We start from the raw sequence: 57414 nt of genomic DNA, 5'->3' as shown, positions 1-57414 counted from the left end.
ACGCGAACGCCACGCTTTGCTGCGGCTAACAGGGCGGAAAACAGTAACCGACCCGACATATCGTCCTGCCAGATGTAATACTGAACATCCAGCGTATGCTCTGCCATTTCGGCCAGACGATACCGGGCGGCAAACGCATCCAGACTTTTCTCCAGAGGAAAAAGGCCACACTGACCGGGATGTTGCGAACACAGTGGCAGCACCGCGCTCGCCAGCCGGGGCAAATCATTCATCTCCTTGTTGGGTAAGGAGTCTTTCGTAGAGGTGGGCGTTTTCTTCATCATAACAGACAAAGTATACCTGTTCGGGTAAAGCGTGACGGGTAATAAATTCTGAAACGGTTTTTACTGCGATTTCAGCCGCTGCCGCACGAGGGTAACCATAAACCCCAGTACTAATTGCAGGAAAAGCCACTGACGTATAGCTGTTTGCCGCCACCAGTCGTAGGCTATTGAGATAGGCATCCTGCAAAAGCTGGTCTTCGTTTTGTTCACCACCACGCCAGACTGGCCCGACGGTGTGCACTACGGCTTTAGCGGGAAGATCGCCTGCAAGCGTAATAACGGCATGCCCCGTAGGGCAATCGCCCTGCTGTTGCCTGACTTTTAAACAGGCATCCAGAAGGGCCGGACCCGCTGCGCGATGAATGGCTCCATCGACGCCGCCGCCTCCCATTAATGACGGATTAGCCGCATTCACAATCACATCAACGGCCAGTTTGGTAATATCACCCTGCACAACATGAATACGCGTTTTCATAACGCCTCCTTACACCTTCTTGTTTCTTAAGTGTACAGCAGGCTTTTTGGTTAAATCGCATTTTTCTGCTCAGCAAGGTGAGTTGTTCAGAAACTTAGTTATATTCGATGTTCATTACAGCCAGCTTTTTCTGTTTATCAAGATACTGCACTTTTACTGAGGCTATTTGCGCGTTTTTGACATTGCCGCTCATTAACGCTTTGCTGGAATAGGTTCTGCCCGGAACAGAGCCATTCTGTGGGCAGTTCATTTCTACGGGTGATGACTGGGTGCTGACGTCACATGCCGGTTCCACAATTTGGCCATAAAAATGGATCACGCCCCCTTGCGCGGTGCTTCCTGCGATGGCAATAAAAGGAAAAAACAAACTGCCGAGCATAAGAGAGTTTAAAAAAGGTCTGAACATTTATTCTATTTCCTCAATGATTAGTCATCCTTGAGGGTTGTGTTATCCATACTTTCAGGTTGGCTGATCCGCAGCAGACCATTCTCTCCAGATTCATCTTATGCTCGATATTTCAACAAATTAAGACTTTTCTGAAGAGGGCGGCCATTGTTGTGATAAATGAAGTGACTGTCCATCAGAAACAGTAACAACTATTTTCACCCGATCGTCCGGGGAAATATTTAAACTCAACTTCGTCAAAGCAATGGGTTGATTAGCAGGCAATGAGAGGGTCTTTTCTTGCTTCGTCTGACTTTGCCCTGAACTGCCTTCGCGCAGGGACAATATTTGTACTCTGCACAGACAAGATTGAGTAAGAGTGACTTCAGGAATAATGGTGTACATATCCCCTTGCTGGGTCGTATTAAAGGTTATCTGACTGGAAAGTGCCGCAAGGAGTAATAACGCATTCATATTCTTCTCCCGAAAAAAAACAGGGCTTGCGCCCTGTTTCTTTAATACAGAGGATGTATTAGTACTGATGAGCGGTCGCGTTGTTACCAAAGCCAACCTGAGTGACGTTAACGCTGGAGTTAGATGCAGTCTGGTCAACAGCAGCACCGTTACCGCCACCGAACTGTTTAACAGTCATAGTAGAATCTTTACCATTCCACTGATCAAGAGTAGCGCTGTTGCCGAAACCACGCTGAGTCAGATCGATTGAGCTGTCATCAGAGCCCTGACCAACATCTGCACCGTTACCGCCACCGTGCTGGGTAATCGTCAAGTCAGAGTTACGAGCATCAGTTTGCAGAGCAAGTGCAGAGTTACCACCACCGTACTGGTAAATATTCAGCTCTGAATTTGGGCCGCTATTATTACCGCCACCACCATGGTGACCACCACCGCCATACTGAGGAATAGAACCTGCCAGAGCGCTACCAGAGAATACGATTGCTGCAATTGCTGCTACTTTTAAAAGTTTCATGTAAAACCCCCATCGGATTGATTTAAAAGTCGAATGAAAATTAACGTTGTGTCACGCGAATAGCCATTTGCGACTGTCTCTGCACTACAATTGCCGTTTTTTGAGTACCATACTGTGTAATATTTGCTTTATTACCAGAACCTTTCTGGATAATCATCGCAGTATTACCATAAGCACCTTGCGAAATACTGGCATCGTTGGCATTGCCCGCCTGATCAATATATGCAAGGTTATAATCTCCTGTCTGGTCAATCTTTGCCCGGTTGCTACTACCTTCTTGCGCAACAACCGCCAAAAGTTTTGAGCCTCCCTGCCGTAACTGAGCACTATTATTAGTCCCAGCTTGACCAATTATGGCTGCCTGATTAAATGAAGACTTACTCAATTCATTTACCGCGAAGTTATATTCTGAATTAGCTAAATCATAACCTGCTGCGGCTGCAATCCCAGGCGCACCCAGTATTGTTAACATCATAAATAACAATTTGTTTTTCATGTTGTCACCCTGGACCTGGTCGTACATTTAAGAAATTAAATCATTTCAACTTGGTTGTTAACGCAACCTGTATTTTGTTAACGCTGCGTTACGATGGAAAGTATGTCTGCGGAAATATTTTTAATAACTCACCCGCGCGTTGTATTTTTCTTTTTTTGTTCATACCAAAGTATTAAAACCCACGTAAATACGCTGTTATCTACGCAAAAAAATATTTTGTTTTCTTTTAAATTTCGGTTTTCCGCAATCAAAAATCACCAGACAGTCATTCTTCTTGCCCGTCGCTGATTGCTGCGATATGTCTTGCGCACAAGCCGTGACAAACCTCGTCTTTTTGCAGTAAAAAATTGTCCACGGAGGTGTGGAGAAAAAACAAGAACGTTTTACATGACGAAAGGACTACACCGAAATATTTTTTATATGCATTATTAGAAAGTTAGCACCATTTGTATGATTTTTTAAAATTGTGCAAGAAAAACCAAATGTACAACTTTTCTATCATTTCTAAACTTAATAAAACCTTAAGATTAACATTTTAATATAACGAGTTACATTTAGTTACATGTTTAACACTTGATTTAAGATTTGTAATGGCTAGATTGAAATCAGATGTAATCCATTAGTTTTATATTTTACCCATTTAGGGCTGATTTATTACTACACACAGCAGTGCAACATCTGTCAGTACTTCTGGTGCTTCTATTTTAGAGGCAGCTGTCAGGTGTGCGATCAATAAAAAAAGCGGGGTTTCATCATGTTTAATGAAGTCCATAGTATCCATGGTCATACATTATTGTTGATCACTAAACCTTCTTTGCAGGCGACAGCTCTCTTGCAGCACCTTAAACAATCGCTGGCAATTACAGGAAAATTACATAATATTCAACGTTCTCTGGACGATATATCTTCAGGTTCTATTATTCTTCTGGATATGATGGAAGCGGATAAAAAGCTTATCCATTATTGGCAGGATACTTTGAGCAGGAAAAACAACAATATCAAAATATTGTTGCTAAATACGCCTGAAGATTACCCGTACCGCGACATTGAAAACTGGCCTCATATCAACGGCGTTTTTTATGCCATGGAGGATCAAGAACGTGTTGTCAATGGGTTGCAAGGCGTCCTGCGCGGCGAATGCTACTTTACGCAAAAGCTTGCCAGTTACCTGATTACGCATTCAGGTAACTATCGTTATAACAGCACGGAATCAGCCCTCCTTACTCATCGGGAAAAAGAGATCCTGAATAAGCTGCGTATCGGCGCGTCTAATAACGAGATCGCTCGTTCGTTGTTCATCAGCGAAAATACGGTTAAAACGCATCTTTATAATCTTTTCAAGAAGATAGCCGTAAAAAACCGGACTCAAGCGGTTTCCTGGGCAAACGATAACCTCAGGCGATAAAGCCATGAAACGTTATTTACGCTGGATTGTGGCGGCAGAATTCCTGTTCGCCGCAGGGAATCTTCACGCCGTTGAGGTAGAAGTCCCGGGCTTGTTAACTGACCATACTGTTTCATCTATTGGCCATGATTTTTACCGAGCCTTTAGTGATAAATGGGAAAGTGACTATACGGGTAACTTAACGATTAATGAAAGGCCCAGTGCACGATGGGGAAGTTGGATCACAATAACGGTCAATCAGGACGTTATTTTCCAGACTTTTTTATTCCCGTTGAAAAGAGACTTCGAAAAAACTGTCGTCTTTGCACTGATTCAAACTGAAGAAGCACTAAATCGTCGCCAGATAAATCAGGCGTTATTGAGTACGGGCGATTTGGCGCATGATGAATTCTAAATAAAAAATTGTTCGGAGGCTGCAATGCGTGTCAAACATGCAGTAGTTCTACTCATGCTTATTTCGCCTTTAAGTTGGGCTGGAACCATGACTTTCCAGTTCCGTAATCCAAACTTTGGTGGTAACCCAAATAACGGTGCTTTTTTATTAAATAGCGCCCAGGCACAAAACTCTTATAAAGATCCGAGCTATAACGATGACTTTGGTATTGAAACGCCATCAGCGTTAGATAACTTTACCCAGGCCATCCAGTCACAAATTTTAGGTGGGCTACTGTCGAATATTAATACCGGTAAACCGGGCCGCATGGTGACCAACGATTATATTGTCGATATCGCTAACCGCGATGGTCAATTGCAGTTGAATGTGACGGATCGCAAAACCGGACAAACCTCGACCATCCAGGTTTCGGGTTTACAAAATAACTCAACCGATTTTTAAGCCCCAGCTTCATAAGGAAAATAATCATGCAGCGCTTATTTCTTTTGGTTGCCGTCATGTTACTGAGCGGATGCTTAACCGCCCCGCCTAAAGAAGCCGCCAGACCGACATTAATGCCTCGTGCTCAGAGCTACAAAGATTTGACCCATCTGCCAGCGCCGACGGGTAAGATCTTTGTTTCGGTATACAACATTCAGGACGAAACCGGGCAATTTAAACCCTACCCGGCAAGTAACTTCTCCACTGCTGTTCCGCAAAGCGCCACGGCAATGCTGGTCACGGCATTGAAAGATTCTCGCTGGTTTATACCGCTGGAGCGCCAGGGCTTACAAAACCTGCTTAACGAGCGCAAGATTATTCGTGCAGCACAAGAAAACGGCACGGTTGCCATTAATAACCGAATCCCGCTGCAATCTTTAACGGCGGCAAATATCATGGTTGAAGGTTCGATTATCGGTTATGAAAGCAACGTTAAATCGGGCGGTGTTGGTGCAAGATATTTTGGGATCGGTGCCGACACGCAATACCAGCTCGATCAGATTGCCGTGAACCTGCGTGTCGTCAATGTGAGTACCGGTGAGATCCTCTCCTCGGTGAACACCAGTAAGACGATACTTTCCTATGAAGTTCAGGCGGGGGTCTTCCGCTTTATTGACTACCAGCGCTTACTGGAAGGGGAAGTAGGTTACACCTCGAACGAACCCGTTATGCTGTGCCTGATGTCGGCTATCGAAACAGGCGTCATTTTCCTGATTAATGATGGTATCGACCGCGGTCTTTGGGATTTGCAGAACAAAGCAGAACGGCAGAATGACATTCTGGTGAAATACCGCCATATGTCGGTTCCACCGGAATCCTGATAGATAAAAATGCCGGAATTATCATCCGGCATTTTACTGTTCAATCGAAAGCGTGAGTGCCCCTCACGCTTTATTTTTGATTTGCTGCTCACGGTGAGCCGTCTTTGCACTACGCGCCGCCAGCCACAAGCCGCTGTTTTTCATTGCGTAACCGAATACCAGTCCAAGCGCCAGCGAAGGTAACACCAGTTTCCAGTCACCCTGCCCGGCAAACGTCGCGCATGCGCCTATAAACGTCCCCGGAACAAATGAAAGCAGCAGCTGTTTCGCCTGAATACACATCAGAAACGCGACAATACCGGTTATGACATAACCGAGAATTTCCAGATGTGGTGCCAGTGCACTACCGTAAATAATGACCATCGCCCACACCACGCCACTAAGCAGGGTTGCAGCGGAGATCGCCAGCCCTTTCAGCCCACCTTGCGGGCAGGCAAAGTAGGCCGTACAGCCCAGGAAGCCCGCCCAGCTTAGTAAGCCCAGGGAAACAGCCACCCATCCCCAGATACCGGAGAGAATGCCTGTTGTGATTGCAATAGAGAGAAGTATGTTCATGCCGCGCATGATAGCAGAAAACGCGGCCATGAATGAGATCGAGCACACATTTTATGCAACAACAAATTATCTGTTGCAGTTATGAGTGATGGAGATCACATTTACTCTTCAGAATCTTCTTCCAGCTCGTCCCACATTGCACTAATAGCATCGCGGGTTAGCGGTGCCATGGTGCGCCAGAAAGGCGTAGTTGCATGGGCCTCCACTTTGCCAAGGAACGCACCACACCAGGGTAACAGATACTCACTGAACAGTGTTTCCAGTGCTTCGCTCTCATCTTCCGTTGACTGATCTTCCAGCCAGGAAGCCGCGAGCAGCAATGTACCGATGTGATCGGCTGGCGTATCCGCTAATGGCATCCCTCGTTCGGAAAGAAAAGCGCGCACTTCCGCTTCCGTCGCGCCCTCAACCCATGCGCTACGATATGGCGGCACAGCACATTCATCGCCGATAAACAACGCATTGTATTCGGCAGAGACTTGCGCCATATCACAGCTTTTCTGTAAACGTGTCAGTAACTCATCCTGCTCCAGTGGCCAGTTCGCAGCCAGTTTCCCCTCACGAATCAGGGTAAACAGCGGCACCAGTAAAGGATCTTGCGGTTGGCGGTAATAGAGCGAACCCAGCACACGACAGAGGATAGAAAACTCGTTCATTAATATATTTCCATGACTAGTAATTAAAGGTCTGCAAATTCCGCAATCGGTGCCATACCACGAGATTCAAGGAAGTTCAGTAAGCGGCGCGGAGAAACATTCAAAATGCGCTCTGGCGGAAAATCTACCGCGTCGAGGATTTTAAGACACTCTTCAAATTCACCCATGGTAAACGCGGTGTGAGAATCCGAGCCTAATGCCACCCAACCTCCAGCGTCACGTACCGCTGCGGCTACCGCACGACAGTTGTCTTCACTGCCCTTACGTGAGTGTAAAAATGAGGAATTATTGATTTCCAGCGCCACCTGATGTTTCGCAGCTGCTTCAGCAACGGCTTTAACATCTATTTCATATTTCGGATTTCCGGGATGGCTTATTATATGCACATTGCCGCTGGCGATAGTGGCGATCATCGCTTGCGTATTGGTCGCTTTGTCATGCGGCGCAAACACCGGCTCATGAAAACCGGCAATAATCAGATCCAGCGAATCAAACATTTTGCCGCTGCAGTCAATTTCACCATCAACATTTTTAATGTTAGCTTCGATGCCGCGCAGGATCCCTACCCCATCAACCACTCGCGGCCAGATACGCATGTTAATGAAGTGCCAGTGATGCGGCGCATCTTCCATATCCGGGCCATGATCGGTGATCGCAAAAAGTTTAATGCCCTTTTGTTTGGCCTGGGCAATGTAATCACTCAATGTGCTATATGCATGCGTGCTGGCAACGGTATGCATATGAAGGTCGACGGGATACATAACTCTCTCCTGTATTCAATTCCCGCCAAGGATAGCAGGAAACCTGATGCTTTATTAGTAGCCACGTGCGCGGTCGACTTGCCCGCAGACCCTCTCCCCTTTTTCGAGCTGGGCAATGTTGCGAGAAATGTACTCCACAGCTTCAGCGGGACGGGTAATCGCGGCGACATGTGGTGTTATCGCCACGCGTGGATGTTGCCAGAGCGGACTTTCCGGCGGTAAGGGTTCGCGATTAAAAACATCCAGCATTGCACCTTTAACTTTGCCGCTATCCAGCGCCGCGAGCAGGTCATCTTCCACGACATGAACACCACGCGCCAGGTTGAGGAGATACGCGCCATCCGGTAATTTTTCGATTAATTGTTGATTAATAATGCCGACGGTTTCAGGGGTATTCGGTAACAAATTAATCAATACCCGGCATTGGCTCAGAAATGCAGAAAGTTCTTCCCGTCCGGCAAAACTTTGCACGCCAGGCCACGATTTACGGGTTCGACTCCAGCAACGCTGCGGGAAGCGCCAGGTTTGCAGACTCTGTGCAACTTTACTGCCCAGTACGCCTGCGCCCAAAATGCCGATGGTAAAATCTTCCCGATGATATTCAGGCAGCGGTTGCCAATGCGAACTATTTTGCTGAATGCGATAATCGTCAAAACGTCGAAACCAATGCAGCACCTGACTGACAGCATATTCCTGCATTTGCTCGCCCATACCGGTATCTTCCAGGCGAAAAAGTGGAACAGAAGGTTTCAGCATATCAGGGTGAGCCTGTAACTTGCTCAAAATAGAATCAACACCGGCCCCGAGTGCAAACACCGCTTTAAGATCTCGCCCTGCCAGCATTTCAACAGGAGGATGCCAGACTAAAGCATAATCAGCAGAGTCATTATCTCCGCTTTTCCATGCTCTGACTCTTGCCTGAGGAATAGCTTTGCGCAGTGCCTCAATCCACCATTGGGTATCGAACGTTGGGTGATAAAAGATGATGTCCATACTGACTCCCGAAAAGCGTTGCGCGAAATTTATTCGCACTTATCGTTATGATCTACAAAGGCCACCAGCATAACAAATCCGTGGTCGGTGGCAAAAAAAGCAGATTTCGCTTATTAAAACTGCATATTGATTGAAGTTTGAATAAACGCGCGATTTTTTTAAAAAGTTTGTTGACCTCAGGTCATGATTTCCCTAAATTAGCGCCCGTTCCAGCAAGACAGGAACGACAATTTGGTGAGGTGTCCGAGTGGCTGAAGGAGCACGCCTGGAAAGTGTGTATACGGCAACGTATCGGGGGTTCGAATCCCCCCCTCACCGCCATCTTTAAAGAAGAGCTCGTACGAAAGTACGGGCTTTTTTTTCGTATATTGCACACACCGGGGGGATGAGAAGCCCCGACAGGGGTTCGACAACTGGCGACAGCCAGTTGGACAGACCGAGAACGCAGTGAGCGGGCTGCCCGCAGGGCGAGCGAAGCGAGTCAATCCCCCCCTCACCGCCATCTTTAAAGAAGAGCTCGTACGAAAGTACGGGCTTTTTTTTCGTATATTGCACACACCGGGGGGATGAGAAGCCCCGACAGGGGTTCGACAACTGGCGACAGCCAGTTGGACAGACCGAGAACGCAGTGAGCGGGCTGCCCGCAGGGCGAGCGAAGCGAGTCAATCCCCCCCTCACCGCCATATTTAAAGAAGAGCTCGTACGAAAGTACGGGCTTTTTTTTCGAATATTGCACACACCGGGGGATGAAAAGCCCCGACCGGGGTTCGACAACTGGCGACAAACTCAATCATCATCCTTGCAGTTGATAAGAATTTCTGCCTCTTTTACAACTATCTTATTACGTCCGGTTTCTTTCGCTTCATATAGTGCATTATCAGCCATTCGATAGATTTCATTCGGATTTAACGCACTTCCCTGAGTCACCACAGCGCCAATGCTAATCGTCACTTTTTGCGGTATGGCGTATTCAGGATTATCGCCTGTCAAACGCTCTACATTTGCCCTTATCCTTTCGGCTAAAACTTTCGCGCTTTCAGTATCGGTCTCCGTCAGCAAGACGCCAAACTCTTCGCCGCCAACGCGTGCTAAAAGGTCATTTGGTCGTATGCTTTTCCCAATGATGCTCACCACTGTTTTTATCACCTGATCGCCAACCGGATGCCCCCACGTATCGTTAACTTTTTTAAAGTGATCGATATCCATAATCATGACACAATAAGACGTTTTTTGGGCTGATGCTGATTGAGCCTTCAGTTCATTGAAAAAATAATTCCTGTTAAATATATTAGTTAATGGATCGCGATGGGCAATGTTCTTTGTTACTCGTAGCGCACTGAAAATATGGCACATAAATATTACCATAACGGTTAATTTACTGACTACTTCAATAGTGCGGCTAATATACCAAGTGGACACACTATACCTGCTCATAAATAACAGAGAGATATTATACAGCACGGCACAGAAAGCAATCACTGATACTCCATTCCAGATATCACAGCGTAAACCATTAAAGTATAGATTAACCAAAAGCAAGATTAACCACATGAAAATCATTATGGTAACATATGAGGTTTTCCAGACTACCTGACCATTTTCATTGGTTAACTCGGCAATATGTAAACTGTAGTCATCATAATGACTACTTAGCATGTGAGCAACTGCCGCCCCCCCAAAAATAAAAAACAGGCTTATACACAATGTCATTTTTTTGGAAAAAAAACAGCGTTTCTTATTGTTTTCACTAACTTTATTCACCAGCGCTAGCAATATTAACATGCACAAACTCATCTGACGAAACAAATAATAAATTGCAATATCATTTTGTACAACGCTGCTTATCAAATGCCCCTCAATAAATTGCTGAATGATAATGACAGTTTTAACAAAGTAAATCAAACAACTCAGAAACGCTAAACTAAGTATACAGTTTGAAAATTGCACACGATCATAAATGAAATACAATTGCATGAAAATAAATGCAACGGTATCGATAAAAAATAAAGCAATCATAACCATTAGATAGGTTGATCGTGGAACAACCTCCTCAACGGTTGGCTGATTAAACCAACTATTTACCAAAACGAATGCAAGCCCAAACAATAAGCTCACCAATACAGTACTACTAATTCCCAAATAGTCTTTTTCCATAAAGCTATACCAACCTATAAGTTGTAGATCCCTTTCTATTATTAATAGATATAAGAACTGTACTGTTGTCAATATTAAAATCCACCACAAACAATACCAATGATGATAGTTGCAGACCGCAATTATTATTACCTTAGTGCTTTATACATTCTTCGCGACAAGACAGGCTTGCAAATACATATAAATGGTTATAAGGAAATCCTTATAAAACATTAATTCATAGATATATTAGGAATAACAATTGAATCCGTGAGTACAGTAACGCTGCATTTCATCAGGACTTTCGAAAAATCCGATATCATGCATCGGAATTTACTGATTTAATTATTTTAATCCTAATTTATTTTGAAAAAGGCATTGGGATTTATGCCGTATTCCTGAAGTTCCTCATCATTGGAATGGATTTTCGGGCGAGAAAAGGATTTTATATGGATACTCTACTCATCATTTCTTCTTCTCATCATCAACAATTCACGTCTCTCTTCCGCGTTTAATAACGGATTATGATGTGCATAAAAAATATCTTTCGTTTCAGTTACCTGTAATTAGATACAGAGAGAGATTTTGGCAATACATGGAGTAATACAGGATGTATTCAAGTAGCAGAAAAAGGTGCCCGAAAACCAAATGGGCTTTGAAAATTCTTACTGCCGCATTTTTAGCAGCGAGTCCCGCGGCGAAGAGTGCTGTTAATAATGCCTATGATGCATTGATTATCGAAGCTCGCAAGGGAAATACTCAGCCAGCTTTGTTATGGTTTGCACAAAAATCAGCACTCAGTAATAACCAAATTGCTGACTGGTTACAGATTGCCTTATGGGCCGGGCAAGATAAACAGGTTATTACCGTTTACAACCGCTACCGTCATCAGCAATTACCAGCGCGTGGTTATGCAGCTGTCGCCGTCGCTTATCGTAACCTGCAACAATGGCAAAACTCGCTTACACTGTGGCAAAAGGCACTCTCTCTGGAGTCGCAAAATAAGGATTATCAACGGGGACAAATTTTAACCCTGGCAGATGCGGGTCACTATGATTCTGCGCTGGTTAAACTTAAGCAGCTTAACTCTGGAGCACCGAACAAAGCTAATTTACTCGCAGAAGCCTATATCTATAAACTGGCGGGGCGGCATGAGGATGAATTACGGGCGATGACAGGGTCATTACCTGAAAATGCCTTAACGCAACAATATCCCACAGAATACGTGCAGGCATTACGGAATAATCAACTTGCTGCCGCGATTGACGATGCCAATTTAACGCCAGATATTCGCGCTGATATTCATGCCGAACTGGTCAGACTGTCGTTTATGCCTACGCGCAGTGAAAGTGAACGTTATGCCATTGCCGATCGCGCCCTCGCCCAATACGCTGCATTAGAAATTCTGTGGCATGATAACCCTGACCGCACTGCCCAGTACCAGCGTATTCAGGTTGATCATCTTGGCGCGTTATTAACTCGCGATCGTTATAAAGACGTTATTTCTCACTATCAGCGTTTAAAAAAGACGGGGCAAATTATTCCGCCCTGGGCGCAATATTGGGTTGCGTCGGCTTATCTCAAAGAACATCAGCCAAAAAAAGCACAGTCAATAATGACAGAGCTCTTTTATCACAAGGAGACCATTGCCCCGGATTTATCCGATGAAGAACTTGCGGATCTCTTTTACAGCCACCTGGAGAGTGAAAATTATCCCGGCGCGCTAACTGTCACCCAACATACCATTAATACTTCGCCGCCTTTCCTTCGGTTAATGGGCACGCCTACGAGCATCCCGAATGATACCTGGTTACAGGGGCATTCGTTTCTCTCAACCGTAGCAAAATATAGTAATGATCTTCCTCAGGCTGAAATGACAGCCAGAGAGCTTGCTTATAACGCACCAGGAAATCAGGGACTGCGCATTGATTACGCGAGTGTGTTACAAGCCCGCGGTTGGCCTCGTGCGGCAGAAAATGAATTAAAAAAAGCAGAAGTGATCGAGCCACGTAATATTAATCTGGAGGTTGAACAAGCCTGGACAGCATTAACGTTACAAGAATGGCAGCAGGCAGCGGTCTTAACGCACGATGTTGTCGAACGTGAACCGCAAGATCCCGGCGTTGTACGTTTAAAACGTGCGGTTGATGTACATAATCTTGCAGAGCTTCGTATCGCTGGTTCAACAGGAATTGATGCCGAAGGTCCGGATAGTGGCAAACATGATGTCGACTTAACCACCATCGTTTATTCACCACCGCTGAATGATAACTGGCGCGGTTTTGCTGGATTCGGTTATGCCGATGGACAATTTAGCGAAGGAAAAGGGATTATTCGCGACTGGCTTGCGGGTGTTGAGTGGCGGTCACGTAATATCTGGCTTGAGGCGGAGTACACCGAACGCTTTTTCAATCATGAGCATAAACCCGGCGCGCGCCTGTCTGGCTGGTATGATTTTAATGATAACTGGCGTATTGGTTCGCAACTGGAACGCCTCTCTCACCGCGTTCCATTACGGGCAATGAAAAATGGTGTTACAGGCAACAGTGCACAGGCTTATGTTCGCTGGTATCAAAATGAGCGGCGTAAGTACGGTGTCTCTTGGGCTTTCACTGATTTTTCTGACAGTAATCAGCGTCATGAAGTCTCACTTGAGGGTCAGGAACGCATCTGGTCTTCACCATATTTGATTGTCGATTTCCTCCCCAATCTGTATTACGAACAAAATACAGAACACGACACCCCATACTACAACCCTATAAAAATGTTCGATATTGTTCCGGCATTTGAGGCAAGTCATTTGTTATGGCGAAGCTATGAAAATAGCTGGGAGCAAATCTTCAGCGCAGGTGTTGGTGCCTCCTGGCAAAAACATTATGGCACGGATGTCGTCACCCAACTCGGCTACGGGCAACGCATTAGCTGGAATGACGTGATTGATGCTGGCGCAACGCTACGCTGGGAAAAACGACCTTATGACGGTGACAGAGAAAACAACTTATACGTTGAATTCGATATGACATTCAGATTTTAAGGATAAATATGTTACGTAATGGAAATAAATATCTCCTGATGCTGGTGAGTATAATTATGCTCACTGCGTGCATTAGCCAGTCAAGAACATCATTTATACCGCCACAGGATCGCGAATCTTTACTCGCCGAGCAACCGTGGCCGCATAATGGTTTTGTGGCGATTTCATGGCATAACGTTGAAGACGAAGCTGCCGACCAGCGTTTTATGTCAGTGCGGACATCAGCACTGCGTGAACAATTTGCCTGGCTGCGCGAGAACGGTTATCAACCGGTCAGTATTGCTCAAATTCGTGAAGCACATCGAGGAGGAAAACCGCTACCGGAAAAAGCAGTAGTGCTGACTTTTGATGACGGCTACCAGAGTTTTTATACCCGCGTCTTCCCAATTCTTCAGGCCTTCCAGTGGCCTGCTGTATGGGCCCCCGTCGGCAGTTGGGTCGATACGCCAGCGGATGAACAAGTAAAATTTGGCGATGAGATGGTCGATCGAGAATATTTTGCCACGTGGCAACAAGTGCGAGAAGTTGCGCGTTCCCGGCTCGTTGAGGTCGCTTCTCATACATGGAATTCTCACTACGGTATTCAGGCTAATGCCACCGGCAGCTTATTGCCTGTATATGTAAATCGTGCATATTTTACTGACCACGCACGGTATGAAACCGCAGCAGAATACCGGGAAAGAATTCGTCTGGATGCTGTAAAAATGACGGAATACCTGCGTACAAAGGCTAAGGTAAATCCACACGTTTTTGTTTGGCCTTATGGCGAAGCGAATGGCATAGCGATAGAGGAATTAAAAAAACTCGGTTATGACATGTTCTTCACCCTTGAATCAGGTTTGGCAAATGCGTCACAATTGGATTCCATTCCGCGAGTATTAATCGCCAATAATCCCTCATTAAAAGAGTTTGCCCAGCAAATTATTACCGTACAGGAAAAATCATCACAACGGGTAATGCATATCGATCTTGATTACGTTTATGACGAAAACCGCCAGCAAATGGATCGCAATATTGATGTGCTAATTCAGCGGGTGAAAGATATGCAAATATCAACCGTGTATTTGCAGGCATTTGCTGATCCCGATGGTGATGGGCTGGTCAAAGAGGTCTGGTTTCCAAATCGTTTGCTACCAATGAAAGCAGATATTTTTAGTCGGGTTGTCTGGCAATTACGTACCCGCTCAGGTGTAAAAGTTTATGCGTGGATGCCGGTATTAAGCTGGGATTTAGATCCCACATTAACGCGAGTAAAATATTTACCAACAGGGGAGAAAAAAGCACAAATTCATCCTGAACAATATCGCCGTCTATCTCCTTTTGATGACAGGGTCAGAGCACAAGTTGGCATGTTATATGAAGATCTTGCCGGACATGCTGCTTTTGATGGCATATTGTTCCACGATGATGCTTTGCTTTCAGATTATGAAGATGCCAGTGCACCGGCTATCACGGCTTATCAGCAAGCAGGCTTTAGCGGGAGTCTGAGCGAAATTCGACAAAACCCGGAGCAATTTAAACAGTGGACCCGCTTTAAAAGTCGTGCGTTAACTGACTTCACTTTAGAACTTAGTGCGCGCGTAAAAGCCATTCGCGGTCCACATGTTAAAACTGCACGAAATATTTTTGCACTTCCGGTAATACAACCTGAAAGTGAAGCCTGGTTTGCACAGAATTATGCTGATTTCCTAAAAAGCTATGACTGGACCGCTATTATGGCTATGCCTTATATGGAAGGTGTCGCAGAAAAATCGGCTGACCAATGGTTAATACAATTGACCAATCAAATTAAAAACATCCCTCAGGCTAAAGACAAATCTATTTTAGAATTACAGGCACAAAACTGGCAGAAAAATGGTCAGCATCAGGCTATTTCTTCGCAACAACTCGCTCACTGGATGAGCCTATTACAACTGAATGGAATGAAAAACTATGGTTATTATCCCGACAATTTTCTGCATAACCAACCTGAAATAGACGTTATTCGTCCTGAGTTTTCAACAGCCTGGTATCCGAAAAATGATTAATCGCATCGTATCGTTTTTTATATTATGTCTGGTGTTATGCATACCCCTATGCGTAGCGTACTTTCACTCTGGTGAACTGATGATGAGGTTCGTTTTCTTCTGGCCGTTTTTTATGTCCATTATGTGGATTGTTGGCGGCGTCTATTTCTGGGTCTATCGTGAACGCCACTGGCCGTGGGGAGAAAACGCACCAGCTCCCCAGTTGAAAGATAATCCGTCTATCTCCATTATCATTCCCTGTTTTAATGAGGAGAAAAACGTTGAGGAAACCATACACGCCGCTTTAGCACAGCGTTATGAGAACATTGAAGTTATTGCCGTAAATGACGGTTCAACAGACAAAACCCGTGCCATCCTGGATCGCATGGCTGCACAAATTCCCCACCTGCGGGTCATTCATCTGGCGCAAAACCAGGGGAAAGCCATTGCGCTTAAAACCGGAGCTGCCGCGGCGAAAAGTGAATATCTGGTGTGCATTGATGGCGATGCGTTATTAGACCGCGATGCGGCGGCATATATTGTGGAACCGATGTTGTACAACCCGCGTGTGGGTGCCGTAACCGGTAATCCTCGTATTCGAACACGTTCTACCCTGGTGGGTAAAATTCAGGTTGGCGAGTATTCCTCAATTATTGGTTTGATCAAGCGAACCCAGCGTATCTATGGAAACGTATTTACCGTTTCTGGTGTTATTGCCGCATTTCGTCGCAGCGCCCTGGCAGAAGTGGGTTACTGGAGTGACGATATGATCACCGAAGATATTGATATTAGCTGGAAGCTGCAGTTGAATCAGTGGACGATTTTTTACGAGCCACGGGCGCTGTGCTGGATATTAATGCCTGAAACGTTAAAAGGGCTGTGGAAACAGCGCCTGCGCTGGGCTCAGGGCGGTGCAGAAGTATTCCTCAAAAATATGACAAGGCTATGGCGCAAAGAAAACTTTCGAATGTGGCCACTGTTTTTTGAATACTGTCTGACGACAATATGGGCCTTTACCTGCCTGGTCGGTTTCATTATTTACGCAGTCCAACTTGCAGGTGTACCGTTAAATATTGAATTGACACATATCGCTGCGACACATACTGCCGGAATATTATTGTGTACGTTATGTTTACTGCAATTTATTGTCAGCCTGATGATCGAGAATCGCTATGAGCATAATCTGACTTCATCGCTTTTCTGGATTATTTGGTTCCCGGTTATTTTCTGGATGCTGAGCCTGGCAACGACATTGGTATCATTTACACGAGTCATGTTGATGCCTAAAAAGCAACGCGCCCGTTGGGTAAGTCCCGATCGAGGGATTCTGAGAGGTTAATATGAACAATTTAATTATTACGACCCGACAATCGCCAGTACGTTTAATGGTTGATTATGTTGCCACAACCATCTTATGGACATTATTTGCTTTGTTCATATTCTTATTCACCATGGATCTGCTGACGGGTTATTACTGGCAAAGCGAGGCCAGAAGCCGACTTCAGTTCTATTTTTTGCTGGCAGTGGCGAATGCCGTCGTGTTAATTGTCTGGGCGCTGTACAATAAGCTGCGTTTTCAAAAACAGCAGCATCATGCAGCCTACCAATATACGCCGCAAGAATATGCAGAGAGCTTAGCAATACCTGATGAGCTCTATCAGCAACTACAAAAAAGCCACAGGATGAGCGTACACTTCACCAGCCAGGGGCAAATAAAAATGGTTGTTTCAGAAAAAGCGCTAGTCCGGGCATAAACACCCAAAACAAAGCCCGGTTCGCCCGGGCTCTGCGCCGATAATACACTTAACTGTATGCATGTAGCGTACGTTGGCAAAGTGCTGAACGTACGCAATCCTCTTTACCGAATCGGACGATCCCGACCATTTCATCTTCTTCGAAACGTTCCAGCGCGTCACTTAATCCGGAGCGCACGCCGCGAGGCAAATCGCATTGCGTGATATCACCGTTGACGATAACCGTCACGTTCTCCCCGAGGCGGGTTAAAAACATTTTCATTTGCGCGGCAGTCACATTCTGCGCCTCGTCAAGAATGACGACTGCATTTTCAAAGGTACGTCCACGCATATAGGCGAACGGCGCAATTTCCACCTTCCCTATTTCCGGTCGCAGGCAATACTGCATAAAGGAAGCCCCTAAGCGACGGACCAGCACGTCGTAGACCGGGCGAAAATAGGGAGCAAACTTTTCTGCGATATCACCAGGTAAGAAACCAAGATCTTCATCGGCTTGCAGAACTGGACGGGTGACGATAATCCTGTCGACATCCTTATGTATCAGGGCCTCTGCCGCTTTTGCGGCACTGATCCAGGTTTTTCCGCACCCGGCTTCGCCCGTAGCGAATATCAGCTGCTTACTCTCAATAGCCTTCAGATAGTGCAATTGCGCTTCATTACGCGCGAGGATGGGCGAGGTATCGCGACTGTCGCGGGCCATACCAATGGCTTCTACGCCGCTCATCTGCACAAGCGAGGTGACCGATTCTTCTTCACGCTGCTTATGGCTGCGCGAATCCCGTCTCAGCACACGTTTTGCCTCGCGACGAGCTTTGATCACTGCTTTTTGTCTTCCCATGGAGAGCACCTTGAGTTGTTTGTATTCATCACACGCGCCGTTGGCAGCGCGATTATGCGCACGAACATCAGAGGGTTGGCTTCCTTGTAAGCCATAGTTTGCTGTTGGATAAAATGCCGAAAAACGGCTACGCACACCGTTTGCGGCGTCGGTAACACGAGTAAAGAGAGGAAGTGAGAAAAATACAGAGTGACGAAGTTGCTACCGGAGGAGAAATCTCCGCGAGTGGTGGAGCCTTGCTTAACAAAACATTGTCCAGAACAGGACGTTACCATCCGCGATCTCCATAGTGACTGACTATCACTGCCGGGAACTTCCGCTGCTACTTAATAAGTACAACAGATCTCGCATTCATTGCAACAATATATTCACTTATATTTAACTATAAAACACCATTTCAGTGACATTAGTTTCTACTGGAAAGATGACAGAGTGATGACAGTGATGAAAAAAGCTGTGTGCTTTCAGCAGGATTCGCATCAGGCATCAACGCACGAACGCCGGATGCGGCGTGAACGCCTTATCCTGCCTACCGAACCCGCACCGATTGTAGGCATGATAAGACGCGCAAACGTCGCATCAGGCATCAGCGCACGAACGCACGAACGCACGAACGCCTGGTACGGCGTAAACGCCTTATACGCCTAAAAACATTAAACCCGCAGTAATGCGCTTCCGAGATAATCGTTCGCGTCCTTCACCCCCGGCAGCGCAAAAAAATAACCGCCGCCGATGGGTTTAACGTATTCCTCCAGCGCCTCGCCATTCAACCTTTTTTGTACTGTCAGGAAGCCCTTTTCCAGATCGTGTTGGTAGCAGACAAACAGCAACCCCATATCCAGTTGCCCGGAGTTGGTAACACCCAACGAATAACTGTAGCCACGACGCAGCATCAGACTAGACTCGCTCTCCGTCGTGCGGGGATTCGCCAGCCGGATATGGCTGTCCAGCGCGATCACCTTCCCTTCCGGATCACTGGCGTAATCGGGAACATCATGCTCATGCTGCATTCCCAGCGGCGCACCGGTTTGTTTGTCGCGACCAAAAATTGTCTGCTGTTCTTTCAGCGGCGTTCTGTCCCAAAATTCCACTCGAAACTGAATCAAACGCACCGCCTGGTAGCTGCCGCCGATAGCCCACGCAGGCTCCTGCTGATCTGCCGTCACCCACACTACTTTTTGCATCAATTTCGCATTTTGGCTGTCAGGATTAGCAGTGCCGTCTTTGAAACCCAGCAAATTTATCGGCGTCTCTTTGCCTTTACTACGCGCTGCGTGGTCGGAAATAAACCCTTCCCGCTTCCAGCGCACACTGAGCAAATCCGGCGTGTGTTTGATGATATCGCGCAGTGCATGGATCACCGTGTCCTGGGTATTGGCGCAAATCTGTAGCAACACATCACCATGACATAACGCCGCATCAAGCGAGTCGTTAGGGAAACGTGTCATCTTCTGCAACTTTTTCGGCATCTGCTGCGCAAGGCCAAAACGCTCATCAAACAATGAGTGGCCCACCGATAACGTGATGGTGAGATTATCGGGCGCAATGTAGCCGCCAAGAATGCCGGAATCGCGTGGCGGCAGGCGTGGATTTGACGTTTCTGGTGCCGCTCCGCCCTGAGTCAGAAAAGCAAAACGCTGAGTCAACAAGCGAAACAATCGCTCAAGATCAGCTTTATCGCTGGCAAGCACATCAAACGCCACCAGCATCATTGCCGCCTGCTGCGGCGTCAGAATACCCGCCTGATGTTCGCCATAAAACGGCTGCGCTTCACTGCGCGCATCCGGTGAAAGCGTCCCCGGCGCACTTAGTGGTTTTTGCGCATGCGCTACCGGGCAACTTCCCGCCAGTGCCAGCGCGCCAATCCCTTTTAGTAAACGTCGGCGTGACGGTTCATTCACGCCGTTTTCATCTTCATACTGCATAACGCTTAATCCAGCCCCAGCACACCGCGAAGTTGCGCCAGATCTTCCGCTAGCGCAGTAATCGGCCCTTTCAGCGCATTACGATCGGCATCGGTCAATTTGTCGTAGGTTTCAAAACCGTCTTTGGTACGGTATTTCGCCAGAATGGTATCGACCTTTTTGAAGTTAGCATCGACTTTTGCCAGCAGTTCCGGGTTGGCTTTTTGTAGTTGTGGACGCAGCAGATCGACAATTTTCTGCGAGCCTTCAACGTTAGCCTGGAAGTCCCACAGATCGGTGTGGCTGTAGCGATCTTCTTCACCGCTGATTTTGCTGGCTGCTACTTCCTCAATCAGTCCGGCTGCGCCGCCGACCACTTTTGAAGGTGGGAAAGCCAGTTCACTGATGCGTTTTTGCAAATCGACCACATCGGTATAAAGCTGGTCAGCATACTGATCCATTCCTTTGGTGGTATTGTCGCCAAACAATGCTTTTTCCAGACGGTGGAAACCGGTGAATTTCGGATCGGCGGCTTTTTGCTCGTAATCATCTTCACGGGCGTCAATGCTACCATCCAGATCAGAGAACAGCTCAGCAATCGGTTCGATGCGCTCATAGTGCTGGCGCGTCGGCGCATACAGTGCTTTCGCTTTTTCTATATCGCCTGCTTTAATAGCGTCGGTAAAGGCTTTGGTGTCGGTCACCAGTTGCGTGGTTTCCGCCATGACATACGCTTTATATGCAGTAATTGCACCACCAAGACTTAACAGCGCATCACTTTGCGTCGCATCCGCCGTTGCTTCACCTTTAACGATCAACTTCCCTTTCGGGTTAGTCAGCAGACCGCAGGTCATATCGTATTCGCCAGGCTGTAAATTCGCCGTCATTTTCTGGCTAAAACCAGGGGCGATATTTTCCCGCTCTTCCACCACCATCACGCCTTTGAGGATCTCCCACTCCAGCGCCTTCTGGCTGTGGTTCTGAATAATGAACTGTGTTTTCCCGGCGTTAACCGTAATGGTCATCGGTTCGCACTGTTTATCTGTCACAGTGACTTTGACCTGCGGAATATCAGCAGCGTTAGCCATAAAAGCAGAGGAGAACAGCGCAGCCACGCTTAATTGCAGTGCACTATGGCGGAAGTTAATGGTCATGACGAGACGATCCCTTTAAAGTATGTTGTAACTAAGCAAGAGTTTGCGTCATTTTCGTTACGCGGAGCGAGACGCTGTCGCCCCTGCGCGCGGCGGCAGAGCAAATGCCACCAGCGCCGGGATGAGATAAATAAACCAGACGGCGACTTCGCTGACGCTCGGCGCTTCCTGATAACCAAAGATACCTTCCATCAGCGTACCGAACAGCGAGTGAGTTGAGAGCACCGCGCTCATATCGAAGGCGATTTCCTGAAAGTGGTTCCACAGCCCGGCTTCATGAAACGCGCGAATAGCACCAGCAGCCAGCCCTGCGGCGACGAAGAGAATAAACAGGCTGGTCCATTTAAAAAACGCGCCAAGATTGAGGCGAATACCGCCCCAGTAGAGCAGGAAGCCGAGCACCACGGCTGTAGCAAGACCGAGCATTGCACCCAGCGGAGGCCAGATACCGACATCTTGTTGAAACGCCGCCAGCAGGAAAAAGACCGACTCCAGCCCTTCCCTTGCAACGGCAAAAAAGACCATCATCACCAGCGCCCAGCCATGATGATTCCCACGCTGCAATGCGCTATCGACTGCCTGTTCCAGTTGCACTTTGACGTTGCGCGACACTTTACGCATCCAGAAAACCATCCAGGTGAGGATCACCACGGCAATCACCGCCACGATACCTTCGAACAATTCCTGCTCTTTTTGCGGAAATTCGCCGGTAGTTTCATTAATGAATATACCCAGCCCCAGGCACAACGCAGCGGCTAGCAACACGCCAATCCACATGACACCAATCCATCGACCTCGCTGGGTACGCTTAAGATAGCTGGCAATCAGGCTGACAATCAGCGCGGCTTCAAGTCCTTCGCGCAACATAATGAGAAACGGAACAAACATGCCACCCACCCTTAAACGTTTTTCTGAGTCAATCTATGCAAAGAAAAGTAAATCGCAGTGATAGCGATTATCATTACGGTGAAGAAAAACACAAGCGGAATGTAGTGATAATGATGAGGAAATGTAAATTTTTTTTGAGAGAAAATGCAGAGGGCAATCACTGATTGCCCTCTGCCTGCTTCTGATTATGACGTGGGATTTTCGGTAAAACGCCTTCCCTTACCCTTCCTGCAACCGTGACGGCGGCGCTGAATGATAGTGCGCATCGGCGTCAGCAAAGCGTTTTTGCATTGCCGCTGACGGTGCTTTACCCAGTAAACTAAACACCACAATCCCAATGCTACCGAAGATAAAGCCCGGAATAATTTCGTACAGACCCAGCCAGCCGAACTGTTTCCAGACAATAACCGTCAGCGCGCCAATGATCATCCCCGCCAGTGCACCGTTACGCGTCATGCGTGACCACATCACCGAGAACAGCACCACCGGACCAAACGCCGCACCGAAGCCTGCCCACGCGTAGCTTACTAAGCCCAGCACACGGTTTTCAGGATTCGCCGCCAGCGCAATTGCCACCAGCGCCACCACCAACACCATCACACGCCCTACCCACACCAGTTCTTTCTGGCTGGCATGTTTACGTAGAAATGCTTTGTACAGATCTTCGGTAATCGCACTGGAGCACACCAGCAACTGGCAACTTAACGTCGACATCACCGCCGCCAGAATCGCCGACAACAGAATCCCGGCAATCCACGGGTTAAACAATATTTGTGCCAGTTCGATAAACACGCGCTCAGAGTTCTGGTTTACCGCACCGGCAACCGCTGGATTATTGTTAAAGTATGCAATGCCGAAGAAACCGACCGCCACCGCGCCTGCCAGACAGAGGATCATCCAGGTCATGCTGATACGACGCGCATGGACAATGCTATAGTGAGAATCCGCCGCCATAAAACGCGCCAGAATATGCGGCTGACCGAAGTAACCCAGCCCCCAGCCCATCAGCGAGATAATGGCGACAAAATTCAATCCTTTGAGCATATCCACGTTTTCAATGCTCTTTTGTTTGATCACTTCCAGCGAGTCGCCAAACCCACCGACGCTAATGATCACGATAACCGGCGTCAGGATCAGGGCAAAAATCATCAGGCTGGCCTGTACAGTGTCAGTCCAGCTCACCGCAAGGAAGCCGCCAATAAAGGTGTAAAGGATCGTCGCCGCAGCTCCCGCCCACAGAGCCGTTTCGTAGCTCATGCCGAAGGTGCTTTCAAACAGACGCGCGCCAGCCACAATGCCCGAAGCACAATAAATGGTGAAGAACAGCAAAATTACCAGCGCGGAGATAATGCGCAAAATACGGCTTTTATCTTCAAAACGCCCGGTAAAATAATCCGGCAATGTTAAGGCGTTATTATTGTATTCGGTATGCACACGCAAGCGCCCGGCCACCAGCTTCCAGTTAATCCACGCGCCTAATGTCAGGCCAATGGCGATCCAGCTTTCGGAAATCCCGGAAAGAAAGACTGCACCCGGTAATCCCATTAACAGCCAGCCGCTCATATCCGACGCACCTGCCGATAATGCCGTCACGAATGGCCCAAGGCTGCGACCGCCAAGAATATAGTCGTCGAAGTTTTTGGTTGATCGCCAGGCGATGAACCCAATCAATATCATGCCAAAAATATAGACACAGAATGTCACCAACATCGGTGTGCTAATAGCCATCTAAAGTCTCCAAAAAATTATTATCGGCAATGTTGAAACTTGCCGTTATATCTGCCACCGGAACGGGGTAACAGAGTTTATGTTTTCCCAGGGCGACCGTATCCTGCCGGAAGCGCTGGTTATTCACAATCGATTTAACACACCATTTACATTAAATTTTAGTGCTCAGCGATACTATTTTTCATCAGGTTGCACTCCCTCACATTTTTTGTGGTTGCACCTTTCAAAAATGTTAACTGCCGCAGAGAAAAAGTCTGAGTTATTTTTTTAATCCCTGTCATATCGATTTCTTTTATTAACATTTCATTCATTTTTAAGCTTGCTACGCAGGTCACATTTAACATGGTTGCACAAAGTTGCAACATCATGGATATTTCACGATAACGTTAAGTTGCACCTTTCAGAACAACAGGAGTAATGGCATGGGAACCACCACCATGGGGGTTAAGCTGGACGACGCGACGCGTGAACGCATTAAGTCTGCCGCGACACGTATCGATCGCACACCGCACTGGTTAATTAAGCAGGCGATTTTTTCTTATCTTGAACAACTGGAAAACAGCGATACTCTGCCAGAGCTACCTGCGCTGCTTTCTGGCGCGGCCAATGAAAGCGATGAAGTACCGAATCCGGCAGAGGAACCACACCAGCCATTCCTCGACTTTGCCGAGCAAATTTTGCCACAGTCGGTTTCCCGTGCGGCTATCACCGCCGCCTATCGCCGCCCGGAAACCGAAGCGGTTTCTATGCTGCTGGAACAAGCTCGCCTGCCGCAGCCGGTTGCTGAACAGGCGCATAAACTGGCGTATCAACTGGCCGATAAACTGCGTAATCAAAAAAATGCCAGTGGTCGCGCAGGCATGGTTCAGGGATTATTGCAGGAGTTTTCGCTGTCATCGCAGGAAGGCGTGGCGCTGATGTGTCTGGCGGAAGCGCTATTGCGTATTCCCGACAAAGCCACCCGTGATGCGCTAATACGCGACAAAATCAGCAACGGTAACTGGCAGTCACACATTGGTCGTAGCCCGTCGCTGTTTGTTAATGCTGCCACCTGGGGGCTTCTCTTTACCGGCAAACTGGTTTCTACCCATAACGAAGCCAGCCTCTCCCGTTCGCTGAATCGCATTATCGGTAAGAGTGGCGAACCGCTGATCCGCAAAGGTGTGGATATGGCGATGCGTCTGATGGGCGAGCAGTTCGTCACGGGTGAAACCATCGCGGAAGCGTTAGCCAATGCCCGCAAGCTGGAAGAGAAAGGTTTCCGTTACTCCTACGATATGCTGGGCGAAGCCGCACTGACCGCAGCGGACGCGCAGGCATATATGGTTTCCTATCAGCAGGCGATTCACGCCATTGGTAAAGCCTCCAATGGTCGCGGCATTTATGAAGGTCCGGGCATTTCAATCAAGCTGTCGGCGCTGCATCCGCGCTACAGCCGCGCCCAGTATGACCGGGTAATGGAAGAGCTTTACCCACGTCTGAAATCATTAACCTTGCTGGCGCGTCAGTACGATATTGGTATTAACATTGATGCCGAAGAGGCCGATCGTCTGGAGATCTCCCTCGATCTGCTGGAAAAACTCTGTTTCGAGCCTGAACTGGCAGGCTGGAACGGCATCGGTTTTGTTATTCAGGCTTATCAAAAACGCTGCCCGCTGGTGATCGATTACCTGATTGATCTCGCCACCCGCAGCCGTCGTCGTCTGATGATTCGCCTGGTGAAAGGCGCGTACTGGGATAGTGAAATCAAACGTGCGCAAATGGACGGCCTTGAAGGTTATCCGGTTTATACCCGCAAGGTGTATACCGATGTTTCTTATCTCGCTTGTGCGAAAAAGCTGCTGGCGGTGCCAAATCTCATTTACCCGCAGTTTGCAACGCACAACGCCCACACGCTGGCGGCAATTTATCAACTGGCGGGTCAAAACTACTATCCGGGTCAGTACGAGTTCCAGTGCCTGCATGGTATGGGCGAGCCACTGTATGAGCAGGTCACCGGGAAAGTTGCCGACGGTAAACTTAACCGACCGTGTCGTATTTATGCTCCGGTCGGTACCCATGAAACACTGCTGGCATATCTGGTGCGTCGCCTGCTGGAAAACGGTGCTAACACCTCGTTTGTTAACCGTATTGCTGATACCTCTTTGCCACTGGATGAACTGGTTGCCGATCCAGTCACTGCAGTAGAAAAACTGGCGCAACAGGAAGGGCAAACTGGATTACCCCATCCGAAAATTCCCCTGCCGCGCGATCTTTACGGTCACGGGCGCGACAACTCGGCAGGGCTGGATCTCGCCAATGAACACCGGCTGGCATCACTCTCCTCTGCCCTGCTCAACAGTGCACTGCAAAAATGGCAGGCCTTGCCAATGCTGGAACAACCGGTAGCGGCTGGTGAAATGTCACCCGTTATCAACCCGGCGGAACCGAAAGATATTGTGGGCTATGTGCGTGAAGCCACACCGCGTGAAGTAGAACAGGCGCTGGAAAGTGCAGTTAATAACGCGCCAATCTGGTTTGCCACGCCTCCGGCCGAACGCGCGGCGATTTTGCATCGCGCTGCCGTACTGATGGAAAGTCAGATGCAGCAACTGATTGGTATTCTGGTACGTGAGGCCGGAAAAACCTTCAGTAACGCCATTGCCGAAGTGCGTGAAGCCGTCGATTTTCTCCACTACTACGCGGGACAGGTGCGGGATGATTTCGCTAACGAAACCCACCGTCCATTAGGGCCAGTGGTATGTATCAGCCCGTGGAACTTCCCGCTGGCGATTTTCACCGGGCAAATCGCTGCCGCACTGGCGGCAGGTAACAGCGTACTGGCAAAACCGGCAGAACAAACGCCGCTGATTGCCGCACAAGGGATTGCCATTTTGCTGGAAGCGGGTGTACCGCCAGGCGTGGTGCAGTTGTTGCCCGGTCAGGGTGAAACCGTAGGCGCGCAACTGACGGGTGATGATCGCGTGCGCGGGGTGATGTTTACCGGTTCAACCGAAGTCGCTACGTTACTGCAACGCAATATCGCCAGCCGCCTGGACGCTCAGGGCCGCCCAATTCCACTCATTGCGGAAACCGGCGGCATGAACGCGATGATTGTCGATTCCTCCGCCCTAACCGAACAGGTCGTCGTGGATGTACTGGCCTCGGCCTTCGACAGTGCAGGTCAGCGTTGTTCGGCGCTGCGCGTGCTATGCCTGCAAGATGAGATTGCCGACCACACGTTGAAAATGCTGCGCGGTGCAATGGCCGAATGCCGGATGGGTAATCCGGGTCGCCTGACCACCGATATCGGTCCGGTGATTGATGGCGAAGCGAAGACCAATATTGAGCGCCATATTCAGACCATGCGTAGCAAAGGCCGTCCGGTGTTCCAGGCGGTGCGGGAAAACAGTGAAGATGCCCGTGAATGGCAAAGCGGCACCTTTGTCGCTCCGACGCTGATCGAACTGGATGACTTTGCCGAATTACAAAAAGAGGTCTTTGGTCCGGTGTTGCATGTGGTGCGTTACAACCGTAACCAGTTGCCGGAACTGATCGAACAGATTAACGCTTCCGGTTATGGTCTGACGCTTGGCGTCCATACGCGCATTGATGAAACCATTGCCCAGGTCACTGGCTCGGCCCATGTCGGTAATCTGTATGTTAACCGTAATATGGTGGGCGCAGTGGTTGGGGTGCAGCCGTTCGGCGGCGAAGGGTTGTCCGGCACCGGGCCGAAAGCAGGCGGTCCGCTCTATCTCTACCGTCTGCTGGCGAATCGCCCGGAAAGTGCGCTGGCGGTGACGCTCGCGCGTCAGGATGCGGAGTATCCAGTCGATGCACAGTTGAAAGCCGCATTGACTCAGCCGCTAAATGCACTACGGGAATGGGCGGCAAACCGTCCAGAATTGCAGGCGTTATGTACGCAATATAGCGAGCTGGCGCAGGCAGGAACACAACGATTGCTGCCAGGGCCGACGGGTGAACGCAACACCTGGACGCTGCTGCCGCGTGAGCGCGTGTTGTGTATTGCGGATGATGAACAGGATGCGCTGACTCAGCTCTCCGCCGTGCTGGCAGTGGGCAGCCAGGTGCTGTGGCCTGATGATGCGCTGCATCGTCAGTTAGTGAAAGCATTACCATCGGCAGTCAGCGAACGTATTCAACTGGCGAAAGCGGAGAATATAACCGCTCAACCGTTTGATGCGGTGATCTTCCACGGTGATTCGGATCAGCTTCGCGCATTGTGTGAAGCCGTTGCCGCGCGGGATGGCGCAATTGTTTCGGTGCAGGGTTTTGCCCGTGGCGAAAGCAATATCCTGCTGGAACGGTTGTATATCGAGCGTTCGCTGAGCGTGAATACCGCTGCCGCTGGCGGTAACGCCAGTTTAATGACGATCGGTTAAATAGGTAGCCGGAGGATGTTACAACCTCCTCCGGCATCTTTAACGTGGTCGAATCCCCTCAATAATAATCCGCTGCACGTTTTCAACCGTTTGATTGAAAAACACCTCATCGCGCAACGTTGCGCCTGTCACCGCCTCCACCTGAGGGGCGAAATCGGCGTAATGTTGAGTGGAAGCCCAAATCATAAAAATCAAATGCTGCGGGTCAATCGGCGCGAGTTTGCCGCTTTTAACCCAACCGGCAATCAGCGCCGATTTCTCATCAATTAACGTTTTCAAATCGCCCGTTAGCTCATCCATTAATAACGGTGCGCCTGCCAGCATCTCCATACAGAACAGGCGCGAAGCCTGCGGATAATCGCGGGAGACTTCCAGCTTCAGACGGATGTACTCTTTAATCGCTGCCAGTGGGGCGAAATCTTCACGAAACGCCTTCAATGGTGCCAACCAGATATCCAGAATTTGTCGCAGCACGGCAATATACAGCGCCTCTTTAGACGGGAAGTAATACAGCAGATTGGTTTTTGAAACACCCGCCAACTCCGCGATCTGCTCCAGCCTTGTGCCGTGAAAACCGAATTGTGAAAAAGTGTCCAGTGCTGCGCTAAGAATCGCTTTTTTCTTCGCGTTTACTGCGCGCGAACGCTTACCCGTTGTTTTCACTGCGCCTTGCGTCATGCGCTCTCCCCTCTTGTTGATTGGCAACAGGATAGCAAAACCCCCGCCCGGCCTCGACCTTCTGCACTCTCATCGCGCACGAATGCATGTTTTATGTGCAACTGTTTTGACCGTTTAGTCCACTTTTTTCCAGACATTTTAGACAACTTAACATTAACATATTAATAACATTCACTTTTTAAAAACTGGCATCCGCTTTGCAAACAAACCATTACGCGGCTGAAAAGGATATGCAGGATGCAGCGCCCCGTCTGACTTTCACTTTTCGAGACGAAGAGAGGTTGATGATGAAAATTGGCGTATTCGTACCTATCGGCAACAACGGCTGGCTCATTTCGACCCACGCGCCGCAGTACATGCCGACCTTTGAACTGAATAAAGCCATTGTGCAAAAAGCGGAGCACTACCATTTCGATTTCGCCCTGTCGATGATCAAACTGCGTGGCTTTGGCGGCAAAACTGAGTTCTGGGATCACAACCTTGAGTCGTTCACCTTGATGGCGGGGCTGGCAGCCGTGACCTCGCGCATTCAGATATACGCGACAGCTGCCACCTTAACGTTACCTCCGGCAATCGTCGCCCGTATGGCCGCAACCATTGACTCCATCTCTGGCGGGCGTTTTGGCGTAAACCTGGTGACTGGCTGGCAAAAACCCGAGTATGAGCAGATGGGCATCTGGCCTGGCGATGACTATTTTTCCCGTCGTTATGACTATCTCACCGAATATGTCCAGGTGCTGCGCGACCTGTGGGGAACGGGGAAAAGCGATTTTAAAGGCGATTTTTTCACCATGAACGATTGCCGCGTCAGTCCACAACCGAGCGTACCCATGAAAGTGATCTGTGCCGGGCAAAGCGACGCTGGCATGGCGTTCTCCGCCCAGTATGCCGATTTCAACTTCTGTTTCGGCAAAGGCGTAAATACACCCACGGCTTTCGCCCCGACCGCTGCGCGGATGAAACAGGCCGCAGCGCAAACCGGGCGCGACGTTGGCTCTTATGTGTTGTTTATGGTGATTGCCGACGAAACCGACGATGCCGCTCGTGCAAAATGGGAACACTACAAAGCGGGCGCGGATGAAGAGGCGTTAAGCTGGCTAACCGAACAAAGTCAGAAAGATACCCGCTCCGGTACTGACACCAACGTCCGTCAGATGGCCGATCCCACTTCGGCGGTGAATATCAATATGGGGACGTTAGTCGGTTCTTACGCCAGTGTCGCGCGCATGTTAGATGAAGTCGCAAGCGTACCTGGTGCCGAAGGCGTGCTGTTGACCTTCGATGATTTTCTGTCGGGAATCGAAACCTTCGGCGAGCGCATTCAGCCGCTAATGCAGTGCCGCGCCCATCTCCCCGCGCTTACTCAGGAGGTCGCGTGATGAAAACCTTAACCGCTCGACCGGAAGCCATTACCTTCGATCCGCAGCAAAGTGCGCTGATCGTGGTGGATATGCAAAACGCTTATGCCACACCAGGTGGCTATTTAGATCTCGCCGGGTTTGATGTCTCAACCACTCGCCCGGTCATTGCCAATATCCAAACTGCCGTGACCGCGGCGCGAGCAGCAGGGATGTTGATCATCTGGTTTCAAAATGGCTGGGATGAACAGTATGTCGAGGCTGGCGGCCCCGGCTCACCTAATTTTCATAAATCGAACGCCCTGAAGACCATGCGTAAGCAGCCGCAGTTGCAGGGAAAATTACTGGCGAAAGGCTCATGGGACTATCAACTGGTGGATGAGCTGGTGCCGCAGCCTGGCGATATTGTGCTGCCGAAGCCGCGCTATAGCGGTTTCTTCAATACGCCGCTGGACAGCATTTTGCGCAGCCGCGGAATTCGCCACCTGATTTTCACCGGTATCGCTACCAACGTCTGCGTCGAATCGACGCTGCGCGACGGCTTTTTTCTGGAGTATTTCGGCGTGGTGCTGGAAGACGCAACCCACCAGGCAGGGCCGGAGTTTGCGCAGAAAGCCGCGTTGTTCAATATCGAAACCTTTTTTGGCTGGGTCAGCGACGTCGAAACGTTCTGCGACGCGCTTTCTCCCACGTCCTTTGCCCGTATCGCTTAAGGAGTTTAATGATGCCGAAATCCGTAATTATTCCTGCTGGCAGCAGCGCACCGCTGGCCCCCTTCGTTCCCGGCACGCTGGCTGATGGCGTGGTGTATGTCTCCGGCACGCTGGCTTTTGATCAACATAATAACGTGCTGTTTGCCGATGACCCAAAGGCGCAAACCCGCCACGTTCTGGAGACCATCCGCAAGGTTATCGAGACGGCGGGTGGCACGATGGCGGACGTGACCTTCAACAGCATCTTTATTACCGACTGGAAAAATTACGCCGCGATTAACGAAATCTACGCCGAGTTTTTCCCTGATGATAAACCGGCGCGATTCTGCATTCAGTGCGGACTGGTAAAGCCTGACGCGCTGGTGGAAATCGCCACGATTGCGCATATCGCTAAGTGAGGTGGCGATGAAACTTTCACTCTCACCTCCCCCTTATGCTGATGCGCCCGTAGTGGTATTGATTTCGGGTCTTGGCGGCAGCGGCAATTACTGGTTGCCGCAACTGGCGGTGCTGGAGCAGGAGTATCAGGTAGTCTGTTACGACCAGCGCGGTACCGGAAATAATCCAGATACGCTGGCGGAAGACTACAGTTTGGCGCAGATGGCAGAGGAACTGCATCAGGCGCTGATGAGTGTGGGGATTGAGCGTTATGCGGTGATCGGCCATGCGCTCGGGGCGCTGGTGGGAATGCAGCTGGCGCTGGATTATCCCGCATCGGTCACTGCACTGGTCAGCGTTAACGGCTGGCTACGAATAAACGCCCATACCCGCCGCTGTTTTCAGGTTCGCGAACGATTACTGCATAGCGGCGGCGCGCAGGCATGGGTGGAAGCGCAGCCGTTGTTCCTCTACCCCGCCGACTGGATGGCGGCCCGCGCCCCTCGCCTTGAAGCGGAGGACGCGCTGGCACTGGCGCATTTTCAGGGCAAAAACAATTTACTGCGTCGACTTAACGCCCTCAAACGTGCTGACTTTAGTCGCCATACGGATCGCATCCGCTGCCCGGTGCAAATCATCTGCGCCAGTGATGATCTGCTCGTGCCATCAGCCTGTTCCAGTGAACTTCATGCCGCCCTGCCCGATAGCCAGAAAATGGTGATGCGCTATGGCGGACACGCCTGCAACGTGACCGATCCCGAAACGTTTAATGCTCTGTTACTCAACGGGCTTGCCAGCCTGTTACATCACCGTGAAGCCGCCCTGTAAGGAATTGCTATGAACGAAGCCGTTAGCCCTGGTGCGCTTAGCACCCTGTTCACCGATGCCCACACTCACAACGGCTGGCGAGAGACACCCGTCAGCGATGAGACATTACGGGAGATTTATGCCCTGATGAAATGGGGGCCGACATCAGCTAACTGTTCTCCGGCACGGATCGTGTTTATCCGCACTGCAGAAGGAAAAGAACGTCTGCGCCCGGCGCTTTCCAGCGGCAATCTGCAAAAAACCCTGACCGCGCCCGTCACCGCGATCGTCGCCTGGGACAGTGAATTTTATGAACGGTTACCACAGCTGTTTCCTCACGGCGATGCCCGCAGTTGGTTTACCTCCAGCCCACAACTTGCCGAAGAAACAGCGTTTCGCAACAGTTCCATGCAGGCGGCCTATCTAATCGTCGCCTGCCGTGCGCTGGGGCTGGATACCGGCCCGATGTCGGGTTTTGACCGTCAACACGTGGACGACGCCTTTTTTGCGGGTAGCTCGCTGAAAAGCAACCTGCTGATTAACATCGGCTATGGCGATAGCAGCAAGCTTTATGCGCGCCTGCCACGTCTGTCCTTTGAAGTAGCCTGCGGGCTGTTGTAAGGAGCAAACTATGAACATTGTCGATCAACAAACCTTTCGCGATGCGATGTCCTGTATGGGTGCGGCAGTCAATATCATCACCACGGACGGTCCCGCCGGGCGTGCTGGCTTCACCGCCAGCGCCGTCTGTAGCGTAACCGACACACCGCCCACATTACTGGTGTGCCTGAATCGTGGGGCATCCGTCTGGCCGGTATTTAATGAAAACCGAACGCTGTGTGTAAATACACTTAGCGCCGGGCAGGAGCCGCTTTCAAACCTTTTTGGCGGTAAAACGCCCATGGAACACCGCTTTGCCGCCGCCCGCTGGCAGACTGGCGTAACCGGATGCCCGCAACTGGAAGAAGCACTGGTTTCATTTGACTGCCGCATCAGCCAGGTGGTGAGCATCGGCACCCACGACATCCTGTTTTGCGCCATCGAGGCGATTCGTCGTCACGCTACTCCCTACGGACTGGTGTGGTTCGATCGCAGTTATCACGCGCTAATGCGCCCTGCTTGTTAACCTCCTTAAGGAGACAGCTGATGGCAATGTTCGGTTTTCCTCACTGGCAGTTAAAATCGACCTCTACAGAGAGCGGCGTGGTCGCGCCGGATGAACGATTGCCGTTTGCTCAAACGGCAGTGATGGGTGTTCAACACGCGGTGGCAATGTTTGGCGCGACAGTGTTAATGCCGATTCTGATGGGGCTGGATCCCAACCTTTCCATTTTAATGTCGGGGATCGGCACGTTACTGTTTTTCTTTATTACCGGCGGGCGCGTCCCCAGTTATCTCGGTTCCAGCGCGGCTTTTGTCGGCGTGGTGATCGCCGCGACGGGCTTTAATGGTCAGGGAATTAATCCGAATATCAGCATCGCGCTGGGCGGGATTATCGCCTGTGGGCTGGTTTATACCGTCATTGGCCTGGTGGTGATGAAAATCGGTACGCGCTGGATTGAACGACTAATGCCGCCGGTTGTGACGGGTGCGGTGGTGATGGCGATTGGCCTGAACTTAGCGCCTATCGCAGTGAAAAGTGTATCGGCTTCGGCCTTTGATAGTTGGATGGCGGTAATGACGGTGCTGTGTATTGGGCTGGTGGCGGTGTTTACCCGTGGCATGATCCAGCGATTATTGATTCTCGTAGGATTAATTGTCGCCTGTCTGCTGTATGGCGTGATGACCAACGTTTTAGGGCTGGGAAAAGCCGTCGATTTTACTCTCGTCAGCCATGCTGCCTGGTTCGGTCTGCCACATATCTCCACTCCTGGTTTTAATGGTCAGGCAATGATGCTGATTGCGCCCGTGGCGGTTATTCTGGTGGCGGAAAACTTAGGTCATCTGAAGGCGGTAGCCGGGATGACCGGACGCAATATGGACCCGTATATGGGGCGGGCATTCGTAGGCGATGGGCTGGCAACGATGCTTTCCGGCTCTGTCGGCGGTAGCGGCGTAACCACCTATGCTGAAAATATCGGTGTGATGGCCGTGACCAAAGTCTACTCGACGCTGGTGTTTGTTGCTGCTGCCGTCATCGCCTTGCTGTTGGGCTTTTCGCCGAAATTTGGCGCGCTGATCCATACCATTCCTGCACCGGTGATTGGTGGTGCTTCAATTGTTGTGTTCGGGCTGATTGCCGTCGCAGGCGCACGGATCTGGGTACAAAACCGTGTGGATTTAAGCCAGAACGGTAATTTGATTATGGTCGCAGTAACCTTAGTGCTTGGTGCGGGTGATTTTGCTCTCACGCTGGGCGGTTTTACGTTGGGAGGGATCGGTACAGCAACCTTTGGCGCGATTTTACTCAATGCGTTGTTGAGCAGAAGGTTGGTTGACGTTCCTCCGCCAGAAGTTGTTCATCAGGAACCATAAACAGAAAACCGCCGGGGTAACCGGCGGTGATGGCTTTTTGACGAGCTACAGACAAAAATGCATGCGTCATTGATTAGCCCGGCTAGTTGTCGCTTTTACCGTGACTGCTCTTGCCACCTTTTTTACCTGCTTCAGATGCGCGCTGCGGGTCATTTTTGAAATTACCCCCGCTGTGCTGTCCACCTTTTTTACCTGCTTCTGATGCTCTTTCGCGGTCTTCTGCAAAATTGCCGGAACCGCCTCGATGGTTTGCCATTACTGACCTCCGTCTGGGTATAGACATCATATTGCATAGAATTAACGCGGCGTATGGCGGCTACCATATTTTCGCTACGTGGGACTAAGCTTAGTGAACTGACGCGGGCAGACCCGCATTTAGTAATATCCTGCAACAGCTTCTTAGCGAGAATAGATATCATCTCCAATAATTATCCATAAGCCGCTCTTATGATTAAAAAAACGCAATGAGATAAAAATGTGTCATTTTGCGACAAAATTACGTGCTTGTGAAAGTTGTTATAAATCAAATAAGTGGTTGTGAAATTTGCACTCTGAAAAGGACGTCTTATCTTTAAATAAGTGGTAGCGAATCGCTACGGAATAGAGATAACACGAGGAGTGGTTAGAAATGGCTAAAGTTCTGGTGCTTTATTATTCCATGTACGGACATATTGAAACGATGGCGCGCGCAGTCGCTGAAGGCGCAAGCAAAGTGGATGGCGCAGAAGTTGTCGTTAAGCGTGTACCGGAAACCATGCCGCCGCAATTATTCGAAAAAGCAGGCGGTAAAACACAAACTGCACCGGTTGCAACCCCGCAAGAACTGGCCGATTACGACGCCATCATTTTTGGTACACCTACCCGCTTTGGCAACATGTCCGGTCATATGCGTACCTTCCTCGACCAGACGGGCGGCCTGTGGGCTTCCGGCGCGCTGTACGGCAAACTGGCGAGCGTCTTTAGCTCCACAGGTACTGGCGGTGGTCAGGAACAAACCATCACATCCACCTGGACGACCCTTGCGCATCATGGCATGGTGATTGTCCCCATTGGCTACGCAGCGCAGGAATTATTTGACGTTTCACAGGTTCGCGGCGGTACGCCGTACGGCGCAACCACCATCGCAGGCGGTGACGGTTCACGCCAGCCCAGCCAGGAAGAACTGTCTATTGCTCGTTATCAAGGGGAATATGTCGCAGGTCTGGCAGTTAAACTTAACGGCTAATCTTCAACAGGAGGATACGCATGCCAACTCAAGAAGCGAAAGCTCATCACGTCGGTGAATGGGCATCTCTGCGCAATACGTCGCCGGAAATAGCCGAGGCCATTTTCGAAGTCGCCGGGTACGACGAAAAAATGGCGGAAAAGATTTGGGAAGAAGGTAGCGATGAAGTGTTAGTCAAAGCCTTTGCTAAGACCGATAAAGATTCGCTTTTTTGGGGCGAACAGACCATCGAACGTAAAAACGTTTAACCAGCGACTCCCCCGCTTCACGCGGGGGAGTTTTCTGTTATTTCACCGCTTCATTCAACACGCTATCAAACTTATCCATTGGGCAGAAACCATCAGCGTCTATCGGGCAGCCGGTTAATTCCAGCGTCACGCGCTGAGCCGGAGCCTGCAACGTTAACGCATCAGCATTACGCAACTGTTCCGCACTCTGGTACACATATTCAATTTTCATCAAATCGCGATTAGCTTTGCTGTCATGCCAACGCTGGAAAACGATTTTACCGCCAATCGGCGTGCGTTCGTTCTGGTCATGCAACTGATACGGTTTGAAATCCAGTGCCGTTAACAGAGAGGCAATGTTTGAGTCGTGCCCCACCAGCACCGTGATTTTCGGTGCACTGGCGCGATCTGTCACCAGCGCTTTGTCGATATAACTGACCAGTGGTTTCGCAACATTGCGCGCCACTTCCGGTGAGGTAAACAGGCTATCCTGGTAACCGTTTTTCAGCTTCGACAACACTTTCCACTGCTGGTCAGATTTGATTTCTCCCCACGCCACCTGATCCATCGGAAAACCTTCGTAGTATTGCAAAGTAAACGCATCTACCAGCGAGTTGCCGACTTTCAGCGGCCCGGAAACGCCCGGTTCTTGTTGATACTTCGCGCTAAAGGTGTTTTTTCCATCTACAAGCGAACACTGTTGCTTCTCTTTACAGGCAGGAGAATCTTTATAGTTAACGATTTTTTCCAGTAGCTTGTAGCTGTCGGTAAGCTGGAGTTTGCCGAGCTCTTTCTCCATTGCCGCCACCGCCTGTTCACTGAATGCGGCGGAATCATCGGTGATCACTGGGTTAAAGGTTGGGTCCATGGTGCCCATTTTTTCCTGGTGGTGGACTGGAATGTCACACCCAGGGAATGCGCCAGTAATAAAGAACTGCGCGGTTGCGACGGTACGTTGCAGGCTGTTGGCATAGGCATAAACGGTGTCCGGCGGCGGGCATTCACCCGATTTCACCATCCCCTGCTCTGCCAGCCACTCACGCATATAGTGGCCCATATACACTTCCAGCACACCGCCTTTGGTGGTGAGCTGCCCACCAGGGACGTCCCATCCTGGCCATTTATTCGGTGTGGATTGTTCCAGCACACTGCCATTGTTCGCCAGCGGCGCACGTAAGTTATGGCGGCTCATCATGAGCACTTGCTGCAACTGATAGCCTTCCGGTACGGTTTGTGCCTGAGCATTTGAAGCGAGTAAAACTATCCCTGCCACAGCTGCGGCGATTAGCGTTTTGTTCATTCCTGGCACCTCTTTTGTTATCAATCACCAAAGAGTGTGACAGAAATATGACATTTTTCCGGGAACAGGTTCGCAAAATGGCTTGTTGAGTGCCTGTTTTTCTATATTTGTCATTAAAAAAAGGCAAGATTTGACGCAACCTATGCATGATTGGCCCCTGCCTCGTGTACGCCGTTGATGATTTCACCATGGGCTAGACAGAATATCACCGACGTTATCGATACAGGGGCAATATTTACTAGTAAAAAGAGAATGTGAGACTAATAAAAACTATTTTAGCACATGTCTTTATCATTAGATGGCATAACGATTTAAATAGTCCAGTTGCGCTTTCATTTCCTTATGGTTTAACTGGTATGACTGAGCAAAAAGTTCAGTAGGGAGGTAAACGTCATAATGATTGCCAGTATTTATTAAATAACCATACTCAAGATCTTCATCTGTTGAAAAGGATTCACTCCCCAAGGAGATTGATCCCACATTACAGGTAACAATAAACAATGAACAAATGCTATCTGAAAGCACAGCAAGAAAATTCTTCACCGCTTTAACCTTTTCCGGAGAGTCGGTATTTAAAACAAGCGAACCCTTGTTATCATTAAATATAAACTCGGGTAAATGCAATATGCATCTTTCGTCATTCAAGCAACTACCAATGAATTCTTTTTTAAACTTAATAAAATTCGACGCTAAAGAATTACCCATGTCCTGAATTTGGTTGTCAGAATGCAGATCAACGCAAAATAATGTCTTAATATCTTCCCTGAGATTAAAGAATGCTGCATCAACAAAAGACTCAATCACTTGTTTATCAACAATTTTAATAAATTCGTCGTATACTTCTTTTTGCGTCTTTTGACTGCCAAGCGCCCATGAATAATCAACGTGTTTTATAACCAGTATGGCTCTTAACAAACAATATCCATCGCCATCTACAGGCGCGTATTTTAATCCATGCGCTTGATTAATTTCACTCTGAATAAAAGATATACCAGACAAATCAATACCAGTAACTGAATCATATATTCCCGGCGTATTTATCCGTTTTGGCTGGACACTCGTAATTTCATCATCATCAAAGCAATACTCAGAAAAAACATCATTACACTCATTTAAGATATCAACATATGCTATAAATTTATACCAACAGCTACTTTTAAAGCCTGCAATAGCCTGTGAAAACATACCCGGCAAGGATATATTAACAAGCTCTCTTTCTTGAAAATATTGTATAGTATAGGTAATGCCTCCTGAATCCCCTGAATAAGTGTTTGTATCATGAGTACGTAATGTTTTCATAAATGAAGATAAATCATTATCATTTTGCATTTCCTCTAATTCTGTTTCTAGTGATTCACACACCAGGCATGAAATACTTTCTTCTTTCCGCATGATTTCATTGTACAACCGCATAAAACACTCTAGTTTTTGTTCAAAAAGCGTGATTGAACATTTTTGATTTTCTTCGCGCCTGGTTTTTATATCGGCCCAGGCTGTTTTCAAATAATTATTAGCACTGCAACTTACTCCATGTATATTACTACCCATATATAGCGCCTATAAAATTTAATAAATAATGACGTCCTAGTTAAGCTTAAAGTGCCTGATTTAACTATCAAAAATCGCTCACCCTTTTACCTGTTTAAACTATGCTCAGCAATCCATCTTGACGCCACCTCCTCTCCACGATGATTTCAATAACATATTCTGTGTTGGCATATGAAATTTTGAGGATTACCCTACACTTATAGGAGTTACCTTACAGGGGTTCCTTCAATTTGTGTTGATTTACGCGAGATAACGCTATGGAACTAAAGGATTATTACGCCATCATGGGCGTGAAACCGACGGACGATCTCAAGACAATCAAGACCGCCTATCGTCGACTGGCCCGCAAATACCATCCAGACGTCAGCAAAGAACCGGATGCCGAAGCCCGCTTCAAAGAGGTCGCTGAAGCCTGGGAAGTGTTAAGTGATGAACAACGTCGCGCTGAGTATGATCAGATGTGGCAACATCGCAACGATCCGCAATTTAACCGTCAATTCCATCATGACGACGGTCAGAGTTTTAACGCCGAAGATTTTGACGATATCTTCTCGTCAATTTTCGGTCAGCATGCCCGCCAGAGCCGTCAACGCCCCGCCACCCGCGGCCACGATATTGAAATCGAAGTGGCGGTATTCCTGGAAGAAACGCTTACTGAGCACAAGCGTACCATCAGCTATAACCTGCCGGTTTATAACGCCTTTGGCATGATCGAACAGGAAATCCCGAAAACGCTGAATGTGAAGATCCCGGCGGGCGTCGGCAATGGTCAACGCATCCGCCTGAAAGGCCAGGGAACGCCGGGGGAAAATGGCGGCCCAAATGGCGATTTGTGGCTGGTGATTCATATTGCGCCGCATCCATTGTTTGATATTGTCGGCCAGGATCTGGAAATTGTGGTGCCGGTTAGCCCGTGGGAAGCGGCGCTGGGTGCTAAAGTCACCGTTCCAACACTGAAAGAAAGCATTTTGCTAACTATCCCGCCGGGCAGTCAGGCCGGGCAACGATTACGCGTTAAAGGCAAAGGCCTGGTGAGCAAAAAACAGACCGGCGATCTGTATGCGGTACTGAAAATCGTGATGCCGCCGAAACCGGATGAAAATACGGCCGCGCTGTGGCAGCAACTGGCAGACGCCCAGTCGTCTTTTGATCCACGTAAAGATTGGGGGAAAGCATGATGGCTAATGTTACGGTGACTTTTACTATTACCGAATTTTGCCTACATACCGGCATCTCTGAAGAGGAATTGAATGAAATTGTCGGTTTGGGGGTGGTTGAACCGCGAGAGCGCCTGGAAACAACCTGGGTATTTGACGACCATGCCGCCATTGTGGTGCAACGTGCGGTACGCCTGCGTCATGAACTGGCTCTGGACTGGCCGGGGATCGCGGTGGCGCTGACGTTAATGGATGATATTGCGCACCTGAAGCAGGAAAACCGCTTGCTGCGCCAGCGGCTTTCCCGGTTTGTGGCTCATCCGTGAGTTTGTTGCCTGATGCGACGCTTAACGCGTCTTATCAGGCCTACAAAGCGCACTGTCCCCGTAGGCCGGATAAGGTTCATGCCGCATCCGGCGGATCTGCCTTAATGTCTAATGCGACGCTCAACGCGTCTTATCTGGCCTACAAACGGCATTATCTGTTTTGGTTGTCGCACTCCACTAACGCCAGCAATAACTGGCTTAGTGCCGCGTAAAAACCAAAGCTATCATACTGATGGCAACGCGCCGCAAACTCCGGTAACCATTGCCGCAGCGCCATCAGTGTTTTTTGCCGCAAACTGTCGATTCTTCGCGCAGGGATAGTTTCCTCACCCAGCGAAAAATACAGATGACTGAGCAATTCGAGATAGATCGCCAGATGATCTGCCGGTTCGTTGAAATTGCCGCTGGTTTCCATCCCTGCCTCAACTAACAAGCGTTTAATCTCTTGCTCGTCCTGTTTGTAGGCCGATGCATACGGCAGCGCCGCTTGTTTGTCGGTCATCAGAAACAGGCCGCAAAAGTCAGCGGCCAGTTCCAGACGGGCGTCGTCACGCACTTTCAGAGCGGCAATTTTAGTTTCCAGCTCGTTTACCACCGCAGTGAGCGGCGGTTCGCTTTTTAGCAACGAAAACCATTCAGCCATCTGCGCACTGGCGATTTGCGTTAGTTGTTCATCGTCCAGCTCACGGGAGAACAACTGCGCCAGCCAGGCGTAGACACAGGCAATCTGTTGTGCTGTCAGCATGGTCATGATTTCACCTGCGACGCGGGAACATATTCGCACTGCGCCACCATCTCAACGGGGCCATTAAACGCCGTCACTTGTTCCACTGTTCCGTTGTACTTCTCAATTTCCACCAGCGTGGTATGTGCACTGGTCGCCTGCGCCAGCTGCGAAGTACCGATGTCAATGGTCAACACGTTGGGGTTACCGTATTTGCACAGCGCACCAGGCTCACCGCCTTTATCTGGATCGTACCATGCCCCTTCGTGAATTCGTGCCACGCCGGGTGCATAGCGGTCAGAAACCACTGCTCCAGCCAACACCTGACCACGAGCGTTAAAGACGCGCACCACATCACCGTTACGAATACCGCGCGCACTGGCATCCTGCGGGCTAATAAATACTGGCTCTTTGCCCGCTACCGTATATTGCTGACGCAACGTTTCTGATTCACATAACTGCGAGTGAAGTCGGAAATCCGGATGCACAGATTGCAGATGCAACGGATACTTCTGCGAGCCGGGCCCGCCGTGGGAGCGTTCGATTTTCTCAAACCACATCGGATGCCCCTGACAATCGTCGTAGTTCATATCAGCGATGGTTTTCGAGTAGATCTCAATCAGGCCACTCGGCGTGCCCAGCGGTTCGAGATCCGGATCTTCGCGGAATGCCTGGTGGCGAACAAACATCTGCGGATGGTCAAACTCGACGTACTCTTTGTTATTCCAGAAGTCATCAAACGCTGGCAGATGAACGCCGCGTCCTTTGCCCTGTTGTACACCTTCCTGCCAGATGCGTTTCAGCCAGCCCATTTCGTCCAGCCCTTCGGTAAAGGCTTCTTCGCGATTAAAGCGGCGGCACAGCTCGCGGAAAATATCAAAGTCGTTGCGCGCCTCGAACTGCGGCGGCACGACCTGTTTCATGGCGATAATGCCACGGTTGGAGTGGTTGCCATACTGGTCGAGATCGTTACGCTCAAACTGCGTGGTCGCAGGCAGCACGATATCGGCAAAGCGGCAGGTTGAGGTCCACTGGTTATCTATGGCGATAACCGTTTCCAGCTTGCGCCAGCCTTCAATAATGCGGTTGATCTGCTGATGGCGATGGAACGGGTTAGTTCCGGCAAAAATACACATTTTCAGCGGCGGCAGTTTTACCGATTTACCATTCCAGTTGATCACTTTTCCCGGTTCGAGGATCGCATCGACAAAACGGGCAATCGGAATAGTGCTGCTATAGCCTTGGTAGTCGCTGTTGTCGTGAACAGGTGGAATCGACGTAGAGCCGGAGAAACCACTCAAAATAACGCCTTTACGCCCCGGCGTGCCTGCGCCGTTATAGTGCCAGCCAAAACCAAAGCCACCACCTGGCAGGCCAATTTGCCCCAGCATCGCCGCCAGAACCACAATCATCCACGCCCACTGTTCACCGTGCTGCATACGCTGTACGCACCAACCAGCAATAATCTGCGTTCTGTTCGCCGCCATCTGCCGCGCCAGTCCACGAATGGTTTCGGCATCAATGCCGGTCAGTTTTTCAGCCCATGCGGCATCTTTCGGCTGACCGTCTTTCTCGCCCAGCAGATAGGGCAGGAACTGCTCAAAACCCACACAGTAGTTAGCGAGGAAGTTTTTGTCGTACAGGTTTTCGCTGTACAACGTATGCGCCAGCGCCAGTTGCAGCGGCACGTCAGTTTGCGGGTTAACCGCAATGTGCTTCACATGCTCGCGTCCCAGATACTCATGAGTGGATGTAACAACCGGATCGATGCTGATGACCTGAATTTCACCGGCGGCGACTTTCGCTTTCAACTGCGCGTAATATTCATAAACATCGTGATCCGGGCACCACCAGTTCGCTTGCTGGTTTTTCAGCAAATCGGAGCCCCACAGCACAATGGTTTTGCTGTTCTGCAATACCAGCGGCCAGGAGGTTTGCTGTTCATACACTTCCATTGAGCCAACTACACGCGGCAGGATCACCTGCGCAGCACCGGTCGAGTAATCCCCACCCGTACCAACGCTATTACCATGTAAGGCAATCGCTTTCGCCAACATCCCCGACGCGTTATGGAACATCCCCGTCGACTGCCAACCACTGGCGGTCAGTAAGGCACTCGGCCCGTGCGTTTTCTGCACACGTTCCAGCTCTTCATAGAACATGTCGAGGGCTTCATCCCAGCTCACGCGCACAAAACGGTTATCACCGCGCTGGGAGGTGTCGCTGAGATGGCGCTTACGTAGCCAGTCCACGCGTACCATCGGATAACGAATACGCGCCGCGTTGTGTACGTGGTCCGGCAATCCGGCGATCATTTTCGACGGATATTTATCCAGTTCGAACGGTTTTGCCGCCACAAAGCGACCCTCCTTCACCGTCGCGCGGATAGCCCCCCAGTGCGACCCGGTCAGAATGCCCTCTTTCGAGGTGACAGCCTCAGTCGCCGCTTGCGCCGCAGTCGCACGGCGCGGCGTTAACAGTGACGGCCCCAGCATCCCGGCGACAGTTAAGCCGCCGAGTTGTGCCAGAAAACGTCGACGTGATGCCTGAAAGAGATCGTTATTGTTCATTATTTTTCTTCCTTCTTATCGCCGTGAGCCTTACCTGCGGTATCAGACGCATTCATTTGCAGATATTTCAGCAAGGTGCGTTCTTCACGTTTATCGAGGCTGGTAAAGCCAATCATGCCGTTGAGCGTGCCAATCCAACCATTAGCGTCAAAGTGGGCGATTTCCGGTGCGCCGTGGCATTGATTACAAGTGCCGTTGTACAGCGAATCCGCATAAGCCCAGATCGGTTTGATATCGTTCACCATGTCGCCTTTCTTCATCCACGCGGTGGCCTGCAATTTGCTCCACTCGGTATTGGTGTCGGCAACGGTGGTTTTCTCCAACGTTTTCACCTGCTGCTGAACATCGCCACGAATCGAAGCAACAAAGATGCGTTTGCCAGGGAACTGGGTGAGTACACGCTGACGTCCTGCGCTTTCCGTCCAGCCAGTGATTTCAATTTGCAGCCAGTCGCCGTCACGTTTAAGGACTTTCACTTCCGAAGCAGGCAGCAGAGAACCAGACGCTTCTTTATCGCCTTTCGCCGCATAAATTGGCTTAATATCAATGGAGTACAGCGTATCACCACTATCATTTGCACTGGCGCGCAGCTCATCGAACTGCTTACGGAAGCCACTACTCATATCCGGCAACTGGTGGGCAATACCTTTATGACAGTCGATGCAGGATTGATTATCTTTCGCTGCCACCTTCATCTGACGCGCCGCTTCAGGATGCTGCTTCGCATGATCCATCGCGTCGTAGTTATGGCAGGAGCGGCAGGTTGCCGAGTTGTTTTCTTTCATTCGCGCCCATTCACGCTCGGCAAGTTCCGCGCGTTTGGCTTCGAATTTCTCAGGTGTATCAATGGAGTGGGCAATAAAGGTCTGGTAGATGTCGTTGCTCGCTTCCAGTTTACGCTTCACCATGCCTGGAATATCCGGCGGGATATGGCAGTCATGGCATTCAGCTCGCACGCCGGAGGCGTTCTGGAAATGCACCGACTGTTTATATTCTTCATACACCGGTTGCATACTGTGGCAACTGACACAAAATTCGGTTGTGCTGGTGACTTTGATCCCCACGTGAGGTAACACAATCAGCGCAATGCCAATCACAATCCCAATAGCGACCAGCGCCAGTACCGACCAACGAGCACTGGGTCGGCGTAACGCGTTCCAGAGTTTCCGCATAATAGCCCCTGTAAAATTATGGTTTAGTGAAGCGATCTTAATGAGCAAATATGAACAGCGGCACTGGTCAGGATGAACGGCTTACGGCAGAATATGAACAGATATGAACAGAATGAGTAAAACTCTCTGATGCCACATCACATTGTTATTGTTGAAGATGAGCCGGTTACCCAGGCGCGATTACAAACCTACTTCACTCAGGAGGGGTATACGGTTTCCGTTACGGCGAGCGGTGCCGGGCTGCGTGAAATTATGCAAAACCAGCCAGTGGATTTAATTCTGCTGGATATCAATTTGCCCGATGAAAATGGCCTGATGTTAACCCGCGCCCTGCGGGAACGTTCGACGGTGGGTATTATTCTGGTTACCGGACGCAGCGATCGGATTGACCGTATTGTTGGGCTGGAAATGGGCGCAGACGATTACGTCACCAAACCGCTGGAACTGCGCGAACTGGTGGTACGGGTGAAAAATCTGCTCTGGCGAATCGACCTCGCGCGACAAGCTCAACCGCTCACTCAGGACAACTGCTATCGCTTTGCCGGTTATTGCCTGAATGTGTCGCGCCATACGCTGGAGCTTGATGGCGAACCGATTAAACTAACCCGCGCAGAGTATGAAATGTTGGTGGCATTTGTGACCAATCCGGGCGAAATTCTCAGCCGTGAACGTCTGCTGCGTATGCTTTCTGCGCGCCGGGTGGAAAACCCCGACCTGCGCACCGTCGATGTGTTAATTCGTCGTTTACGTCATAAACTCAGCGCGGATTTACTGGTAACACAACATGGCGAAGGTTATTTCTTAGCCGCTGATGTGTGCTGATAAAAATAGACCGGACGAAATCCCCCTGGTGACAGCGAGCGGCGGATATGTTCGCGGTCGGCATTTTTCGGCGTCAGGACTAAAATCGGTGGGCTGACATTATCAGACACCGATAGTCCCTGTAATTGCCTGATCGCTTGCTCAACCGCCAGTTCCCCCTGCCAGACCATTTGATCGCTGGCAGCCATGATCACTCTTCCCCGCTTTAGTCCGCGATACACCTGATGTGAAAGATAAAATGACACCACGGTCAGCGGCGTTTTCAGGTTACGCCCTTCACCCATTGCCGCCTCTGCCGCAATCGCCGTTCCGGCCACAACGTCGATTTCTGGATGGCGCTCCAACATCTCCTGCAACAGGTTACGCTGGATTTCAATATCGTTGTCGCCGAGCGCAATATCGACAATACGCACCGGGCTTCCGGCAATGGCGGCGCGGAAACCCTCTACCATCTCCTTACTGCCCCCGGCGTTATCGGGGCCGGGCATCAACAGCACGTTCAGTGGTTTTCCGTGACTCCATTGCACCAGATATCGCCCTGGTTGATAGCCCATCTGAAACCACGGCACACCAACGCGGCTTTTCACCTGGGGAGCATCAATAGCATTTACCAGTTCGATCACCGGAAGACTTGCTACCTGCTTTTGCAGGTCGGGAAATGACGTCGTGCTACTTCCGAGCAAGATGGCCTCTGCACCCCACTGTTTGCACTGGTCGATTTGTGCTTGCTGGGTAGCCAACTGGCTGTAGCCGCCTGCCTCCAGCACTTTTAAATCCACACCGTAGCGGCGAGCAGCCTCCTGCATACCATAGTTCAACGATAACCAGTATGAATCTTTCAGGCTGGGATAAAGCGCGCACAGTTTCCATGCGCGTTTGGCTTTAAGCGGCATAGAGGCTTGCACCGTGAAATGCTGCGCATCATGCCAGCGCAACAAGTTATCAGCCGAAAAACCAGGCCACATGAAAAGGGAAAGAAGTAACAATAGCAGTACGCGCATGATAGCCTCATCAATAATAAGGCTTTATGCTAGATGCATTCCGCTTTGCGACTCAACCTTTTTCACCTTAAGTACACTGACCGTGAATTTAACCCTGACCCGAAGACTCTGGATGGGCTTTGCCCTGATGGCGCTGTTAACCCTGACCAGTACCCTGGTGGGATGGTACAACCTGCGCTTTATCAGCCAGGTGGAAAAAGACAATACTCAGGCATTGATTCCTACCATGAATATGGCGCGCCAGTTGAGCGAAGCCAGCGCCTGGGAACTTTTCGCCGCCCAGAACCTGACCAGTGCCGATAACGAAAAGATGTGGCAGGCGCAGGGGCGAATGCTCACCGCACAAAGCCTGAAGATTAACGCATTGCTGCAAGCGTTACGGGAACAAGGGTTTGACACTACCGCTATTGAACAACAGGAGCAGGAGATCTCCCGTTCGTTACGTCAACAAGGGGAACTGGTGGGGCAGCGTTTGCAACTGCGCCAGCAACAACAGCAACTCAGCCAGCAGATAGTCGCTGCTGCCGATGAGATCGCACGCCTGGCACAAGGTCAGGCGAATAATGCGGCAACCTCTGCCGGAGCGACCCAGGCCGGGATTTACGATTTGATCGAACAACATCAGCGTCAGGCCGCAGAAAACGCACTTGATCGGCTGATTGATATCGATCTTGAGTACGTTAACCAGATGAATGAACTGCGCCTTAGCGCCCTGCGGGTGCAGCAAATGGTGATGAATCTGGGGCTGGAACAGATCCAGAAAAATGCGCCAACGCTGGAAAAGCAACTCAATAATGCGGTTAAAATTCTGCAACGTCGGCAAATACGCATTGAAGATCCCGGTGTTCGTGCACAGGTCGCGACAACGTTAACTACCGTTAGCCAATATAGCGATTTGCTGGCGCTGTATCAGCAGGACAGTGAAATCAGCAATCACCTGCAAACTCTCGCCCAAAATAACATCGCCCAGTTCGCGCAGTTTAGTAGCGAAGTCAGTCAACTGGTCGACACCATTGAGCTGCGTAATCAGCATGGCCTGGCGCATCTGGAAAAAGCCAGTGCACGCGGGCAATACAGCCTGTTATTGCTGGGGATAGTTTCTCTTTGCGCACTGATTCTGATCCTCTGGCGCGTGGTTTATCGCTCAGTCACGCGTCCCCTTGCCGAACAAACGCAGGCGCTGCAACGACTGCTGGACGGTGATATCAACTCCCCTTTCCCGGAAACCGCTGGCGTGCGGGAGCTGGACACCATCGGGCGGCTGATGGATGCGTTTCGCAGCAGTGTTCATGCACTGAATCGCCACCGCGAACAGCTGGCGGCGCAGGTCAAAGCGCGTACAGCTGAATTGCAGGAGCTGGTGATAGAACACCGACAGGCACGGGCGGAAGCAGAAAAAGCCAGCCAGGCAAAATCGGCGTTTCTGGCGGCGATGAGCCATGAGATCCGCACACCGCTGTACGGTATTCTCGGCACCGCGCAACTGCTGGCAGATAACCCCGCACTTAATGCCCAGCGTGATGATTTGCGGGCAATTACTGACTCTGGTGAATCGTTGCTGACCATCCTCAACGATATTCTCGATTATTCGGCTATCGAAGCAGGCGGCAAGAATGTTTCGGTCAGCGATGAGCCCTTTGAACCGCGCCCGCTGCTGGAAAGTACCCTGCAATTAATGAGCGGACGGGTGAAAGGTCGTCCGCTTCGCCTGGTAACTGAAATTGCCGACGATGTACCGACTGCGTTAATGGGCGATCCGCGGCGTATTCGTCAGGTTATAACCAACCTGTTGAGCAACGCCCTGCGTTTCACCGACGAAGGGCACATTATCCTGCGTAGTCGCACTGATGGCGAACAATGGCTGGTCGAAGTGGAAGACAGCGGCTGCGGTATTGATCCCTCGAAACTGGCTGAAATCTTCCAGCCATTTGTTCAGGTTAGCGGCAAACGCGGCGGCACCGGGCTGGGGCTGACTATCAGTAGCCGTCTGGCCCAGGCGATGGGCGGCGAACTCAGCGCCACCAGCACGCCGGAGGTTGGAAGCTGTTTTTGTTTACGCTTGCCGTTACGTATTGCCACGGCACCCGTGCCAAAAACAGTCAATCAGGCGGTGCATCTGGACGGTTTACGTTTGCTGTTAATTGAAGATAACCCGCTAACCCAGCGAATTACCGTTGAGATGCTGAACAACAGTGGTGCGCAGGTCGTTGCTGTTGGCAATGCCGCGCACGCGATAGAGACGTTGCAAAATAGCGAACCGTTTGCTGGGGCACTGGTGGATTTTGATCTGCCGGATATCGACGGTATTACCCTTGCCCGACAACTGGTACAGCAATATCCGTCGCTGGTTTTGATTGGCTTTAGCGCCCATGTCATCGACGAAACGTTGCGCCAGCGTACCAGTTCGCTATTTCACGGGATTATCCCTAAACCGGTGCCGCGTGAAGTACTCGGTCAGTTACTGGCGCACTATCTTCAACTGCAAGTCAATAACGATCAACCGCTGGATGTATCGCAACTCAATGAAGATGCTCAGTTGATGGGGACGGAGAAGATCCACGAATGGCTGACATTATTTAAACAACATGCCCTGCCGCTTCTCGATGACATCGACATTGCCCGCGCCAGTCAGGATAGCGAGAAAATAAAGCGTGCTGCGCATCAGCTAAAAAGCAGTTGTTCGAGTCTGGGAATGCGTAGCGCCAGCCAGCTATGCGCACAACTGGAGCAGCAGCCATTATCTGCCCCCCTTCCACACGAAGAAATTACACGCAGTGTTGCCGCTCTGGAAGCATGGTTGAATAAGAAAGACCTGAACGCGATTTGAATCAATATCAGCCAGTTAAGAACAACTAGAATAGTGGCATTTGGTATGCAACTTAACGGACTGGCAAAATCATGGCAGAGAAAAGAAGAACCCGCTGGCAGCGGCGGCCAGGTACGACGGGCGGCAAATTACCGTGGAATGACTGGCGCAATGCCACGACCTGGCGTAAAGCGACGCAATTATTACTGTTGGCAATTAATATTTATATTGCCATCACGTTCTGGTATTGGGTGCGCTATTACGAAACGGCAGGTAGTACGACATTTGTCGCCAGGCCAGGAGGCATCGAAGGCTGGCTACCGATTGCCGGTCTGATGAATCTGAAATATAGCCTTGCAACAGGCCAGTTACCGTCCGTCCACGCCGCCGCGATGCTGTTATTGGTCGCTTTTATCGTCATCAGTCTATTACTAAAAAAGGCCTTTTGTTCATGGTTATGCCCGATTGGTACGCTTTCTGAATTCATCGGCGATCTCGGTAACAAACTGTTTGGTCGGCAATTTGTCCTTCCCCGCTGTCTGGATATTCCTCTGCGCGGCGTGAAGTATTTGCTGTTGAGTTTTTTTCTCTATATCGCGTTATTGATGCCCGCTCAGGCTATTCACTATTTTATGTTGTCGCCCTACAGCGTGGTGATGGACGTTAAAATGCTCGATTTCTTTCGTCATATGGGGACCGCGACATTAATCAGCGTGACCGTTTTGCTGATTGTCAGTCTGTTTATTCGCCATGCCTGGTGTCGTTATCTTTGCCCATATGGCGCGCTGATGGGCGTGGTTTCGCTATTGTCGCCGTTTAAGATTCGTCGCAATGCCGAAAGTTGTATCGACTGTGGCAAATGCGCAAAAAATTGCCCATCGCGGATCCCGGTCGATAAATTAATTCAGGTACGAACCGTGGAATGTACCGGTTGTATGACTTGCGTAGAGTCATGTCCGGTAGCCTCAACATTGACCTTTTCACTGCAAAAACCTGCGGCAAATAAAAAAGCCTTTGCGTTGTCTGGCTGGTTAATGACGCTACTGGTTCTGGGGATTATGTTTGCGGTGATTGGTTACGCAATGTATGCGGGAGTATGGCAAAGCCCGGTGCCGGAGGAATTGTACCGACGCTTAATTCCGCAAGCGCCAATCATTGGTCACTAAATTAGCAACAAGCGGAACATCACCTCGCACGGGGTGATGTTCACAAAATCACATTATTTTGATTTTGACATCATAGCTTTCAAGCCCGGTCATTTTTTCTCGTGCGGTGAAGCGAATTTCAGAGACTTCTTTCCCTGTATTCTTGTTCAGCTCGGCGATTTTTTGCGCGATAAAGTCAGCGATTTCCGTTTCGGCTTGTTTTTTTAACTCTTCAATATTCACTGTTAACCTCTTCTGGTCTTAAAAGACAGCAACACGCCAGTAAGGTGTTGGTTCCCGGTACCCTGGTCAGGTAAGAAATGTTATAAGCCATCTCCCCGAAAGATTCAATAATCAACAGGTTATCGCTTACTATACATACAGCGTTAAAGAAAAATAAGGCAGATATAAAAAAGGCTCCACGAGGGAGCCTGATCTTATTTTGTGAAATCCAGCGGCGCATGGTCAGTGCGTATTTGCAGCGCGACGTTATCAAAGGTGATCATCGTCGATTTACAAAAAATACACTTTGCCCCTAAAGGATTTCGCTCCGTCACATCGAATGCCGATGTGCGGTACTGTGAACCATGACAACATGGACAGCGGAAATGGAGATGTTGAGTAATAACGGCAACCTTAGAGCGTAACAACGTTCGCTGCCGCGGGACCACGTTGCCCCTGCTCAATAGAAAATTCAACTTTCTGATTTTCGTTCAGCGTGCGGAATTCATTGCTCTGGATGGCGGTGAAATGGACGAAAACGTCTTTGCTGCCATCATCAGGAGTGATAAAGCCAAAACCTTTATCTGCGTTAAACCATTTTACTAAACCAGTCATTTTATTAGACATATTTTACTTCCTTCATTTTGGGCCTTTCGGCAAACAGGGCTTTAATACAGAAACTACTTAGTGTTCAGGAGAGAGACTCAAAAGAAGGGGATAATGCCTGATAATGAGAACTGCTTTAGTAAACTACTTTGTATGCTGTCTGTCTTTCAAACCGACGCAGCTATTAACGCATGATAATTGAGATTAAGCAATTTTTATTTTAGCCGTCCGGCGGTCTTAAATATCGCTGGCTTTATTTTATTAACCCCGTATAGTGCAGCGCAGTATTTTCAGTAAGGAATTTGTTTGTCCCGTAAAATGACAGGAATTGTCAAAACCTTTGATCGCAAAAGCGGCAAAGGATTCATTATCCCCTCCGACGGTCGTAAAGAAGTCCAGGTCCATATTTCCGCATTCACTCCCCGCGACGCAGAAGTGCTTATACCAGGATTACGCGTGGAATTTTGCCGCGTAAATGGCCTGCGAGGACCAACAGCGGCAAATGTTTATCTCTCTTAATATGACGCTGCTTGTTTAAAGCTGACTGGTTTTATTGGAATAGCCCAATAGTCAACACCATAAATTATAACACAAGTTACTTTTTCACCGGGCAACAAATCCATTTAAGCGAATATCTCTGCACCTAATAGTTATAAATGCCACTTAACAGTCAATCATAGTACCGTTTGAAACTATATCACCAACAATAGTTAATAGCTTTCTTAACAATTTTCTTATCTTTAATTTGTATTTTTCTAAGATTTATCTTATGCTCACAAGTCGTATTTCCAGAGGGAAATCGTTAACAATCTTATATTTCTCTCTGCGCGCCTTTCCCACTCGCGGTATATAGTACCGACGGTATGCGGAAAGGGAGATTTCACAAGGATGTTATACTCAAAGTAGACAATCCTGATCTCAAGCGTACGTATTGTCCATGCGATGAATAAAGGAAAAGTTATGAAACACAAGCTTTCTGCAATCCTTATGGCCTTCATGTTGACGACGCCAGCTGCGTTTGCTGCACCAGAAGCAGCAAACGGGACCGAGGCAACGACGGGTACTACTGGCACCACAACGACCACTACTGGTGCCACTACGACTGCAGCTACCACCGGTGGCGTAGCTGCTGGCGCTGTCGGCACGGCGACGGTTGTCGGTGTGGCAACAGCTGTTGGTGTGGCGACTTTGGCAGTAGTTGCAGCAAATGACAGTGGCGATGGCGGTTCTCATAACACCTCAACCACCACGTCCACTACGCACTAATACTGCTTTAGCGCGTCAAAATTAAAGTTAAATGATACCCGGTTGCGATATTCGTACCGGGCTTTAGAGATTTGCATTTTTTTAATTAACCTTTCAAGGATTAAAGGTGCGCCCTCTTATTTTATCGATTTTCGCACTATTTCTTGCGGGATGTACACACAGCCAGCAAAGTATGGTCGATACATTTCGCGCCAGCCTTTTCGATAATCAGGATATCACCGTAGCGGATCAGCAGATCCAGGCGTTGCCTTATTCCACGATGTATTTACGCCTTAATGAAGGGCAACGAATCTTTGTGGTACTGGGATATATAGAACAAGAACAAAGCAAATGGTTATCCCAGGATAACGCCATGCTGGTTACCCACAATGGACGTCTTTTAAAAACCGTCAAACTTAATAATAATCTGCTGGAAGTGACAAATTCCGGGCAGGACCCTCTGCGTAACGCGCTGGCAATAAAAGACGGCAGCCGCTGGACGCGCGATATTCTCTGGAGTGAAGACAATCATTTTCGCTCTGCGACCCTGAGTTCCACTTTTTCCTTTGCTGGATTAGAGACGCTGAATATTGCGGGTCGCGATGTGCTGTGTAATGTCTGGCAGGAAGAGGTAACTTCCACGCTGCCAGAAAAACAGTGGCAAAACACATTCTGGGTCGATTCGGCTACTGGCCAGGTTCGTCAAAGTCGGCAAATGTTAGGCGCAGGGGTTATTCCCGTAGAAATGACGTTTCTTAAACCCGCACCATGAATAAATTACAGTCGTATTTCATTGCCAGCGTACTTTACGTAATGACACCCCATGCCTTTGCGCAAGGAACGGTGACTATTTATCTGCCTGGCGAACAACAGACACTTTCCGTTGGCCCCGTGGAAAATGTTGTCCAGTTGGTGACACAACCGCAACTGCGCGATCGCCTCTGGTGGCCTGGTGCCTTGCTGACCGACTCTGCGGCGAAAGCTAAAGCGCTTAAAGACTACCAACATGTCTTGGCACAGCTTGCTTCCTGGGAAGCAGAAGCTGACGACGATGTGGTGGCAACGATTAAATCCGTGCGCCAGCAGTTACTCAATCTCAATATCACTGGTCGCTTACCGGTCAAACTGGACCCTGATTTTGTACGAGTGGATGAGAACAGCAATCCCCCGCTCGTCGGGGACTATACGCTCTATACCGTACAGCGCCCAGTGACTATTACTCTGCTGGGTGCGGTTTCTGGGGCTGGGCAATTGCCCTGGCAGGCAGGCCGTAGCGTTACCGATTATCTGCAAGATACCCCCCGTCTTGCAGGCGCGGACAAGAATAACGTTATGGTGATTACGCCTGAGGGTGAGACTGTCGTCGCCCCTGTTGCCCTGTGGAATAAAAGACATGTGGAACCACCGCCTGGCAGCCAGCTTTGGTTGGGCTTTTCTGCGCATGTACTGCCCGAAAAATATGCTGATTTAAATGACCAGATTGTGTCTGTTTTAACGCAACGTGTTCCTGACTGATGAAGAAGAACTCTTATCTTTTAAGCTGCCTGGCCATTGCCGTCTCCAGTGCCTGTCATGCTGAAGTATTAACCTACCCGGATCCGCTGGGGTCGTCGCAATCAGACTTTGGCGGCACAGGATTGTTGCAGATGCCAAATGCGCGCATCGCACCGGAAGGTGAATTCAGCGTCAACTACCGGGATAACGATCAATACCGTTTCTACTCCACGTCCGTGGCGCTGTTCCCATGGCTGGAAGGCACCATTCGTTATACGGATGTGCGCACACGCAAATATAGCCAGTGGGAAGATTTCAGCGGCGATCAGTCATACAAAGACAAATCTTTCGATTTTAAACTTCGCCTGTGGGAAGAAGGTTACTGGCTACCGCAAGTGGCGTTTGGTAAACGTGATATTGCTGGTACGGGTCTGTTTGACGGTGAGTATCTTGTGGCCAGCAAGCAAGCGGGGCCATTTGATTTCACCCTCGGGATGGCGTGGGGCTACGCCGGTAATGCGGGCAATATAACCAACCCGTTTTGCCGGGTGAGCGATAAATATTGTCATCGCGCAGAGTCTCACGATGCGGGAGATATCAGCTTTAGCGATATCTTTCGTGGTCCGGCGTCCATCTTTGGCGGCATTGAGTATCAAACGCCGTGGAATCCTCTGCGTCTGAAACTCGAATACGACGGCAACAATTACCAGAATGATTTTGCGGGCAAATTGCCGCAGGCAAGTCATTTCAATTTCGGTGCTGTGTATCGTGCTGCCAGCTGGGCAGATCTTAACCTTAGCTACGAGCGCGGTAACACGTTGATGTTTGGCTTCACATTACGGACCAATTTCAACGATCTGCGCCCTGCCCTGCGCGATACGCCAAAACCGGCATATCAACCTGCGCCGGAATCTGAAGGATTGCAGTACACCACAGTAGCGAACCAACTTACCGCGCTGAAGTACAACGCAGGTTTTGAAGCACCGGAAATTCAGCTGCGCGATAAGACGCTGTATATGTCTGGTCAACAATACAAATACCGTGATTCTCGCGAAGCGGTCGATCGTGCCAACCGGATTCTGGTGAATAACCTGCCGCAAGGCGTTGAGAAGATTAGCGTGACGCAAAAGCGCGAGCATATGGCGATGGTGACGACCGAAACCGACGTAGCCAGCCTGCGCAAACAGCTCGCCGGTACCGCGCCTGGTAAAGCAGAGCCACTGCAACAACAACGTGTTGAAGCTGAAGATCTTTCTGCCTTTGGTCGGGGCTACCGTATTCGTGAAGATCGCTTTAGCTACTCTTTCAACCCAACACTTTCACAGTCGCTGGGCGGCCCGGAAGATTTCTATATGTTCCAGTTGGGGCTGATGTCCAGCGCCCGCTACTGGTTTACCGATCACCTGCTGCTTGATGGCGGTATTTTCACCAATATTTACAACAACTACGACAAGTTTAAGTCTTCGCTGTTACCCGCGGACTCTACCCTCCCCCGCGTGCGCACGCATATCCGTGACTACGTTCGCAATGACGTTTATCTCAACAACTTGCAGGCGAACTATTTTGCCGACTTAGGCAACGGTTTCTATGGCCAGGTGTACGGCGGTTATCTGGAAACGATGTATGCCGGTGTTGGTTCCGAGCTGCTTTATCGCCCGCTCGATGCCAGCTGGGCGCTGGGGGTGGACGTTAACTACGTGAAGCAGCGTGACTGGGACAACATGATGCGCTTCACCGATTATTCCACGCCAACAGGTTTCGTGACGGCTTACTGGAACCCGCCGACGCTCAACGGCGTACTGATGAAACTCAGCGTTGGGCAATATTTGGCAAAAGATAAAGGCGCAACGATCGACGTCGCCAAACGCTTTGACAGCGGCGTGGCGGTAGGGGTATGGGCGGCAATCAGTAACGTATCTAAAGATGACTACGGCGAAGGCGGCTTTAGTAAAGGTTTTTATATCTCGATTCCGTTTGACTTGATGACCATTGGACCTAACCGCAACCGCGCGGTGGTTTCGTGGACACCATTGACGCGTGATGGTGGACAAATGCTGTCACGTAAATACCAGCTCTATCCAATGACGGCAGAGCGAGAAGTACCGGTTGGACAATAACCTGACGTAATTCATAACATTACAATGACTGATAAATATAAACCAATGAAAAAGAACATTTTTAAGTTTTCGGTACTGACATTGGCTGTTCTGTCTTTGACAGCATGTACCCTTGTTCCTGGTCAGAATTTATCGACCAGTAACAAGGATGTCATTGAACTACCTGACAATCAGTATGACCTGGACAAAATGGTCAATATCTATCCCGTCACGCCAGGATTGATTGATCAGCTGCGCGCCAAACCGATTATGTCGCAGGCTAACCCGGAGCTGGAGCAGCAAATCGCGAACTATGAATATCGTATCGGCATTGGTGATGTGTTGATGGTGACGGTCTGGGATCACCCGGAACTAACCACACCCGCAGGGCAATATCGTAGCGCCAGTGATACTGGCAACTGGGTTAACGCTGATGGTGCAATTTTCTACCCTTATATTGGTCGCCTGAAAGTGGCCGGGAAAACGCTTACCCAAGTACGCAACGAGATTACAGCGCGTCTGGACTCAGTCATTGAAAGCCCGCAAGTCGATGTCAGCGTCGCGGCGTTCCGATCGCAAAAAGCGTACGTCACCGGCGAAGTCAGCAAATCGGGTCAGCAGCCGATTACCAATATTCCTCTGACCATCATGGATGCGATTAACGCCGCGGGCGGTCTGACCGCAGATGCAGACTGGCGCAACGTGGTGCTCACCCAGAATGGCGTAAAGACCAAAGTGAACCTCTATGCGCTGATGCAGCGTGGCGACTTGCGCCAGAACAAACTGCTGCACCCGGGCGATA

At 49.6% G+C, this 57414-nt stretch carries 58 protein-coding genes and 1 tRNA gene (2 of these 59 only partly in view); 30 read left to right on the top strand and 29 right to left on the bottom strand.

Annotation, left to right across the window (positions count from 1 at the left end):
• From clsC to csgB, 6 genes are all read right to left on the bottom strand, one after another.
• Positions 1 to 284 carry the 5' end (the start) of a cardiolipin synthase ClsC gene (clsC, locus tag BEB54_RS05765; RefSeq protein WP_001353293.1) on the bottom strand. The gene continues 1198 nt to the left of window position 1, outside the view, so the window shows 284 of its 1482 coding nt (coding positions 1–284); it begins with the start codon at positions 282 to 284; its stop codon lies off the left edge, out of view.
• Complete coding sequence (gene ymdB, locus BEB54_RS05760; protein ID WP_000857405.1) at positions 226 to 759, bottom strand: O-acetyl-ADP-ribose deacetylase; 534 nt, start codon at positions 757 to 759, stop codon at positions 226 to 228. Before ymdB ends, clsC begins: the two co-directional genes overlap by 59 nt.
• A gap of 94 nt (positions 760 to 853) precedes the next feature.
• Positions 854 to 1165 (bottom strand): protein YmdA, encoded by a 312-nt coding sequence (ymdA, locus tag BEB54_RS05755; RefSeq protein ID WP_000489582.1) that lies wholly within the window; start codon positions 1163 to 1165, stop codon positions 854 to 856.
• Between the two features lie 120 nt (positions 1166 to 1285).
• Positions 1286 to 1618, bottom strand: a complete 333-nt coding sequence (csgC, locus tag BEB54_RS05750; protein ID WP_000992818.1) for a curli assembly chaperone CsgC — start codon at positions 1616 to 1618, stop codon at positions 1286 to 1288.
• Between the two features lie 58 nt (positions 1619 to 1676).
• Positions 1677 to 2132, bottom strand: a complete 456-nt coding sequence (csgA, locus tag BEB54_RS05745) for a curli major subunit CsgA (protein WP_000771422.1) — start codon at positions 2130 to 2132, stop codon at positions 1677 to 1679.
• A gap of 40 nt (positions 2133 to 2172) precedes the next feature.
• On the bottom strand, positions 2173 to 2628 hold the full coding sequence (gene csgB, locus BEB54_RS05740; RefSeq protein ID WP_001360656.1) for a curli minor subunit CsgB: 456 nt from the start codon (positions 2626 to 2628) through the stop codon (positions 2173 to 2175).
• Positions 2629 to 3382: 754 nt separating this feature from the next.
• Here csgB and csgD point away from each other — a divergent pair.
• From csgD to csgG, 4 genes are read left to right on the top strand one after another with little or no spacing between them, the layout of a single operon-like run.
• Complete coding sequence (gene csgD, locus BEB54_RS05725) at positions 3383 to 4033, top strand: biofilm master transcriptional regulator CsgD (RefSeq protein ID WP_000481500.1); 651 nt, start codon at positions 3383 to 3385, stop codon at positions 4031 to 4033.
• A gap of 4 nt (positions 4034 to 4037) precedes the next feature.
• A complete protein-coding gene (gene csgE, locus BEB54_RS05720; RefSeq protein ID WP_000833288.1) occupies positions 4038 to 4427 on the top strand; it encodes a curli production assembly/transport protein CsgE in 390 nt (129 codons plus the stop codon).
• 24 nt (positions 4428 to 4451) lie between these two features.
• Complete coding sequence (csgF, locus tag BEB54_RS05715) at positions 4452 to 4868, top strand: curli production assembly/transport protein CsgF (RefSeq protein WP_001264088.1); 417 nt, start codon at positions 4452 to 4454, stop codon at positions 4866 to 4868.
• 26 nt (positions 4869 to 4894) lie between these two features.
• Positions 4895 to 5728, top strand: a complete 834-nt coding sequence (gene csgG, locus BEB54_RS05710; protein WP_001189321.1) for a curli production assembly/transport protein CsgG — start codon at positions 4895 to 4897, stop codon at positions 5726 to 5728.
• Between the two features lie 63 nt (positions 5729 to 5791).
• Here the strand turns inward: csgG and BEB54_RS05705 are convergent, their stop codons facing one another.
• From BEB54_RS05705 to ghrA, 4 genes are all read right to left on the bottom strand, one after another.
• On the bottom strand, positions 5792 to 6283 hold the full coding sequence (locus BEB54_RS05705; RefSeq protein ID WP_001340063.1) for a DUF1097 domain-containing protein: 492 nt from the start codon (positions 6281 to 6283) through the stop codon (positions 5792 to 5794).
• Between the two features lie 101 nt (positions 6284 to 6384).
• Entirely contained in the window at positions 6385 to 6939 is a 555-nt protein-coding gene (ycdY, locus tag BEB54_RS05700; protein ID WP_001001911.1) for a molecular chaperone YcdY, read from the bottom strand.
• 23 nt (positions 6940 to 6962) lie between these two features.
• Complete coding sequence (gene ycdX, locus BEB54_RS05695) at positions 6963 to 7700, bottom strand: zinc-binding phosphatase (protein ID WP_000283664.1); 738 nt, start codon at positions 7698 to 7700, stop codon at positions 6963 to 6965.
• Between the two features lie 54 nt (positions 7701 to 7754).
• A complete protein-coding gene (gene ghrA, locus BEB54_RS05690; RefSeq protein WP_105277109.1) occupies positions 7755 to 8693 on the bottom strand; it encodes a glyoxylate/hydroxypyruvate reductase GhrA in 939 nt (312 codons plus the stop codon).
• Positions 8694 to 8926: 233 nt separating this feature from the next.
• On the opposite strand from ghrA, the gene BEB54_RS05685 reads away from it, so the two are divergent.
• Positions 8927 to 9014: transfer RNA gene (locus BEB54_RS05685), tRNA-Ser, on the top strand.
• Between the two features lie 465 nt (positions 9015 to 9479).
• On the opposite strand, the gene BEB54_RS05670 is transcribed toward BEB54_RS05685, so the two are convergent.
• Positions 9480 to 10847, bottom strand: a complete 1368-nt coding sequence (locus BEB54_RS05670; protein ID WP_000409829.1) for a GGDEF domain-containing protein — start codon at positions 10845 to 10847, stop codon at positions 9480 to 9482.
• Between the two features lie 589 nt (positions 10848 to 11436).
• Here BEB54_RS05670 and pgaA point away from each other — a divergent pair.
• The 4 genes from pgaA to pgaD are packed head-to-tail and all read left to right on the top strand — an operon-like array spanning position 11437 to position 17620.
• Entirely contained in the window at positions 11437 to 13860 is a 2424-nt protein-coding gene (pgaA, locus tag BEB54_RS05665; RefSeq protein WP_105277107.1) for a poly-beta-1,6 N-acetyl-D-glucosamine export porin PgaA, read from the top strand.
• Positions 13861 to 13868: 8 nt separating this feature from the next.
• Positions 13869 to 15887 (top strand): poly-beta-1,6-N-acetyl-D-glucosamine N-deacetylase PgaB, encoded by a 2019-nt coding sequence (pgaB, locus tag BEB54_RS05660; RefSeq protein ID WP_032183911.1) that lies wholly within the window; start codon positions 13869 to 13871, stop codon positions 15885 to 15887.
• Positions 15880 to 17205 (top strand): poly-beta-1,6-N-acetyl-D-glucosamine synthase, encoded by a 1326-nt coding sequence (gene pgaC / locus BEB54_RS05655; protein WP_000610451.1) that lies wholly within the window; start codon positions 15880 to 15882, stop codon positions 17203 to 17205. The genes pgaB and pgaC overlap by 8 nt, the downstream gene beginning before the upstream one ends.
• A gap of 1 nt (position 17206) precedes the next feature.
• Positions 17207 to 17620 (top strand): poly-beta-1,6-N-acetyl-D-glucosamine biosynthesis protein PgaD, encoded by a 414-nt coding sequence (gene pgaD / locus BEB54_RS05650; RefSeq protein ID WP_001061101.1) that lies wholly within the window; start codon positions 17207 to 17209, stop codon positions 17618 to 17620.
• Positions 17621 to 17669: 49 nt separating this feature from the next.
• Here pgaD and phoH read toward each other — a convergent pair whose 3' ends face one another.
• The 6 genes from phoH to BEB54_RS05615 form a co-directional block, all read right to left on the bottom strand.
• Positions 17670 to 18458, bottom strand: a complete 789-nt coding sequence (gene phoH / locus BEB54_RS05645) for a phosphate starvation-inducible protein PhoH (protein ID WP_000533536.1) — start codon at positions 18456 to 18458, stop codon at positions 17670 to 17672.
• A 653-nt stretch (positions 18459 to 19111) separates the two neighbouring features.
• Entirely contained in the window at positions 19112 to 20383 is a 1272-nt protein-coding gene (efeB, locus tag BEB54_RS05640) for an iron uptake transporter deferrochelatase/peroxidase subunit (protein WP_105277106.1), read from the bottom strand.
• A gap of 5 nt (positions 20384 to 20388) precedes the next feature.
• A complete protein-coding gene (gene efeO, locus BEB54_RS05635; RefSeq protein ID WP_105277105.1) occupies positions 20389 to 21516 on the bottom strand; it encodes an iron uptake system protein EfeO in 1128 nt (375 codons plus the stop codon).
• Between the two features lie 57 nt (positions 21517 to 21573).
• A complete protein-coding gene (gene efeU, locus BEB54_RS05630; protein ID WP_000497942.1) occupies positions 21574 to 22404 on the bottom strand; it encodes an iron uptake transporter permease EfeU in 831 nt (276 codons plus the stop codon).
• 219 nt (positions 22405 to 22623) lie between these two features.
• Entirely contained in the window at positions 22624 to 24132 is a 1509-nt protein-coding gene (gene putP, locus BEB54_RS05625; RefSeq protein WP_001018507.1) for a sodium/proline symporter PutP, read from the bottom strand.
• A 158-nt stretch (positions 24133 to 24290) separates the two neighbouring features.
• On the bottom strand, positions 24291 to 24500 hold the full coding sequence (locus BEB54_RS05615) for a hypothetical protein (protein ID WP_000979518.1): 210 nt from the start codon (positions 24498 to 24500) through the stop codon (positions 24291 to 24293).
• A 54-nt stretch (positions 24501 to 24554) separates the two neighbouring features.
• On the opposite strand from BEB54_RS05615, the gene putA reads away from it, so the two are divergent.
• Positions 24555 to 28517, top strand: coding sequence for a trifunctional transcriptional regulator/proline dehydrogenase/L-glutamate gamma-semialdehyde dehydrogenase (gene putA, locus BEB54_RS05610; RefSeq protein ID WP_105277103.1), 3963 nt, complete (start codon positions 24555 to 24557; stop codon positions 28515 to 28517).
• A gap of 39 nt (positions 28518 to 28556) precedes the next feature.
• On the opposite strand, the gene rutR is transcribed toward putA, so the two are convergent.
• Positions 28557 to 29195, bottom strand: coding sequence for an HTH-type transcriptional regulator RutR (gene rutR / locus BEB54_RS05605; RefSeq protein WP_105277102.1), 639 nt, complete (start codon positions 29193 to 29195; stop codon positions 28557 to 28559).
• A gap of 287 nt (positions 29196 to 29482) precedes the next feature.
• On the opposite strand from rutR, the gene rutA reads away from it, so the two are divergent.
• Genes rutA through rutG form a run of 7 tightly spaced genes read left to right on the top strand, consistent with a single transcriptional unit; the run spans position 29483 to position 34926 of the window.
• The gene (gene rutA, locus BEB54_RS05600; RefSeq protein WP_001353302.1) at positions 29483 to 30574 is read left to right on the top strand and encodes a pyrimidine utilization protein A; all 1092 of its coding nucleotides are present in this window, start codon (positions 29483 to 29485) and stop codon (positions 30572 to 30574) included.
• Positions 30574 to 31266: a peroxyureidoacrylate/ureidoacrylate amidohydrolase RutB gene (rutB, locus tag BEB54_RS05595; protein ID WP_032302833.1), complete on the top strand. Its 693-nt coding sequence runs from the start codon at positions 30574 to 30576 to the stop codon at positions 31264 to 31266. Before rutA ends, rutB begins: the two co-directional genes overlap by 1 nt.
• 11 nt (positions 31267 to 31277) lie before the next feature.
• Positions 31278 to 31664 (top strand): 3-aminoacrylate deaminase, encoded by a 387-nt coding sequence (gene rutC / locus BEB54_RS05590; protein ID WP_032183904.1) that lies wholly within the window; start codon positions 31278 to 31280, stop codon positions 31662 to 31664.
• 7 nt (positions 31665 to 31671) lie between these two features.
• Positions 31672 to 32472, top strand: a complete 801-nt coding sequence (gene rutD / locus BEB54_RS05585; RefSeq protein WP_024212188.1) for a pyrimidine utilization protein D — start codon at positions 31672 to 31674, stop codon at positions 32470 to 32472.
• 9 nt (positions 32473 to 32481) lie between these two features.
• A complete protein-coding gene (locus BEB54_RS05580) occupies positions 32482 to 33072 on the top strand; it encodes a malonic semialdehyde reductase (RefSeq protein WP_105277099.1) in 591 nt (196 codons plus the stop codon).
• 10 nt (positions 33073 to 33082) lie between these two features.
• The gene (gene rutF / locus BEB54_RS05575; RefSeq protein WP_105277098.1) at positions 33083 to 33577 is read left to right on the top strand and encodes an NADH-dependent FMN reductase RutF; all 495 of its coding nucleotides are present in this window, start codon (positions 33083 to 33085) and stop codon (positions 33575 to 33577) included.
• A 20-nt stretch (positions 33578 to 33597) separates the two neighbouring features.
• Positions 33598 to 34926, top strand: a complete 1329-nt coding sequence (rutG, locus tag BEB54_RS05570; protein ID WP_105277097.1) for a pyrimidine utilization transport protein G — start codon at positions 33598 to 33600, stop codon at positions 34924 to 34926.
• Positions 34927 to 35008: 82 nt separating this feature from the next.
• On the opposite strand, the gene BEB54_RS05565 is transcribed toward rutG, so the two are convergent.
• Positions 35009 to 35182, bottom strand: coding sequence for a general stress protein (locus BEB54_RS05565; protein ID WP_001273658.1), 174 nt, complete (start codon positions 35180 to 35182; stop codon positions 35009 to 35011).
• A gap of 372 nt (positions 35183 to 35554) precedes the next feature.
• Between BEB54_RS05565 and wrbA the strand changes: the two genes are divergently transcribed.
• Positions 35555 to 36151, top strand: coding sequence for an NAD(P)H:quinone oxidoreductase (gene wrbA / locus BEB54_RS05555; RefSeq protein ID WP_105282150.1), 597 nt, complete (start codon positions 35555 to 35557; stop codon positions 36149 to 36151).
• Between the two features lie 20 nt (positions 36152 to 36171).
• Complete coding sequence (locus BEB54_RS05550) at positions 36172 to 36399, top strand: YccJ family protein (protein ID WP_001143120.1); 228 nt, start codon at positions 36172 to 36174, stop codon at positions 36397 to 36399.
• Between the two features lie 37 nt (positions 36400 to 36436).
• Here BEB54_RS05550 and agp read toward each other — a convergent pair whose 3' ends face one another.
• Both agp and BEB54_RS05540 read right to left on the bottom strand, forming a co-directional pair.
• Positions 36437 to 37678 (bottom strand): bifunctional glucose-1-phosphatase/inositol phosphatase, encoded by a 1242-nt coding sequence (agp, locus tag BEB54_RS05545; protein ID WP_105277095.1) that lies wholly within the window; start codon positions 37676 to 37678, stop codon positions 36437 to 36439.
• 294 nt (positions 37679 to 37972) lie between these two features.
• Positions 37973 to 39226 carry a hypothetical protein gene (locus BEB54_RS05540; RefSeq protein WP_105277094.1) on the bottom strand — a complete coding sequence of 418 codons (1254 nt, stop codon included), beginning with the start codon at positions 39224 to 39226 and terminating at the stop codon, positions 37973 to 37975.
• Between the two features lie 257 nt (positions 39227 to 39483).
• Between BEB54_RS05540 and cbpA the strand changes: the two genes are divergently transcribed.
• Positions 39484 to 40404 (top strand): curved DNA-binding protein, encoded by a 921-nt coding sequence (cbpA, locus tag BEB54_RS05535; RefSeq protein WP_000420611.1) that lies wholly within the window; start codon positions 39484 to 39486, stop codon positions 40402 to 40404.
• Positions 40404 to 40709, top strand: coding sequence for a chaperone modulator CbpM (gene cbpM, locus BEB54_RS05530; protein ID WP_000024566.1), 306 nt, complete (start codon positions 40404 to 40406; stop codon positions 40707 to 40709). The genes cbpA and cbpM overlap by 1 nt, the downstream gene beginning before the upstream one ends.
• 151 nt (positions 40710 to 40860) lie before the next feature.
• On the opposite strand, the gene torD is transcribed toward cbpM, so the two are convergent.
• From torD to torC, 3 genes are read right to left on the bottom strand one after another with little or no spacing between them, the layout of a single operon-like run.
• Complete coding sequence (gene torD, locus BEB54_RS05525) at positions 40861 to 41460, bottom strand: molecular chaperone TorD (protein ID WP_105277093.1); 600 nt, start codon at positions 41458 to 41460, stop codon at positions 40861 to 40863.
• Positions 41457 to 44003: a trimethylamine-N-oxide reductase TorA gene (torA, locus tag BEB54_RS05520; protein ID WP_105277092.1), complete on the bottom strand. Its 2547-nt coding sequence runs from the start codon at positions 44001 to 44003 to the stop codon at positions 41457 to 41459. The genes torD and torA overlap by 4 nt, the downstream gene beginning before the upstream one ends.
• A complete protein-coding gene (gene torC / locus BEB54_RS05515; protein WP_001230242.1) occupies positions 44003 to 45175 on the bottom strand; it encodes a pentaheme c-type cytochrome TorC in 1173 nt (390 codons plus the stop codon). The genes torA and torC overlap by 1 nt, the downstream gene beginning before the upstream one ends.
• Before the next feature lie 129 nt (positions 45176 to 45304).
• Here torC and torR point away from each other — a divergent pair, with 129 nt between their 5' ends.
• Entirely contained in the window at positions 45305 to 45997 is a 693-nt protein-coding gene (gene torR, locus BEB54_RS05510; protein WP_001120131.1) for a two-component system response regulator TorR, read from the top strand.
• Here torR and torT read toward each other — a convergent pair.
• Positions 45970 to 46998 carry a TMAO reductase system periplasmic protein TorT gene (gene torT, locus BEB54_RS05505; RefSeq protein WP_105277090.1) on the bottom strand — a complete coding sequence of 343 codons (1029 nt, stop codon included), beginning with the start codon at positions 46996 to 46998 and terminating at the stop codon, positions 45970 to 45972. The two genes, torR and torT, sit on opposite strands and share 28 nt — an antisense overlap.
• 82 nt (positions 46999 to 47080) lie before the next feature.
• On the opposite strand from torT, the gene torS reads away from it, so the two are divergent.
• Both torS and BEB54_RS05495 read left to right on the top strand, forming a co-directional pair.
• Positions 47081 to 49825, top strand: a complete 2745-nt coding sequence (gene torS, locus BEB54_RS05500; protein ID WP_105277089.1) for a TMAO reductase system sensor histidine kinase/response regulator TorS — start codon at positions 47081 to 47083, stop codon at positions 49823 to 49825.
• 71 nt (positions 49826 to 49896) lie between these two features.
• The gene (locus BEB54_RS05495) at positions 49897 to 50970 is read left to right on the top strand and encodes a 4Fe-4S binding protein (RefSeq protein WP_105282149.1); all 1074 of its coding nucleotides are present in this window, start codon (positions 49897 to 49899) and stop codon (positions 50968 to 50970) included.
• A gap of 48 nt (positions 50971 to 51018) precedes the next feature.
• Here the strand turns inward: BEB54_RS05495 and BEB54_RS05490 are convergent, their stop codons facing one another.
• Genes BEB54_RS05490 through cspG form a run of 4 tightly spaced genes read right to left on the bottom strand, consistent with a single transcriptional unit; the run spans position 51019 to position 51798 of the window.
• Positions 51019 to 51192: a GnsA/GnsB family addiction module toxin gene (locus BEB54_RS05490; protein WP_001019197.1), complete on the bottom strand. Its 174-nt coding sequence runs from the start codon at positions 51190 to 51192 to the stop codon at positions 51019 to 51021.
• Positions 51182 to 51412, bottom strand: coding sequence for a protein YmcE (gene ymcE, locus BEB54_RS05485; RefSeq protein WP_105277088.1), 231 nt, complete (start codon positions 51410 to 51412; stop codon positions 51182 to 51184). The genes BEB54_RS05490 and ymcE overlap by 11 nt, the downstream gene beginning before the upstream one ends.
• Positions 51387 to 51575 carry a cold shock small protein YmcF gene (ymcF, locus tag BEB54_RS05480; RefSeq protein WP_071524879.1) on the bottom strand — a complete coding sequence of 63 codons (189 nt, stop codon included), beginning with the start codon at positions 51573 to 51575 and terminating at the stop codon, positions 51387 to 51389. The genes ymcE and ymcF overlap by 26 nt, the downstream gene beginning before the upstream one ends.
• Before the next feature lie 10 nt (positions 51576 to 51585).
• Positions 51586 to 51798: a cold shock protein CspG gene (gene cspG, locus BEB54_RS05475; RefSeq protein ID WP_000066490.1), complete on the bottom strand. Its 213-nt coding sequence runs from the start codon at positions 51796 to 51798 to the stop codon at positions 51586 to 51588.
• A gap of 285 nt (positions 51799 to 52083) precedes the next feature.
• On the opposite strand from cspG, the gene cspH reads away from it, so the two are divergent.
• The 6 genes from cspH to BEB54_RS05445 all read left to right on the top strand — a co-directional run.
• Positions 52084 to 52296, top strand: coding sequence for a cold shock-like protein CspH (gene cspH / locus BEB54_RS05470; protein ID WP_000087763.1), 213 nt, complete (start codon positions 52084 to 52086; stop codon positions 52294 to 52296).
• A 441-nt stretch (positions 52297 to 52737) separates the two neighbouring features.
• Positions 52738 to 53043 carry a hypothetical protein gene (locus BEB54_RS05465; RefSeq protein WP_105277087.1) on the top strand — a complete coding sequence of 102 codons (306 nt, stop codon included), beginning with the start codon at positions 52738 to 52740 and terminating at the stop codon, positions 53041 to 53043.
• A gap of 106 nt (positions 53044 to 53149) precedes the next feature.
• Entirely contained in the window at positions 53150 to 53794 is a 645-nt protein-coding gene (gene gfcB / locus BEB54_RS05460; RefSeq protein WP_001316256.1) for a lipoprotein GfcB, read from the top strand.
• Positions 53791 to 54537, top strand: a complete 747-nt coding sequence (locus BEB54_RS05455) for a capsule biosynthesis GfcC family protein (RefSeq protein WP_105277086.1) — start codon at positions 53791 to 53793, stop codon at positions 54535 to 54537. Before gfcB ends, BEB54_RS05455 begins: the two co-directional genes overlap by 4 nt.
• Positions 54537 to 56633: a YjbH domain-containing protein gene (locus tag BEB54_RS05450; protein ID WP_105277085.1), complete on the top strand. Its 2097-nt coding sequence runs from the start codon at positions 54537 to 54539 to the stop codon at positions 56631 to 56633. Before BEB54_RS05455 ends, BEB54_RS05450 begins: the two co-directional genes overlap by 1 nt.
• Before the next feature lie 45 nt (positions 56634 to 56678).
• On the top strand, positions 56679 to 57414 hold the 5' portion of the coding sequence (locus tag BEB54_RS05445) for a polysaccharide export protein (protein ID WP_001295357.1). It continues 404 nt past the right edge of the window; the window shows 736 of its 1140 coding nt (coding positions 1–736); its start codon is at positions 56679 to 56681; its stop codon lies off the right edge, out of view.

It is taken from the genome of Escherichia sp. MOD1-EC6021 (assembly GCF_002965245.1).
GTDB lineage: Bacteria > Pseudomonadota > Gammaproteobacteria > Enterobacterales > Enterobacteriaceae > Escherichia > Escherichia coli_F.
The sequence above is the reverse complement of the archived record's forward strand: the minus strand, read 5'-3'. Positions and strand labels throughout refer to the sequence as shown.

Bases quoted from the DNA above. Each gene is read 5' to 3' on its own strand.
- csgA (WP_000771422.1), bottom strand. From the start codon at position 2,132: ATGAAACTTTTAAAAGTAGCAGCAATTGCAGCAATCGTATTCTCTGGT.
- BEB54_RS05465 (WP_105277087.1), top strand. From the start codon at position 52,738: ATGAAACACAAGCTTTCTGCAATCCTTATGGCCTTCATGTTGACGACG.
- rutB (WP_032302833.1), top strand. From the start codon at position 30,574: ATGAAAACCTTAACCGCTCGACCGGAAGCCATTACCTTCGATCCGCAG.
- rutC (WP_032183904.1), top strand. From the start codon at position 31,278: ATGCCGAAATCCGTAATTATTCCTGCTGGCAGCAGCGCACCGCTGGCC.
- BEB54_RS05550 (WP_001143120.1), top strand. From the start codon at position 36,172: ATGCCAACTCAAGAAGCGAAAGCTCATCACGTCGGTGAATGGGCATCT.
- cspG (WP_000066490.1), bottom strand. From the start codon at position 51,798: ATGTCTAATAAAATGACTGGTTTAGTAAAATGGTTTAACGCAGATAAA.
- csgD (WP_000481500.1), top strand. From the start codon at position 3,383: ATGTTTAATGAAGTCCATAGTATCCATGGTCATACATTATTGTTGATC.
- putA (WP_105277103.1), top strand. From the start codon at position 24,555: ATGGGAACCACCACCATGGGGGTTAAGCTGGACGACGCGACGCGTGAA.
- csgG (WP_001189321.1), top strand. From the start codon at position 4,895: ATGCAGCGCTTATTTCTTTTGGTTGCCGTCATGTTACTGAGCGGATGC.
- pgaB (WP_032183911.1), top strand. From the start codon at position 13,869: ATGTTACGTAATGGAAATAAATATCTCCTGATGCTGGTGAGTATAATT.
- ymcE (WP_105277088.1), bottom strand. From the start codon at position 51,412: ATGCGCCGCTGGATTTCACAAAATAAGATCAGGCTCCCTCGTGGAGCC.
- BEB54_RS05580 (WP_105277099.1), top strand. From the start codon at position 32,482: ATGAACGAAGCCGTTAGCCCTGGTGCGCTTAGCACCCTGTTCACCGAT.
- putP (WP_001018507.1), bottom strand. From the start codon at position 24,132: ATGGCTATTAGCACACCGATGTTGGTGACATTCTGTGTCTATATTTTT.
- BEB54_RS05705 (WP_001340063.1), bottom strand. From the start codon at position 6,283: ATGAACATACTTCTCTCTATTGCAATCACAACAGGCATTCTCTCCGGT.
- efeO (WP_105277105.1), bottom strand. From the start codon at position 21,516: ATGACCATTAACTTCCGCCATAGTGCACTGCAATTAAGCGTGGCTGCG.
- pgaA (WP_105277107.1), top strand. From the start codon at position 11,437: ATGTATTCAAGTAGCAGAAAAAGGTGCCCGAAAACCAAATGGGCTTTG.
- BEB54_RS05540 (WP_105277094.1), bottom strand. From the start codon at position 39,226: ATGGGTAGTAATATACATGGAGTAAGTTGCAGTGCTAATAATTATTTG.
- csgC (WP_000992818.1), bottom strand. From the start codon at position 1,618: ATGAATGCGTTATTACTCCTTGCGGCACTTTCCAGTCAGATAACCTTT.
- cbpA (WP_000420611.1), top strand. From the start codon at position 39,484: ATGGAACTAAAGGATTATTACGCCATCATGGGCGTGAAACCGACGGAC.
- torA (WP_105277092.1), bottom strand. From the start codon at position 44,003: ATGAACAATAACGATCTCTTTCAGGCATCACGTCGACGTTTTCTGGCA.
- BEB54_RS05565 (WP_001273658.1), bottom strand. From the start codon at position 35,182: ATGGCAAACCATCGAGGCGGTTCCGGCAATTTTGCAGAAGACCGCGAA.
- BEB54_RS05455 (WP_105277086.1), top strand. From the start codon at position 53,791: ATGAATAAATTACAGTCGTATTTCATTGCCAGCGTACTTTACGTAATG.
- torD (WP_105277093.1), bottom strand. From the start codon at position 41,460: ATGACCATGCTGACAGCACAACAGATTGCCTGTGTCTACGCCTGGCTG.
- BEB54_RS05615 (WP_000979518.1), bottom strand. From the start codon at position 24,500: ATGATGTTGCAACTTTGTGCAACCATGTTAAATGTGACCTGCGTAGCA.
- agp (WP_105277095.1), bottom strand. From the start codon at position 37,678: ATGAACAAAACGCTAATCGCCGCAGCTGTGGCAGGGATAGTTTTACTC.
- BEB54_RS05450 (WP_105277085.1), top strand. From the start codon at position 54,537: ATGAAGAAGAACTCTTATCTTTTAAGCTGCCTGGCCATTGCCGTCTCC.
- cbpM (WP_000024566.1), top strand. From the start codon at position 40,404: ATGGCTAATGTTACGGTGACTTTTACTATTACCGAATTTTGCCTACAT.
- pgaC (WP_000610451.1), top strand. From the start codon at position 15,880: ATGATTAATCGCATCGTATCGTTTTTTATATTATGTCTGGTGTTATGC.
- ycdX (WP_000283664.1), bottom strand. From the start codon at position 7,700: ATGTATCCCGTCGACCTTCATATGCATACCGTTGCCAGCACGCATGCA.
- ghrA (WP_105277109.1), bottom strand. From the start codon at position 8,693: ATGGACATCATCTTTTATCACCCAACGTTCGATACCCAATGGTGGATT.
- phoH (WP_000533536.1), bottom strand. From the start codon at position 18,458: ATGGGAAGACAAAAAGCAGTGATCAAAGCTCGTCGCGAGGCAAAACGT.
- efeB (WP_105277106.1), bottom strand. From the start codon at position 20,383: ATGCAGTATGAAGATGAAAACGGCGTGAATGAACCGTCACGCCGACGT.
- wrbA (WP_105282150.1), top strand. From the start codon at position 35,555: ATGGCTAAAGTTCTGGTGCTTTATTATTCCATGTACGGACATATTGAA.
- csgE (WP_000833288.1), top strand. From the start codon at position 4,038: ATGAAACGTTATTTACGCTGGATTGTGGCGGCAGAATTCCTGTTCGCC.
- csgB (WP_001360656.1), bottom strand. From the start codon at position 2,628: ATGAAAAACAAATTGTTATTTATGATGTTAACAATACTGGGTGCGCCT.
- ymdA (WP_000489582.1), bottom strand. From the start codon at position 1,165: ATGTTCAGACCTTTTTTAAACTCTCTTATGCTCGGCAGTTTGTTTTTT.
- efeU (WP_000497942.1), bottom strand. From the start codon at position 22,404: ATGTTTGTTCCGTTTCTCATTATGTTGCGCGAAGGACTTGAAGCCGCG.
- BEB54_RS05495 (WP_105282149.1), top strand. From the start codon at position 49,897: ATGGCAGAGAAAAGAAGAACCCGCTGGCAGCGGCGGCCAGGTACGACG.
- rutG (WP_105277097.1), top strand. From the start codon at position 33,598: ATGGCAATGTTCGGTTTTCCTCACTGGCAGTTAAAATCGACCTCTACA.
- rutA (WP_001353302.1), top strand. From the start codon at position 29,483: ATGAAAATTGGCGTATTCGTACCTATCGGCAACAACGGCTGGCTCATT.
- csgF (WP_001264088.1), top strand. From the start codon at position 4,452: ATGCGTGTCAAACATGCAGTAGTTCTACTCATGCTTATTTCGCCTTTA.
- torC (WP_001230242.1), bottom strand. From the start codon at position 45,175: ATGCGGAAACTCTGGAACGCGTTACGCCGACCCAGTGCTCGTTGGTCG.
- pgaD (WP_001061101.1), top strand. From the start codon at position 17,207: ATGAACAATTTAATTATTACGACCCGACAATCGCCAGTACGTTTAATG.
- rutD (WP_024212188.1), top strand. From the start codon at position 31,672: ATGAAACTTTCACTCTCACCTCCCCCTTATGCTGATGCGCCCGTAGTG.
- rutF (WP_105277098.1), top strand. From the start codon at position 33,083: ATGAACATTGTCGATCAACAAACCTTTCGCGATGCGATGTCCTGTATG.
- rutR (WP_105277102.1), bottom strand. From the start codon at position 29,195: ATGACGCAAGGCGCAGTGAAAACAACGGGTAAGCGTTCGCGCGCAGTA.
- torR (WP_001120131.1), top strand. From the start codon at position 45,305: ATGCCACATCACATTGTTATTGTTGAAGATGAGCCGGTTACCCAGGCG.
- ymdB (WP_000857405.1), bottom strand. From the start codon at position 759: ATGAAAACGCGTATTCATGTTGTGCAGGGTGATATTACCAAACTGGCC.
- torT (WP_105277090.1), bottom strand. From the start codon at position 46,998: ATGCGCGTACTGCTATTGTTACTTCTTTCCCTTTTCATGTGGCCTGGT.
- BEB54_RS05670 (WP_000409829.1), bottom strand. From the start codon at position 10,847: ATGGAAAAAGACTATTTGGGAATTAGTAGTACTGTATTGGTGAGCTTA.
- ycdY (WP_001001911.1), bottom strand. From the start codon at position 6,939: ATGAACGAGTTTTCTATCCTCTGTCGTGTGCTGGGTTCGCTCTATTAC.